The sequence below is a fragment of the Novosphingobium sp. FKTRR1 genome, from assembly GCF_020404405.1.
Taxonomy (GTDB): domain Bacteria; phylum Pseudomonadota; class Alphaproteobacteria; order Sphingomonadales; family Sphingomonadaceae; genus Novosphingobium.
The window spans coordinates 56,276-111,511 of sequence record NZ_JAIZDA010000011.1 but is presented as its reverse complement, the minus strand read 5'-3'; the positions used below and the strand labels follow the sequence as shown (position 1 = coordinate 111,511).

The window sequence follows — 55,236 nt, the reverse complement described above, 5'->3', positions numbered from 1 at the left end:
TGCCATTGGTCCCTGCCAGTCACATCGCGGCGCTCGTCTCAGCCTTCGACGGCGACCGCATTGCCAGCCGCGACACCGCTGGCACGCCGATGCCGCCTGCGCTGTTCGGCGCGCGCCATTTCGCTGCGCTGGAGGTCTTGCTGGGTGATCGCGGCGCGGGGGCGCTATTGCGCGATGCGCCGTTCGTTACCCTGCCGCCCGGCGCCGAGCATGATATCGACACGCCCGATGACCTCGCCCGCGCGGCCCGCCAGTTGGGCCAGGCCGACTAGGGCGTAAACGCATCAATCGGGCGTGAAGTCGCGCAGTCTTGCCACCGTCGGCGCATCCAGCTTGCGCAGCAGCGCAACCACCAGATCAACCGTCTGATCGAAATCGCGCCGGGTGATGATGCCCGTGTGGGCGTGGGTATATCGTGCCGGAACCACCAGATTGACGGTGGGCGCACCCCCGCCGACGGTCTGCATCTCGGCGGAATCATCGCCATAGCCGTTGACCAGATCGACCTGGAGCGGGATGCCCTGCTCTTTGGCCACGCTGCGGACCAGCGCGGTCAGCTTGCGGTTGGGCAAGGCGCTGGTATCGAACAGGAACATGCCGGGCCCGGCGCCCAGTTTCACCTGCGAATCCTCGGCGCGCGCGCCGCCTGAATCGCCGGTCACCCCGCCTTCCAGCGCGATGCCGATGTCAGGCTTGACGATCGCGGTCGAAGCGCGCGCGCCGCGCAAGCCGATCTCCTCCTGCACGGTGGCCACGAAATAGATCTGGTTGGGATGGCCGCTGGCCTTCAGCCGCTCCATCGCCAGCAGCAAGACCGCGCAACCGACGCGGTCGTCCCACGCCTTGCCGGCATAGGCGCCGGTGCCGTTCAATTCCTGAAACGGGCTATCGGGCACCACCGGATCGCCCGGCGACACGCCCAGCGCCGCCACGCCCGCCGCATCATGCGCGCCAAGATCGAGGAACACCGCATCGCGGCGGATCAGTTGGGTCCGTTCCTCGGCCGGGACGAGGTGAATGTCGCGGATCGAAGTGACCGCATGAACCGGCCCTTTGCTGCCCAGGATGATCCAGCGCTGCCCGGCGATCGCCTGATCCAGCCAGCCGCCCAGCATCTGCATCGACAGAAAGCCATCGCCGGTGACGCGCCGGACGATGCCGCCCAATTCGTCCATATGCGCATCCAGCATGATCCGCGGACCGCTACTGCCCTGCCGCGCGATGACCGAGCCGAGCCCGTCATATCGCAGATCGTCGGCCAGCGCCTTCATCCGGGGCGCCATGATCTTGCGGACCGGCTCTTCGAAACCCGATGGCCCGGCGGCCTCGCTCAAATCCTTGAGCAGCGCCTCGGTCCGGTCCTGCGCAATGGCCGGACCCGCTGCCAGCACGGCTGCGGCGCCGGCGAGGAATGAAGCCAGACGCTTGTTCAAGCGATTGTGCGCCATCGTGATGTCCCTCAGATCGGTCAGCCGGGAAAGCCGCTGCGGTTGCGGCCGATGAACGAGCAGGCATAAGCCAGCGCCAGCACGGCCAGACTGCTGACCAGTTCGATGCGCGCCCCCGGGCTGAACGCCATCGCCACCAGCACCGCGCCCATCGCGGCAAAGCTGATCAGGCTGCCCCACGGGTGCAGCCACATGCGGATCGGCGCCGGGGCAGTCTCGCGCTTGCGCATGGCCAGTTGAGCAATGCACACGCTCATGTAGACGAAGATCATGATCGCGCCCGAAGCGTTGACCAGAAAGCTGAACACCACTTCGGGCGAGAGCACCGAGCAGGCCAGCGCGACATAGGCAAAGCCGCTGGCCACCAGCGTCGAGCGCAACGGCACCGCGCGGCGGCTGAGCGGCACCAATGCGCGCGGGGCATCGCCCTTGTCCGCCAGCACGTAGAGCACGCGGCTGGTCACATACATGCCCGAATTGAGCGCCGAAGTGACCGCCACCAGCACCACCGCGTTCATCACGTCGGCAGCGTGGGGGATCTTCATCGCGTTCATCGCGGCGGCAAACGGCGAGTGGCCGGGCACCACGTCGCTCCACGGCATGACCGACACGATCAGCCCGATCGACAGCACATAGAACAGCACGATGCGCAGCGCGACGCTGCCGGTGATCTTGGCGATGACGCGCGCCGGTTCCTTTGCCTCAGCTGCGGCGACGGTGGCGATTTCGGCTCCGCACAGCGCGAAAATCACGCTGGTCACGCCCGCCAGCGCCGCGCCCCAGCCGAACGGGGCAAAGCCGCCATGGCTGACAAGGTTTCCGAACGTCGGCCCGGACGGAGACGTCACGCCCACCGCAAACAGCCCGGTCACCGCGATGAACGCGATGATCGCGGTCACCTTGATGAACGAGAGCCAGAACTCGAACTCGCCATAACTGCGCGCCGACAGGAGGTTGACCCCGGTCATCGCCGCCACGAACACGGTGCCGACCAGCCAGACCGGAAGGCCGGTCCAGCCGTTGATGATACCGCCCGCCGCGATCGCCTCGATCGCCACCACGACGACCCAGAAATACCAGTACAGCCACCCGGCAACAAAGCCCGCGCGCTCGCCCAGCCCGATCCGCACCAGTTCGGTAAACGAGCCTGCGGCCGGATGCTGGCTGGCCATTTCGCTCAACATGCGCATGACCATGATCACGACCAGCCCGGCCAGCGCATAGCTGACCACCACCGCCGGCCCCACCCGCGCGATCGAAGTGCTGGAACCGACGAACAGACCGGCGCCGATGATGCCGCCGATGGCGATCATGGAAACGTGGCGCGAATGAAGCGAGGCGCTGAGGGCCGAAGCCCCTTCGCGCGGCTGGTGGTGAACGCTCAAGAAATACCCCTGGGAATGCGGTAGGACAAATGCACCACTGTGATGCCACAGCCGCCGCCAAGGTCAACGCCCTCGGTGGGGTTATGCGCCGCTGCCAGGGTCGATGCGGCGCAACGGCCCCACGCTCAGCGCGAAAACACCAGCTTGCCGCCGACGAACGTCATGTCGACCGCGCCTTTCAGGATGACTTCGGGGTCGGCGGCCAGCGGGTCGAACGGCAGCACGATCATGTCGGCCAGCTTGCCGGGTTCCAACGTGCCCTTCTCGGCCTCCTCGCGCGAAAGCCAGGCGCCGTTGGCGGTGTAGCTGCGGATCGCCTCTGCCCGGCTGACGGCTTCGTCCGCGCCGTGCACCGCACCGCTCGGCCCCTTGCGGGTGATCGCGGCATAAAGCCCGACCAGCGGCCCGACCGGCAGGTTGTCGCTGGAAAACGCGGTGAAGATGCCGAACTTGTGCGCAGGCGTGGCCACCGCGTTGTTGTGCGCCAGCCGCTCGTCATCGAGCACCTGCATGTAGCGGTCCTCAAGATTGTAGAGGAAGTTGGGCTGCTGGGCGATGGCGATGGAATGGCTGGCCATCTTGGCCATCGTCGCTTCGGGCGGCATGATCGTGAAGTGGTCGGTGAACCAGCGCCGGTCGGCCTGCGGATGGGCCGGGTCGGCGATGGTATCGAGCGACTTCACATAGGCATCGATGGTCTGCACGATGGCGGCATCGCCGATGCAGTGCAGCCCCATCTGCCAGCCAAGGCGATTGGCGGTATCGACCATGTCCTGCAGTTCGGCATCGGTATAGCGGCCCTTGCCCCGGAAACCGGGCTGGCCCTTGTAATCGGCCAGCAGCCACGCGGTCGGCCCGGTAAAGCCGCCATCGACCGCGTTTTCACCGATCGCGCCAAGCCGCAAGTGGTTGTCACCATATCCCGATTTATAGGGGAACGCCTTGAGCCGCTCGGCGCCGGGGTACGAGATATAGAACGTGATGCGCGGCAGATCGGCGGCATGGGTGGCGTAGATCTCCTTGGCGCGCGCCCAGCTGAGGTTCGCCCCACCGAACAGCGCGCCGTCGTTGCTGGGCAGCGCCCCGCCCTTGCCCACGGGTTCGTCGTCGATCGTCGTGCTGGCATCCCAGAAGCTGGTGATGCCCAGCGCAAGGATGCTCTTGAGCCAAACGATGTTGGGCTCACGCATTTCCGCCCAGGTCGGCTGGGGGATGAACTTTGCCACCAGATCAAAGCGTTCGCGGATCACGCCGTTGGGTTCGCCCGCCGCGTCATGCTCGATCAGCCCCGACTTGGGATCGGGCGTGGTCTTGTCGATGGCGGCAATCTTGAGCGCCGCCGAATTGGCCACCGCCGAATGCGACCCCGCGCGTACGAGCATGACCGGATTGTTCGGCGCTGCCGCGTCCAGATCGGCGCGCGACAGGTTGCGCTTTTCGGTGAAGTTCGATTCCTGCCAGCCATAGCCGGTGATCCACTTGCCCGGCCCCAGCAGCGCCGCCTTTTTGCGCAGCTGGTCCTGCACCTCGCCGATGGACTTCGCCTCGGCCACGGCGATGTCGCTGGGCTTTACCGGGAACGGGTGGAGGTGCGCATCGATGAAGCCGGGCAACAGCGTGCGCCCTTTGAGGTCGATCACTTTGGCCGCGTCATAGCGGGTCAGCAAATCCTCGCCGCCGGTCGCGACGATGCGTTCGCCCTTCACCGCGATGGCCGAGCGCACGCTGAACGCCTTGTCCACCGTCAGCACTTTGCCGTCGTGCAGGATCAGGTCGACCTGCTCCTTGGCCAAGGCGGGGGTGGCAGCGGCGGCGACCGCAAGGGCCAGAGCGGAACACAGCATCAGGCGCATCGGCACTCTCCATTGGCGCTAGTTCGGGCAATTCAGGACGCTTGTCCGGGATGGTAGCATCTGGCGGGCGGCTGGCAATCGGGCATCACCACCTTTTCTGGGCCACACTTTCCGGGCCACTCGTTCCGGGCCACCCTTTCTGGCCGGTCAGTTGAGCGTGCGCACCGCAAAGGCCGCTGCCGCCGCGCGGGTTTCTACCCCCAGCTTCTGGAACACCTGCTCCAGATGCTTGTTCACGGTGCGCGGCGAGATACCCAGGATTTCGCTGATGGCGCGGTTGGGCTTGCCGTAACTGATCCACAGCAGCACCTCGGCCTCTCGCTGGGTCAGCCCATAGCGTTCGCGCAGCGCCTCGATCTCGGCCCCCTCGCGTTGCCAGTTCAGTCGCAGCAGCGTTTCCCCCGCGCGCAAGTGCGCAACCAGCACCAGTTCGACCGGTACCCCGCCGACCTCCAGCTTGATCAGCGACCCGGTGCGCTCGGCCGGGGCCGCCAGCCGCGCGGTCGCTGCGCCAAGCGTTGGGGACAGAGCAGCGGAAAGATCCTCGCCCTCGCCCGCAGCTTGCGCTGCGGCCAGCAGTTGTTCGACATGCGGCGTGGCCCATAGCAGCGCCCCATCGCGATCCACCGCCATGAGGTGCCGTCCGGTGGCATCGAGTGCAGCGCGGCCGCCTGCTGAAACCCGCGCATTGTGCAGATGGACGGCCATCCGTGCGAGCAGTTCCTCGACATCGACGGGCTTGCGCACATAGTCGATGCCGCCCGCCGCCAGCCCGCGCACCGCGTGTTCGGTTTCGGTCAGTCCGGTCATGAAGATCACCGGCACCGCGGCCAGCCGCGCATCGCGCTTGATCGCGCGGGTCGTCTCGAAGCCGTCACGGCCGGGCATCACGCCATCGATCAGGATCAGGTCGGGGATCACATGGTGCAGCAGTTCGAGCGCATCGTCGCCCGAGGTGGCGATCAGCGCGGTCATGCCCGCACGCTCGATCGTCTCGATCAGGAAATGCAGCGATTCCGGATTGTCATCGACCACCAGAATGGTGTCGCGACCCGCGTCGGCAACCCCCGGATCGGCGCGCGGATCAAGAGCCATCGGCAGCACCCCGGCGCAAGGTTTCGCGCAGGCCCTTGAAATCGAACGCGTCGAGCTGTTCGCGCAGGCGCGTCACGAGCGGCGCCGCAGCGGGTGCAGCCTGTTCCATCGCGGCAAGGCGGGCTTGCACCCCGCGCACATTGCCGATCCGCGCCAGCGCGTCGATTTCGGCCACGAAGGGCAGCGCGGGCTCCGGAACGCGCAAGTCGGCCTCGTCCGGCACTGGCGGCGGGCCTGGTACTGCCCTTGCTGCCGTCGCGCCCTCGTCGGTGGTCCAGCGCAAGTCCAGCAACCGGGCCAACGTTTCGAGCAGCGCGGACAGTTCGATGGGCTTGGTCAGGAACACGTCGTGCGCCGCGCATCCGGGGTCGTCCGGACCTGCCGGGTGGGCGTCGGACGAAACCATGACGATGCGCGCGGCATCGCCATGCATCGCGCGCAAGGCTTGCGCCGTGTCCCAGCCGGTGCGGCCCGGCATCGAAATGTCGAGCAGCACAACATCGGGCGCCTGCGCGCGGGCCATCGCCAGCGCGGTATCGCCATCGCGCGCGCCGTGCACGGCAAAGCCCAATGGCCGCAGCAGCGTCTCGATCACCCCGGCCTGCGCGGCATCGTCATCAACCACCAGCACCGTCCGGCGCGCGCCCTGATACCCGGTGACGGCCTCGGCGCGCAGGGCTTGCACCGGTTGCGTCACCGGTTCGCTCAGCGTCAACCGCACCGCAAAGCGCGAGCCCGTGCCGACCGTGCTGTCCACGCTGATTTCGCCGCCCATCACGCGGACCAGCGTGGCGATGATGGCAAGGCCGATGCCGATTCCCGGCTGCCCGGCCGAGCCTGAAGCGGTCGTCCGGCCAAAGGCGGTGAACAGGCGCGGAAGATCGGCCTCGGGAATGCCGATGCCGGTGTCGATCACCTCGAAAGTGGCCATGTCGTCGTGCCAGCCGACGCGCAAGGTGACCGTCCCGCTGGCGGTGAACTTGACCGCATTGTTCAGCAGATTGGTCAGCACCTGCTTCAACCGTTTCTGATCGCCACGCACGAATTCGGGCAGCGGCGCCGCAATATCCAGCCGGAATGCCAGCCCCTTGGCGCTGGCTTGCGGCCGGATCAGGCCGGCCAGTTGCTCGACGAAGGCAGGCAGACGGATGGTATCGTGCGACAGCCGCAGCATGCCCGCTTCGACTTGCGCGATATCGAGCAGGCCATCGACCAGATTGGACAAGTGCTCGCTTGACCGGCAGATGATCTTGCCGACCGTCTGCGGCGCCAGATCGCTGCCGCGTTCGAGCAACTGGGCATAGCCGTAGATCGAATTGAGCGGCGAGCGGATCTCGTGGCTGACCGATACCAGATAGCGGCTTTTCGCGGCATTGGCGGCGTCGGCTGCTTCGCGCGCGCGTTGCAGCGCAACGGCGGTTGCCTTGTGGGCGGCGATTTCCGCTTCAAGCCCGGCCAGATGGTCGCGGGTTTCGGCTTGCGCGGCGCGGCTGGTATCCTGCGCCTGTGCGATCAGCCAGGCACCCAGCACCGACAGCACCAGAAACACCAGGAATACCGCAAACAGGTTGGCGTCGAACGACCCGCGCAGATCGGGCCCGGCCATGTTCCGCAAGCGCTCGATATGGGCGTGGCCGATCAGTTCCAGCATCAGCGCCTGCGCCAGCGTGAACGCCGCCACCATGCCCACAAGCTGCACCGCCGATCGGGTTGCGCGCTGGCGGAGGCCGCGCAGCATTTGTGCGGCGGCGTGGATCGGCAGCGACAGGCGATAGCGCAAGGCACCCCACCGTCGCCGCCAATCGCCCGGAGTCAGAGCAAGTGCGTGCGCCCGCTTGGCCATGGCGTTTCAGCGGGCCAACGGCATGGCCAGCGGCAGAGCATGGATCAGGTCAGCGATCATCCCTGTCTCCCTGCCACCGCGCCGCACCCGCGCCCATGAGCGAAACGGCGTATGCTGCGGCCCGCCGGACGCTGAAATCGCTGTCCCGAACAAGGACGCGATCCGCCTTGCAGATGTGCCCTTCCGGGAATCTACGTCAAACGCCCCATAGGCAGAGCCCCCACGCCCCGACAGTTTATGTGCAGTGCAGCATGCCGGACCGGCGTGCCCGTCGGGTAATTGTTGTGCGTCGCAACCCGGCGGCTTTCGAACCCAGAACGACAACACCAACACGGGGGGTCATCTTCATCATGCGTATCCCAGCGCGTACTCTGCTGCTTTCCGCCTCGGCCATGGCCTGCCTTGCGACCGGCCTTGCCGCGACACCGGCATTCGCGCAGAGCGCCGCTCCGCAGGCCGATCCCGCACCCAGCGGCGACAGCGGCGAGATCATCGTCACCGCCACCCGCCGCGCGATCAGCCTGCAGGACGTGCCGGTCAACATCACCGCAGTGACCGCCGACAGCCTGAAAAACCAGCGCGTCGACGATATCCGCTCGCTCGCCGCGTTCACTCCCGGCCTGACCATTCAGGACACCGGTCCGCGCGCAACGGGCACCATCGTGATGCGCGGCCTTTCGGCCAGCGACAGCAGCACGTTCGGCGATAACGGCAACAACATGCTGGCCACGTACCTTGGCGAAATTCCGCTTTATCAGGACTTCAAGTTCATCGACATGAACCGGGTCGAAGTGCTGCTTGGGCCGCAAGGCACGCTCTACGGCGTCGGCACGATGGCGGGCGCGATCCGCTATATCCCCAACCGGCCCGATCCCGAAAAGCTCGAAGCGACCCTGCACGCCCGCGCCTTTACCGAAGCGCATTCGCATGGCCTGGGCTATTCGGTCGACTGGGCGGTCAACCTCCCGATCGTCGAAGGCAAGATCGCGCTGCGCACCGCTTCGGGTTACTATTACGACCCCGGCTTCATCGATTACAACTATCTGGTCAACACGCCGGGGGTATCGACGCCGCAGCCCAACCAGCCTTCGTCGTTCTTCGGATCGCTCGGCACGCCCGATCAGCTTGCCGCCAATCTGCACAGCGTCAAGGACGCGAACTTCGAAAAGACCTTCACCACCCGCAACCAGTTGGGCCTGTTCCCGACCGAAGGCGTGAAGGTCTACCTGTCGTACGTGCATCAGGAAACCAGCACCGATGGTCGCCAATCGAACGGCGGCGGCGTGTTCGGCACCGGCAAGTACGAAGCACCCTGGCGCTATCTCGAACCGGCCAACCGCGTTACCGACTTGTGGTCCGCCGAAGCCGAAATCGAACTGGGCGACATTGCCGAACTGGTATCGGCCACCGCGTTCACCCTTCAGAACAACACATCGTCGGTCGACGTGACCGACCTGCTGATCGACCTCGATTACGGCTATCAACTGTTCCCGCAGTTCTCGGGCTATACCAAGCAGAAGGCGCGCAATACCCAGTTCAATCAGGAGCTGCGCCTCGTCTCCAAGCACGGTGGCCCGTTCAGCTGGACGTTGGGCGGCTTCTTCAACCGTCAGAAGACCGACAGCACCTATCGCGAGATCGTGCCCGGCTTCCCGGCGTGGGCGGGCATCGACCGGCCCGATCAGGTCGAATATGCCTCGTACGTCAAATCGAACACCAAGGAAGAAGCGGTGTTCGGCGAAGTGACTTATTCGCCGATCAAGGCGCTGTCGTTCACCGCCGGTGGCCGCTATTACAAGTACGACGCGTTCGTCGATGGCGGTCAGGCGCTGCCGCTGTTCCAGGACTATCCGCAGATCAACTTCCGGTCGCGTACGGGCGCGACCAAGGACAGCGGAACGGTGTGGAAGTTCAACGCCTCGTACAAGTTCAGCCCCGACGTGATGGTCTATGCCACGTACAGCAAGGGCTACCGCATCGGTGGCGTCAACCGCGTGGCGCCTTGCGTGCTGCCGCTGCCGCCGGGCCAGAACCTGTGCGCCTTGCCCAACGAACTGACCTACACCCCCGACACGGTGAAGAACAAGGAACTGGGCATCCGCTATACCCTGTTCGGTGGCAAGCTGCGCGGCAACCTGTCGATCTTCAAGGTCGACTGGGATGGCATCCAGCTTGACGGCCTGACCACCAACGGCGCGATCGGCATTACCGTGAACGGCGGCAAGGCGATCTCGCAAGGCGTGGAACTGAACTTCACCGCCAAGCCGGTGCGCGGCCTGACCATCAACGGTTCGTACTCATACACCGATGCACACCTGACCGAGGACGTTCCCGGCTTGCTCAAGTTCCGGCATGGCGAGGAAGATGCCAAGGCGGGTGACCGCCTGCCCGGATCGACCAAGAATTCGGGCAGCATCGGCGTGACGTATGAGCACGAAGTCGGTCTTGACCAGACGATCACGGCCAACTGGACCACGAGCTATACCGGCGACATCCTCAGCCGCGTCGGCGCGCGCGGTTTCGGCGAACGGCTGCCGGCCTACACCACCCACCGCGCCTCGATCGGCTATACCGTCGGCAAGATCGATACGCGGCTGTACATCGACAACATCTTCGACAAGTTCGCGGTCGTCGCGGTCAGCAACGACCTGTCACGGCGGGTGACGGTCGATGGTATCGTGTCGCGCTACTATGCCAACTCGATCCTCAGCCCTCGCAAGATCGGCATCGAGACCACGATCAAGTTCTGATCGGCTTTCACGCAGGTTTTAACGCGTCATCCTCGCTCCGGCCGGTTTCAAACCCGGTCGGAGCGTTTTTCATGACGACGGTGCGATTGCCGCGCTTCGCCTCAGTCGAGCGCGATCCCTTGCGCCTGCAGGAAGGCCGCCGCATCGGCCAGCGCATCGGCGTGGGTATGCCAGCGGCCGATGGCGTCGGCATTGAGCGGGCGGCGCACCTGTTGCGCGCTCGGCGTGGCCACGGCGCCTTGTTGCGCGTGGAAATTCAGGCAGGCCTCGTCCCACTCCAGCCCGCAGTGATCGAGCAGGCGGCGGGTCTGCCCCTCCTGATCGGCGACCAGCCCCTCATACGAAAAGTCAAGCACGCGGCCGGGAAAACGCTCCTGCCAGAACGTCACCAGCGCACGTTGCTGCGCCAGATAGCGCGCGCAGTCGAGCGGATCGTAAGACCACGCGTAATAGCTCGAATGCGCGGCGAACAAGTGCTTGTAGGTGCTCAGCACCGCATCCATCGCGCCCCGCCGCAAACACACGATCCGCGCGTTGGGCAGCGCCATGGCGATCCAGCCGACATACAGGAAATTGAGCGGAAACTTGTCGATGAAACGCCCGCCTCGCGCACCAGCGTTCTGCCGCGCGCGCGCCAGATAGGCCCTGCCCAGCGCGCCCGGATCGAACGCAGCGGCGGCGGCCACAGTCTCGGGATCGAGCACGTGGCGCGAGCGCGTCGCCGCCGCTTCCTTCACCGCCAGCGGCATCGCCTGCAGTTCTCCGGCGGCGGTCAGTCCGGGATGCGCGGCCAGAATGCGCTCGACCAGCGTGGTGCCGGTGCGCGGCAGTCCGACCACGAACACCGGCGCATCGGGCAAGTCCGACGGCTGCGGCAGCGGCCCTGAAAAGGCATGGCGGATCGCGGCGAACAGCGCCTCGTCCTGTTCCGGCCGATAGCCCAGCCGCGTCTTGTGCGCGCTGTTGGCCGTCTTGAGGTGGGCGAACGAGCGGGCAGGCTCGCCGATATCCTCCAGTTCCTTGGCTGCGGCGTGGTGCAGTTGCAGCCGCTCGTCGGGATCGCGCACTACGCCCAGCGCCGCCTCGATCCGCACGACATGGTGGTCGTCGCGGGTGTGGCGACGCAGCCCGGCAAGCCCCAGATGCGCCCGCCCGGAATGCGGTTCGCGCGCGATCACGGCCTCATACTGCACGGCAGCCTCGTGCGTGCGACCGAAGAAGCCCAGCGAGGTGGCAAAGTTGAAGCGATAGTCCGTGTCGTCGGGCGCCAGATCGACCGCCCGCGCAAACAGCGGCAGCGCCGCGCCATGATCGCCCAGGCGCGCAAAGACGCAGCCGATCGTGTCTAGCACGCGGGCATCGCCGGTCGGCAGTTGCGCCGCTGCTTGCGCGGCTTCGGCGGCGGCGGCGTCCTGCCGGGCAAGGATCAGCAGGCGCGCGGTCTGCGCGGCATATTCGGCGTTGGCCGGATCGAGCCGCCGCGCCGGTTCGATCAGCCGTAGCGCGTCGCCCACCCGTCCGGCCTCGGCGCTCGCCATGGCCAGCGCGAACAGCGCCTCGGCATCGCGCGGATCGCGCTGCAGCCGCGCGCGCGCCTCTGCCGCGCAACCGGCGAGGTCACCCGCCGCCAGCCGGTCGCGCAGCACCGAGCCCGCCATGTCAGGCGGCGCGAACCCGTGTCATCACTTCTTCGTAAGCGCGATAAGGTTCTTCACCAAGGTATTGCGTATAAACGCATTTTGCCACGGCAGCTTCGGGCGGGAAGATCGCCGGATTGTTGCGGTAGGCCGGGTCCATCAGTTGCAGCGCGGCCGCGTTGGGCGTGGGGTACGAGATGGTGCGCGAAATGTCGGCCCCCGCCTCGGCGCTCAGCACATAGTTGATGTAGGCGTGCGCCGCATCGGGGTTGGGCGCGCCCTTGGGAATGCACAACTGGTCGGACTGGATCAGGCTGCCCTCCTTGGGCACGACGAAGGCCAGATCCTTGTCCTCCTTCATCACTTGCGCGATGTCGCCGTTGTATTCGATCACCAGATCGACATCGCCCGACAGCAACAGATCCTGCCCGTTGTCGTCGTGGAACACCGCCACGTTGTTCTTCTGGCGGATCAGCAGCTGCTGGACCTGCTGCAAGGTCGCCTTGTCGAACACGTTGGGATCCTTGCCCAGATAGATCTCGACCATGCGGCACAAATCGGCGGCGTCCGACAGCAGACCGATGCGGCCCTTGTAGCGGTCCGAATCGAACATCCACTTGAAGCTGTCGGGCACGCCGTCGACCTTCGACTTGCGATAGCCGATGCCCATTACCAGCCAGGTATAGGGCATCGCGAACTTGCGACCCGGATCGTAAGGCGGATCGACGAACGCCGGGAGAAGGTTCTTGATGTTGGGGATCTTGGCATGGTCGAGCGGCATCAGCATGCCCGCCTGCGCCATGCGCCGGGTGAAATCGTGGCTCGGCAGGATCACGTCATAGCCGGGATTGCCGCCGCGCAACTTGGCGAACAGTTCGTCGTTGTTCGAATAGAGCGACATGTTCACGTGGATGCCGCTTTGCTTTTCAAAGCCGCTCAGCGTGTTCTTGCCGATGTAGGTGTCCCAGTTGTACAGGTTCAACTCGTTCTTCGAACCCTTGTGGCACCCGGCCAGCCCGGAAAAGCTGATGCCCACCGCCGCCGCACCCAGACTCGCGAGGAACCCGCGTCGCGATCCGCGATTCGGCAAAAGGGAATTGGGGGAAAACGGCATCGGCACCTCGTGATCGTGGCCCTTTAGGGGCGTTGCTGGCTACAGGCGTATGTGATGCCAGTTGCCGGGTAAAGCGCTTTGCTGCGTCAAGCCGCTTCAAACTAGGGCGGCACGGTTTGCGTTGTTCACGATTGACGGACGCGGGCACCCGGCTTATCTGTGATCTTAGATGGCGGCGCATGTGGCTCTGCCAGGGATCGACGAAACCACCATGGCTACTGTCCGCAACTACGATATCCCGGCGCTGCGCAAACTTGATGTCGCGCACCACCTGCCCGCACAATCGAGCTACAAGCTGCAACAGGACATGGGCGGCAGCCGCATCATCACCCATGCGCAAGGCAGCACGGTCTTTGACGGTGAAGGCAACGCCATCCTTGATGGCATGGCCGGGCTGTGGTGCGTCAACGTCGGCTATGGCCGTCCCGAACTGGTCGAAGTCGCCGCGCGCCAGATGGAAGAACTGCCGTTTTACAACACGTTCTTCCGCACCGCCACGCCCCCGCCGATCGAACTGGCCACCAAAGTCGCCAGCCTGCTTGGCGGCAACCTGCAACACGTGTTCTTCAACAATTCGGGGTCGGAATCGAACGACACCGTGTTCCGCCTCGTGCGCACGTACTGGGCGCTGAAGGGCGAACCCGACCGCACGATCTTCATCAGCCGCCACAACGCCTATCACGGCTCGACCGTCGCCTCGGCCAGCCTTGGCGGGATGACGTTCATGCACGTGCAGGGCGGCCTGCCGATCCCCGGCATCGAGCATGTGCAGCAGCCCTATCACTTCGGCGAAGGCTTCGATGAAACCGAAGACGCCTTTGCCGAACGCTGCGCCAATGCCATCGAGGAACGCATCCTTGCCGTCGGCCCGCACAACGTCGCCGCCTTCATCGGCGAGCCGGTGCAAGGTGCTGGTGGTGTGATCATTCCGCCCGCCGGTTACTGGCCGCGGGTCGAGGCGATCTGCCGCAAGTACGGCATCCTGCTGATCGCCGACGAAGTGATCTGCGGTTTCGGACGGCTGGGCCAGTGGTTCGGCTTCCAGCACTATGGCTTCACGCCCGATCTGGTGTCGATGGCCAAGGGCCTGTCGTCGGGCTACCTGCCGATTTCGGCCACCGGCGTGTCGAGCGAGATCGTCGAAGTGCTGCGCGCTTCGGGCGAGGAATTCGTCCACGGTTATACTTACTCGGGACATCCGGTGTCGTCGGCCGTGGCGCTGCGCAACATCCAGATTATCGAGGACGAACAGCTTGTCGAGCGGGTCCGCGACGATACCGGGCCCTATCTGGCGCAGGCGCTGCAACGGTTGACCGCCAATCCGCTGGTTGGTCAGGTGCGCTCGCTCGGGCTGATCGGCGCGGTCGAGATCGTGGCCGAACCGGGCACCAACAAGCGTCACGGCCAGAAGGACGGGGTTGGGGGCGGCGTAGCTGGCCCGATCGTGCGCGACCACTGCATCGCGCGCGGGTTGATGGTGCGCGCCATCCGCGATTCGATCGTGATGAGCCCGCCGCTGGTCATCACGCATGAGGAAATCGACCGGCTGGTCGATATCATCGCCGCCGCGCTCGAAGCCTCGGCAGAGCAACTGGCCGCGCTGGGCTGAGCTTGCGGGGAGCGGCGGCCCGTGGGCTTCCGCTTCCGCCGCTCCCCTCTCGCCAAGACGGCCAAGGTCGATTAAGGGGCGGCGCATGTCGTCCCCGCTCGTTGCCGCTGCAACCATTCCGCCCGAAAAGCTGCAAGCCCTGCTCGGTTTTGCCGATCTGGCGGGCATCTCCGTCTATGCGCTGTCGGGCGCACTTCTCGCGGCGCGGCTGCGCCAGACGTTCGTGACGATGAGCTTTTTTGCGCTGATCACCGGAGTCGGTGGCGGATCGGTGCGCGACCTGCTGATCGGCGCGCCGGTGTTCTGGGTGCGCGATCCGATGGTGGCGCCGCTGTGCCTTGCCGTCGCGCTGCTGACCTGGTTCACCCCGCACCGCTGGTGGGAAGGCAAAGTGCTCGAATGGGCCGATGCGATCGGGCTTGGCGCCTATGCGGTGCTGGGCACGGCCAAGGCTTTGGCATGGGGCGTGGCGCCGATCCCGGCCGCGCTGATGGGGGTGATCACCGGTAGCGTCGGCGGTGTCATCCGCGACGTGCTGGCGGGCCGCCCCTCGATCATCATGCGCCCCGAACTCTATATCACCGCTGGAGCGCTGGCGAGCGCGCTGTGCGCGGCGGGCACATGGATGCACCTGCCGCGTGGGGTGGTGTGGCCGCTGTCCGCGCTCGCCGGGTTCGGCCTGCGCGGCGCTGCAATCCGCTGGAACCTCGCCATTCCGGCCTATCGCGCCCGGCGGAGCTGATTGCCCGCCGAACGCGATGGGCCATTATGACCGCGCTCAATCCATCGTCACCACGACTTTGCCCAACGCCTGACGGTTTTCCAGTTGCGCGATCGCTTCGGCCCCGCGCGCCAACGGGAAGCGGGCCGAGATGCGCGGAGAAATCTTGCCCGCCGCCAGCAGGTCGAACAGTTCGGCCACTTGCGCCTTGAACTTGGCTGGTTCGCGCGCGGTGAAGGCGCCCCAGAACACGCCGCACACGTCGCACGATTTCAGCAGCGTCAGGTTGAGCGGCAGGCGCGCGATGCCCGCCGGGAAGCCGACCACCAGAAAGCGCCCTTCCCATGCGATGGCGCGCACCGCCGGTTCGGAATAGTCGCCGCCCACGATGTCATAGACGATGTTCGCCCCGTTCGGTCCGCAGGCGGCCTTGAACGCCTCGGCCAGCTCCTTCGACTGCACTTTGTCGAACGGCGGGCGGCCATAGATGACCACCTCGTCGGCACCGGCCTCGCGCGCGACGGCGGCCTTTTCTTCGCTCGATACCGCCGCGACGACCCGCGCGCCAAAGGCCTTGGCCAGTTCCACCGCCGACAAGCCGACGCCCCCGGCCGCGCCCAGCACCAGCACGGTGTCGCCCGCCTTGATGTGGCCGCGATCCTTGAAGCCGTGGATGGTCGTGCCATACGTCATCAGCAGCGACGCGCCGGTGTCGAAATCGACGCCCTCGGGCAAGGGGAACAGGCGGCCCTGTTCGACCACGACCTGTTCGGCCAGCCCGCCATTGCCAACCATGCCGATCACCCGGTCACCCACGGCAAATCCGGTCACGCCTTCGCCCACGCTGGCGATCACGCCGGCCAGCTCACCGCCGGGCGAATAGGGCCGCTGCGGCTTGAACTGATAGAGATCGCGAATCATCAACGTGTCGGGAAAGTTGATCGAACAGGCCTTCACCTGCACCACCACTTGCCCCGGACCTGCCACCGGATCGGGCAGATCGTCGAGCACCAGCGTTTCCGGACCGCCCACAGCGTGGGTGCGCAAGGCCTTCATGTCATTTCTCCCGCGTCAGTTCTTGCGAATCCGGCAGGATGCTTGGGCACCCGACCGGTCAGGCGACCAACGAAGCAATTTTCGGCGGCTTTGGGAAGCCCGTTTAATTGAATGATTAAGCGGCGACGCCGCGGGCGAGGAAGGGCCGTTCATCGCGGACCTTGCCCTCGAAGGTTGCGATCTGGCTGTCGCGCGCCAGAGTCAGCCCCACCTCGTCAAGCCCGTTGAGCAGGCAATGCTTACGAAATGCGTCGATTTCGAAGGGAAAGCGATCCTGAAACGGCGTGCTGACGACCTGGTTTTCCAGATCGATGTGGATCGGATCGGTCTTGGCCACTTCGACCAGCCGGTCGACCGCTTCCTGCGGCAACACGACCGTGAGGATGCCGTTCTTGAACGCGTTGCCCGAAAAGATGTCGGAGAACGACGGCGCGATCACCGCCTTGATCCCCAGATCGAGCAGTGCCCACGCGGCGTGTTCGCGGCTCGATCCGCAGCCGAAGTTGTCGCCCGCCACCAGAATCGGCGAGCCCGAAAACTCGGCACTGTCGAACAGGTTGTCCGGATCCTTGCGCAAGGCTTCGAACGCGCCGCGACCAAGACCATCGCGCGTGATCGTCTTGAGCCAATGCGAAGGGATGATGACGTCGGTGTCGACGTTCTTCTGGCCGAACGGATACGCGCGGCCTTCGATCTGCTGAACCGGTTCCATGGGCGTTGCTATAGCCGCGCAAACGGCGCGTGCAACGCCCGAAGTTGCGGATTCAGTCGGTTTCGACCGGATCGACCGGCGGCAGCTTGGGCGCAGCCTTTTCAGCACGTTCCTTGCGGCGCGAGGTGTAGAGCAGCGCGGCGGCAAGCGCTGCCGATCCGATTGCGGCCCCCGCCAGTGCTGCCTTGCCGGTCCAGTTGGCGCCTTCGGTCTTTTTCGTCACGGATCGCTCCTTTGCGGGCTTTCGGGGATCGCCTGTCAGGCCCAATCTTGGCCCTCCCTGCGCCGATTGCAACATTCAGCCGAGGAATTTCCGCAGATCAGCCCATGCAATCTGCTTCGTTTCGGCCGAGATTCGGCAATACGCCGGGCTGCTGGACGGCAGATGAACGCAGGCCAGATCGTCGCGCCCGGCCATTTGCCGCATGCCCAGACGCGCCGCTGTAGCGCCGTTGAATGCGACCGCGCGCAAGGCGGGCAACGTGGCAACGAGGTCGGCCAAGGGTGCCGGCTCGACATCGCGCAGCGCTGTATCGAGGCTGCCCTTGCGGCTGGCCGCGCGCACCGTGTCCCACAGCCCGATACCCGATGCGCGCAGGACCGCGAGTCGCGCGTCATAATCGAGCGCGGGCAAGTCCGCCCGGTCGATCACCCCGCCGATCAGGTGCCAGAACCGGTTGCGCGGGTGTGCATAATAGCGCCCCGCCGCAAGGCTCGCCTCACCCGGCAGGCTGCCGAGCACGAGCACGCGCGTATCCGGCGTAACAACCGGCGCGAACGCCGTCTTGCGCACAGACGCGTTCAGGCGAGTTCGCGCACGTCGGTAAGGCGCCCGGTCACCGCAGCGGCGGCGGCCATCGCCGGGCTGACGAGGTGGGTGCGCGCGCCCGGACCTTGCCGGCCGACGAAATTGCGGTTGCTGGTGCTGGCGCAACGCTCGCCCGCAGGCACTTTGTCCGGATTCATGCCAAGGCACGCCGAACAGCCCGGTTCGCGCCATTCCAGCCCGGCGTCGATGAACACGCGGTCGAGCCCTTCGGCCTCGGCCTGCGCCTTGACCAGACCCGAGCCGGGCACGACGATGGCCCATTTCACGTTGTCGGCCTTCTTGCGGCCGCGCAGCACGGCGGCGGCGGCGCGCAAGTCCTCGATCCGGCTGTTGGTGCAGCTGCCGATGAACACATTCTGGATCTCGACCCCGCTGATCGGCTGGCCTGCGGCAAGCCCCATGTAGTCGAGCGATTTCTGCGCTGCCACTTGCTTGGAGGCATCGGCAAAGCTCTCGGGTGCAGGCACGATGCCGGTGATCGGCAGCACGTCCTCGGGGCTGGTGCCCCAGGTGACGCTGGGCGCGATGTCGGCGGCATCGATCACCACGACTTTGTCATAAGTCGCCCCCGGATCGCTGCGCAGCGAGGTCCACCACGCCACGGCGGCGTCCCAATCCTCGCCCTTGGGTGCGAAGGGGCGGCCCTCCACGTAGGCGAAGGTCTTTTCATCGGGCGCGATCAGCCCGGCGCGCGCGCCATGCTCGATCGCCATGTTCGAGACGGTAAGGCGCCCTTCGATCGACAAATCGCGGATCACTTGCCCGGTATATTCGATGACATGGCCGGTGCCGCCCGACGCGCCCAGTACGCCGGTGATGTGCAACACCACGTCCTTGGCGGTCACGCCCGGACCGATCTGGCCCTCGACGCGCACTTCCATCGTCTTTGAGCGCTTGAGCAGCAACGTCTGCGTGGCGAGCACGTGCTCGACCTCGCTGGTACCGATGCCGAAGGCCAGCGCGCCCAGCCCGCCGTGGCAGGCGGTGTGGCTGTCACCGCACACGATCGTGGCGCCAGGCAGCGAAAAGCCCTGCTCCGGCCCGACCACGTGGACGATGCCCTGTTCGCGGTCGGCGTCGCCGATGTAGCGGATGCCGAAGGCGGGCGCATTGCGCTCAAGCGCATCGAGTTGCTGCGCGCTTTCGGCGTCGGCGATGGGAATGCGCTTGCCCGCAGCATCGCGGCGCGCGGTGGTGGGCAGGTTATGATCGGGCACCGCCAGCGTCAGGTCGGGGCGACGTACCTTGCGCCCGGCAAGGCGAAGCGCCTCGAACGCCTGCGGACTGGTGACTTCGTGCACCAGATGGCGGTCGATGTAGATCAGGCTGGTGCCATCGTCGCGATTCTCGACGACGTGAGCGTCCCAGATCTTGTGATAGAGCGTGCGGGGGGTGTCGTTGCTGGCCATGGGCTGCGGGGTAAGCGCGCCGCGCGGCCTTTTCAAGGCATAAGCTGTGCCTTGCGTTGCTGAAATGCGCAATTTAATTGCCGGAACCAGCCCAACCGGCGATTGCCTGCTCGGGTAAGCGCGTCCGGAAGGAGTCGCCCAAACCCGTGCGACGCGCTAAGGACGCGGCATGATCGCAGCCCTCATCGTTCTTGCCACCATTCTGGCCATGGAATTCGTCGCGTGGTCCAGCCACAAGTACATCATGCACGGCTTTGGCTGGGGCTGGCACCGCGACCATCACGAACGGCACGACCGCTTCTTCGAGAAGAACGATCTCTATGCGCTGGTCGGGGCGGCGATCTCGATCAGCTTCTTTGCCATCGGCAGCCCGCTGGTACGTGGCGCTGCCGCATGGTGGCCGGGCACGTGGATCGGCCTTGGCGTGCTGGGTTACGGGATCATCTATACGCTGGTGCATGACGGACTGGTCCACCACCGCTGGTTCCACTGGGTGCCCAAGCGGGGTTATGCCAAGCGACTGGTGCAGGCGCACAAGCTGCACCACGCCACCGTCGGCAAGGAAGGCGGGGTCAGCTTCGGCTTCGTGTTCGCGCGCGATCCCGCCGTGTTGAAGCGCGAACTCAAGTCGCAACGCGAACGCGGCATCGCCGTGTTGCGCGAAGCGGTCGATTAATCCAGCAACGCCGCCAGCGCCGCGGTGGCACGCGCGGTAATCCGCCCATCATCGAGCGGAGCCAGCAGCGCCGCACCATCGACCGCGACGATCAGCAAGGACGCCAGTTCCGCGCGGCGCTGCGGATCGGGTTCGGCCAGCCGCGCCTCAGCCCAGGCCTGAAATCCTTGCGCGATGGCATCGGCAATCGCCTTGAACGGCGAGATGCCGCGCCCGGCCTCGGCGGCGATTTCGGCCCATAGCTCCATGTAGGGTCGCAGCGTCGGCTGGAGCGCGGCCTGCGCGGTCAGGCGAAACAGGGCCCCTGCCGAAAGCGTCGCCCCCGTCGGCAGCGCCGCCTCAAGCATGGCCGACATGTCCGCCGCCAGCCGGGCCAGCACCGTGCCGAGCAGATCGGCCTTGTCGGCGAAGTAATAGAGCAACATCCGGTCGCTGGTACCCGCCGCCGCCGCCAACTGGCGCAAGCTGGTCTGGCCAAGGCCATGGGCCAGCACGTGCGCGGCCAGCCGCTGCTCCAGCGCATCGCGGGCATGTTCTCTTTTTGCCATGGGGGACTTGTAGCACTCGCTACACGAGTATACAACTGTAGCGAGTGCTACAGATTCGTTGGAGGACATGCCATGCCTGCAGATCCGCTTGCCGCCGTTCGCCTGTCAGGCCAACAGTGCCTGATCCTGTCTGTCGCCGGGATCGTGGTGTGGTTCGCCGCCGCGTTGCTGCTGGGCACGCTCAACGCGCACGGACTGCTCGGCGGAACCGCCTCGGTCATCGGTTATGCGCTGACAGTACCTGGCACCCTGCCCTTCGTTCTGGCGCTGGAAAGGTTGGCGCGCCTTGCGCCCGCGCAGATCGTGCCCGGCTATACGCTGGCGACGGTGGTCGCGATGTTCTGCGATGGCAGCGCCGTGGCGTTCTGGCCGACGCTGTACGGCACGGATGACCTGCAAGTGCGACTGGCCGCAGGGGCAGTGTTGTGGGGCGCTGCGGTCGGCATTGCGCTGGCGTTTGGCGTCGCGTCGATGCGAGCGCGACGCGGTTAGAGGACGGCTACCGCATCGCCCACCGCGATGCGCCCTGCCCCATCGGGAATGGCATTCTGGCCGAAGATTGGCTGGCGTTCCCACACCCGGCCCATCGCCTTCAACGTGCGCAAGGGTTCATTGCCCAGCGACTCGCCCGTCAGCGGATGCTGCGTGGTGACCACGCAGCGGGTGCACGGCTTGACCACGCGCAACCGCAAACCGCCGATTTGCAAAGCCCGCCAGCCATCCTCGGCAAAAGCCTCATCCACACCATCAAGCACGATGTTGGGACGGAACCGCGCCATTTCCACCGGATCGTCCAGCCGCGCGTTGAGCGCGGCGAGCGAGGCGGTCGTGGTGATCAGCAGCGGGAAGCCATCGGCGAAGCTGACCTCGTCTCCCGCAGCGCCATAGTCGGGATCGACCGCACGGTGCGATGCATCGGGCATATGGAACAGGCGCAAGGGCCGCCCCAATCGTTCGCTCAACCAGTCGTCGGCGTCGTGCCCGGCAGGAAGGGCCGCGACCGGGTCGCGCCAGACGGTAACTGTCTGCGGTGCGGTGTCCGCCACGGGTTCGGCCACGCGCAAGGCGGCGCCTTGGTTGTCGCGCAGGATGAGCACGCCATCTTCATGCTCCGCGCCGATCAGCGCCATGCCGGACAGTTCGCGCCGTGTGACGAAGCGCCCTTGCGGATTGGTCACGAGCCAACGGCGATCCGCCGCAAGCCCGCGCGGCGTGACCGCAACCTCGGCCAGCTCCTGCGCACCCAGCGACTTGACCGGATAGCGATACAGCGCGGCGATCTTCATTCCGGCCACTTCAGTGCGCCCCCATTATTCCGCACGGGTCCATATCCATGATCCGCTCAGCGCCATGACTCCGGCGGGGATCAGCACCCAGGGCCAGCCCAGCGAGATCGCGGTGATCGCCACCGAAGCGGCCATCGTCGATAGCGCGGCGATCTTGGCGCGGCGCGGGATAGCCCGGCGCTGGCGCCATTCCACCAGCGGCGGCCCCCACTTGGGGTGGTCGAGCAAGCGTTGCTCCCACGCCGGATTGCCCCGCGCAAAGCAGAACAGCGCCAGCAGCAGGAACGGCACCGTCGGCAGCAAGGGCAGGAACGCCCCCACCGCGCCGATGCCGACAAAGGTCAGGCCCGCAAGGGTCCAGAGCGGGCGCATCGTCGTCAGCGCCTACCCGGCGGCCAGCCGCGCCGCATGTTCGCGGACCAGCGCGATCATGTTGGGCACGCCCTGGGTGCGGTTTGACGAAAGCTGGTTCTTCAAGTCGAACGGAGCCAGCCGTTCGGCGATATCGGTCTGCGCGACTTCGGTCGCCGGGCGATCCTGCACTGCGGCCAGCACCAGCGCGACGATGCCCTTGGTGATCGCGGCATTGCTGTCGGCCAGAAAGTGCAATCCGGCCTCGGCCTGCTGGACCGGATAGACCCAGACGCTGGCCGAACAGCCGCGCACCAGTGTGGCATCGGTTTTCAGCGCATCGGGCATCGGTTCCAGCTCGCGCCCCAGTTCGATCAACAGGCGATAGCGTTCATCGCCGTCAAGGAATTCATATTCTTCGCGGATGTCATCGAGGCTGCGCATCGCGCGGCTTTAGCAGAGCCGCGCCCAGCCTCAAGCCTTGGGGCGCATACTGCCCCCATTGCCTTCAATTCTGGCGGAGCGCCTCGATCTCGTCGGCCAGCTTCTGGCTGCCGCGCTGGTCGGTGATGATGCGTTCGAGCACTTCGACCCGGCGGCGCAGTTCGATCACTTCGCGTTCGAGCGCCACATTGTCCGTTCCAGCGACCGGCAGCGTCCGGTCCCAGCCCGCTTGCAGGCGATGGCGGCGCAAATTGGCGATGGCGATGATCGCAACGATCGCGACCACAGCAGTCCAGAAACTCATTTTCAGCAACTCCAACTCGTTTGGTCGCGCGCGAAACGCGGCCTCAATTGACCTTGAGATCCTCTGCGCGATGCTCTGCGACCGGTTCGCGCAAGTCCTCGATCTGCGCGGCAAGTCCCATGCTGCGGTCGGTGACGATGCGTTCGAGCACGCGCAGCCGCTGTTCAAGCCGTTCGGTGTGGGCCGCCGCTTGCGCGGCCTGCGCCGCGTTCTGGCGCGACAGCATGTCCAGTTGCCGCTCCTTGAAGGCCAGGCGGCGCTTGTAGACATCGCCGCCGATGCCCAGCGTCACCGGCAGCCCGACGACGATGAACGCCAGCGCCAGCAGCTCAACCGGGCTCATTGCGGGGCACCTCCGCCCAGCCGCAGCGCCTCGATTTCGCGGGTCAGCGAATAGCCGCTGTCGGTGACAATGCGTTCGACATTGGCGAGCCGGTCCTTCACCGCGCCCAGTTCCGCACGCAACTGGGCGTTCTCGCCGGTCAGCAGCGCCAGCCGTTCCTGCGTTGCGACATCGGGCCCCTTGGGATGGAGCGCCTGCCCCCAAACGCCATCAAGCGGATAGCCGTGCTTGATGCGCATGCGGGTCAGATGGACCCACCCTGCCACCCACGCCAGGGGGGCGACCACGATACCGATGCCGACCAGCGGCAATTGCGTGATCACTTCAGCAGGCAGGCTCATTGCACCCTCCCGCTCTGCTCAGTGGCCGAGGTATCATCGAGCCGACGCACATCGCGCAAAGCCTCAATCTGTGCCGCCACGTCGTAACCCTTGTCGGTGACGATGCGTTCCAGCACCCGTACCCGCTCTTCGAGCGCCTGAGTCTGGAGGGCATGTTGCCCGGCGATGTCGACGGTGGAGCGGGCGCGGATCTCTTCCATCTTGCGCTGGTGTCGCATCCAGATGGCAAAGCCCCCCAGCATGAACGGCGCAAGCGGTATCAGCAGCGCCAATGTACCGTGGTCCATGGTGATTTCCCCTGTCGGCCAAGCCCTTGGCCATTTTTGCCCCGGCGACCCGGGGTTCAGCGCAGCTTTTCGATCTCGGCCGAAAGGCGCGGATTGCCCGAAACATAGAAGTGTTCGACTTCGGCCAGACGGCGGTCGATGTCACGGAAACTGGAGCGCACTTCGCGGGCGGTGCGCGCCGGTGACTGGCGCACGCCTTGCCAGAAACGCTCTTCCTGCCGGTCGCCGTACAACGAAGCGGGCTTCTTGTCCGCCAGCATGCCAAAGGCGAAGTAGATCAGGAACGGCCAGCCCATCGAGAAGGCGGCGATCAGGAACCCCAGCCGCACCCACAAGGCATCGATCCCGGTGTAGTCGGCAATCCCGGCGCACACGCCCATGAACTTGCCATTGACCTTGTCGCGATAGAACCGCGTCCGCACAGCGCTCATTTGCTGATCCCCCCTTTGTCGGCCAGGCGTGTCTCGGCGAGCAGACGGTCCAGCTCGCGCAGCTTCTGATTGTCGGTATCCTTGTCGGCCAGCACGCGCGCCGGGCGGAAGTCCGGGTTGTCGGCCGCCACCAGCCGCTCGACCGTGTCCATCCGCTCGTCAAGGCGGCGAGCAAGCTGATACAGCTCCTCCAGCAGCGCCTCATCGCCCGAGGTCAGGGTGGCGGCGGTTTTCCAGCGCGTGACGTAATGCAGGATGACCCACGGCAGCGCGACGAACAGCATGGCCGTGACGCCGATCGGAACAAGAATGTCCTCCACGGCTCAGCCTTCCCCGTTCTGGTCGGACTTGCCCAGCGCACGTTTCATCGCGGCCAGTTCCTCGTCGATCTTGTCCTGCCCGGCCAGCGCGGCGATCTCATCGGCCAGCGACGGCGTCGACTTTTCAGCCAGGTTCAACGCATCGGCGCGACCTTCGGCATAGTCCACCCGACGTTCGAGCTGGTCGAAGCGGGCCAGCGCCTCGTCCACCCGCTCATTGGTCAGCAGGCTGCGCAGCCGCACGCGGTTCTCGGCGCTTTCGAGCCGGGCGGCGATGGCGGTCTGCCGACTGCGAGCTTCGCGCAGACGGGTCTGCAACTTTTCGATGTCGGCCTCATAGGCGCGCATCGCATCATCCAGCACCGTCACTTCGGACTTGAGCTGGTCGGCCATGTCGGTCGCCTTCTGGCGCTCGACCAGCGCTGCACGCGCCAGATCCTCGCGGTTCTTGGACAGCGCCAGTTGCGCCTTGTCCGACCAGTCGGCCTGCAGTCCTTGCAGCTTGGCGACGTGGCGGAGCATCTCCTTCTGGTCGGCAATGGTGCGCGCCGCCGAGGCCCGAACTTCGACCAGCGTTTCTTCCATCTCCATGATGATCATCCGGATCATCTTGGACGGATCATCCGCCTTGTCGAGCAGGTCGTTGAAATTGGCGGCAATGATGTCGCGCGTCCGCGAGAAGATGCCCATCAGGTTGACTCCGTACGTGGTGGGGCGCGATTGGCCGGTCGCACCCGGTGAAGTGGAAAACTCGGCCCTCTGGCGCAGCCCCTCGACTTCGCTGTCGAAGCGCGAATGGGGGCGACCCCCGTTGGATACGGGTTCGAGCACCATGGTCAAGCGGGCTCGCCGGTGATCGCTGCGGCCGAAGCATAGACATGCGGCACGAGGTCGATCTGGCCATTGTTGATCTGGCGGGTGAGCGCGATGCAGTTGAGCGCCGCCAGAGCGAGGATGCTGACCAGCGCGGCGCGGCCAAGCGGGGTCGAAAAGAAGCGGGCGGTGTACATGGTCGGTCTCCGTGGGTTTCGCTCGAAGGCGGCGTCCAGTGGTGTTGCCCATGGTATAGCAAAGGGTGTGCCAAACCTGCGAAAGCACGGATTTCCGCCATTTCAGCCCATAAGCTCGGCGAATATGGCTGGGAATTCTTGCGCAACCTTGGCGGATTACGCTACACGTTGGTACAACGGAGGGACGGATGGATCGCGAAGCCCAGTTCATCGGACAATCGGGTGCGTTCCTCGATGCGGTGGAGCGCGCCAGCCGCGCCGCGCCCATGCGCCGCCCCGTACTGGTGATCGGCGAGCGCGGCACCGGCAAGGAACTGATCGCCGAACGGCTCCACCGCCTGTCGACCCGCTGGCAGGAGCCGCTGGTCACGCTCAATTGCGCCGCTTTGCCCGAAACCCTGATCGAGGCGGAACTGTTCGGGCATGAGGCGGGCGCCTTCACCGGCGCCACCCGCGCGCGCGCGGGTCGGTTCGAGGAAGCCGACAAGGGCACGCTGTTCCTTGACGAACTGGGCAACCTGTCGATGGGCGCGCAGGAGCGTTTGCTGCGCGCGGTCGAATATGGCGAGGTCACCCGCATCGGCGCCAGCCGCCCCTTGCGGGTCGATGTGCGGATTGTGGCGGCCACCAACGAGGATCTGCCCCGCCTTGCCGAACAGGGCAGGTTTCGCGCCGACCTGCTCGACCGGCTGAGTTTCGAGGTCATCACCCTGCCCCCGCTGCGGGTACGCGAAGGTGACGTGGCGGTGCTGGCCAACCACTTTGGCCGACGCATGGCCGCCGAACTGCAGTGGGACCGCTGGCCCGGTTTTTCCGACGCCGTGCAGGATGCCTTCGAAACATGGCCATGGCCGGGCAACGTGCGCGAATTGCGCAATGTGGTGGAGCGCGCGGTCTATCGCTGGGACAACCCTGACGCTCCGGTCGGCGCGGTGCAATTCGATCCCTTCGACAGCCCTTGGAAGCCCACCGCGTCGATGCGCGGCGCCCAGCCCGACCAGCCGCACGCCTCCCCGGCGGCCGACCTGCGGCCCGCTCCGCCCGAGCCTGCGGCGCCCCAACAGACACCTGCCCCATCGACCGGCCCCACCCACGATTTCGACGCAATCGAGGACTTGCGCAGCGCGGTCGACGGGCATGAGCGCGCCATTCTGGAGCACCACCTTGCGCGCAACCGCTTCAACCAGCGGCAGACCGCCAAAGGCTTGGGGCTGACTTACGATCAGTTGCGCCACTGCCTGAAAAAGCATGGCTTGCTCGACCGCGCTGCCAGCGCCTGACGCCCGGCACTTCAGACAAAATCCCGCCCATGGCCCTTACCCGCCTGACCTTGCGCCATTTTCGCAACCACGCCGCCACCCGGCTAGAGGACACCGCGCGTTTCAATGTGCTGGTCGGCGAGAATGGCGCGGGCAAGACCAACATCCTTGAAGCGATCAGCCTGCTGGCACCGGGCCGGGGCTTGCGCCGGGCACAGGCCGCCGAGATGGCCGGTCACACAGGCGACGGCGGCTTTGCCGTGGCTGCCGAACTCGAGCACGGCGCAATCGCCATCGGCACCGCCACCAGTCCGCAAGCGCCGGGCCGCCGCACCGTGCGGATCAACGGCGCTGAGGGTCCGGCCACGCGGCTCGCCGAATGGCTCGCTCTGACCTGGCTGACCCCGGCGATGGACCGCCTGTTCAGCGAGGGCGCGAGCGGCCGCCGGCGCTTTCTCGACCGACTGGTGCTGGCCATCGAGCCAGGCCATGCCCGCACCGCTGCGCGCTATGAAACCGCATTGCGCGAACGCAATCGCCTGCTGACCGATCCGGTCGAGCCCGACCCCGCCTGGCTCGACGCGCTGGAGGCGCAACTGGCCGAAACCGGCAGCACCATCGCAGCCTCGCGCAGCGCGATGGTTGCGGCGCTGGGTGCGGGGCTGGAAGCGCAGCCCGACGCGCCGTTTGCCCGTCCGACGCTCACTTATGCCGCCGAACTGCCGCCGATGGCCGACGCCTTGCGCGACGCCTTGCGCCAGAACCGCCGACGCGACCGCGCCGCAGGACGGACCCTCAACGGCCCGCATCGCGACGACCTGCACGTGATCCTTTCGGCCAAGGCAGCCCCGGCTGCCGATTGCTCGACCGGCGAACAGAAGGCCATGCTGATCGCCATCGTCCTGGCCCATGCAGCCCTAGCAGCCGGTGATCGGCCGCGCCTGCTGCTGCTTGACGAGATCGCCGCGCACCTCGACCCGCTGCGCCGCGCCGCGCTTTACGAGCGGCTGGGCGCATCGGGCGCGCAAGTGTGGATGACCGGCACCGAACTCGCCCCGTTCGACGGCCTTTCCGCCGCGGCCGCCATCTGGCAGGTCCGCGACGGCACGGTCGAGCGAGCCTGAAGCCCTATTTCTCCGCCGCCTTCAGCGCCTGCACCACCTCGCCCTGAGTGGCGGCCACGATGCGGTCGACACCCTGCGCATTGGGGTGGATATGGTCGTCGAGCAGCAAGTTGTCGTTGCCGATCACCGGCTGGAGAAAGAACGGCACCAGCGGCACTTTGTGCGCCTTGGCAAGTTCGGGCCAGATGGGATTGAAAGCCTTGGCATAATCGGCACCCAAGTTGGGCGCGGCGAGCATTCCGGTCAGCATCACCGCGATCTTGCGACGCTCAAGCTCCGCCACGATCGCCTCAAGATTGGCGCGGGTCTGGGCTGGCGGCAACCCGCGCAACATGTCGTTGCCGCCCAGCCCGACCAGCGCCAGCACCGGCTTGGCCGCCTGCCCATCGAGCGTGAACACCAGCCGCTCGCGCGCAGCCGCCGTGGTGTCGCCCGAAACCCCGGCGTTGACCACCCGCGCCTTCACTCCGGCGCGGTTCAGGGCCGCCTCCAGCTTGGCCGGGTAGCTTTCGCCCGGTTGCAGCCGATACCCTGCATAAAGACTGTCGCCGAACGCCAAAATCACCGGGGCGTCGGCGGGCGCTGGCGCCGCCTTGGCCGGATTTTCGGCAGCCTCACGCGTTTCGAGCGCAGCCGGAGCGGTCCCGCGCGAACACGCACCCATCGCCATTGCGGCCAACGAAGTCAAAAGCAGACGGATCGGTAAGTTGCGGGCGGGCAAACTGGTGCGCATGGCATCCTTTTGGGGCTTTTCGGGCAACGGTATGGCTACGGGGCTGGACAAGCCGACCCACGCCACCAATCTAGGCGCGGTGAACGTCATAACAAGCACCAACTCGCCCATCATCGTTGCGCAAGACCTGACCCTGTCGCTGGGCGAAGGCGACGGGCGGGTCGATATCCTGCGCGGCATCAGCCTGACCGTCCATCAGGGCGAGACGCTGGCGCTGCTCGGACCGTCGGGTTCGGGCAAGTCGTCGCTGCTGGCGGTGTTGGCCGGACTTGAACGGGCCAGCGGCGGCACCTTGCAAGTGGCAGGGCAGGACTTCGTGGGATTGAGCGAGGACGCGCTGGCCACCGCGCGGCGCGGGCGGATCGGCATCGTGCTGCAGGCATTCCACTTGCTGCCGACGATGACCGCGCTGGAAAACGTCGCAACGCCGATGGAACTGGCGGGAATGGCCGACGCGATGCCGCGCGCCGCCGCCGAACTGCAGGCCGTCGGCCTTGGCCCGCGCTTGAACCATTATCCTGCGCAGCTTTCGGGCGGCGAGCAGCAGCGCGTGGCCATCGCCCGCGCGCTAGCCCCCCGCCCCGCGCTGCTGTTCGCCGACGAGCCGACCGGCAACCTTGACCACGCCAACGGTCTTGCCGTGGCCGACTTGCTGTTCGCGCGCGCGGCTGAGGCGGGGGCGGCGCTGGTGATGGTCACCCATGACGAGGCGCTGGCCAGCCGCTGCGGCCGCATCGTGCGCCTGTCCGACGGCCTGATCGCCTCGGACGAGCGCGCGTGAGCCGCACCGCCACGAACGGCCATCTCGACTGGCGCACCGTCTGGCAGCTTGCCCGACGCGGGCTGGACTGGAAATTCAAGGGCCTGCGCCTACTTTTGGTGTGCCTTGTGCTGGGTACGGCAGCGCTCGCCGCGATCGGCACGCTGACCGCCACGATCGACCGCGAACTGGCGACACGCGGGCGCGCGATGCTGGGCGGCGACGTGCAGTTCACCATCGCCGGGCGGCCAGCGAGCCCAGCCGAACTGGCACAGCTGCGCGACTTTGGCACGGTGTCGGGTGGCGTGCGGCTTCAGGCTATGGCGCGCAAACCGGGCGACGACACCAGCGCCGCCCCGGTCGAACTCAAGAGCGTCGATGCACGCTGGCCACTCTATGGCACGTTGACGCTGGCCGGTGGCCGCAGCGCGGGTGCGCCGCAGGACATGGCCGTATGGATCGCGCCGGGCGTGGCCGACCGGCTGGGCGTGCATCCGGGCGATGCTTTGCGCATCGGTTCGGCCACGCTGATCGTGGCTGGCGTGATTGCCGACGAACCCGACCGGCTGAGCGAAGGCTTCGCGCTCGGGCCGACGGTGATCCTCTCACCACAGGCGCTCGATGCCGCCGGATTGGTCCAGCCGGGCTCGATGGCGCAGTGGAAGTATCGCGTGCGGCTTGCGCCAACCACCGCGCCCGACGCGGTGATCGACCGGTTCAAGACGCGCTTTCCCGATTCCGGCTTCGTGTTCCGCACCCGTGACAAGGCCGCGCCGGGTATCGACAACTTCGTCGCCAACATGGGCCAGTTCCTGATGCTGGTCGCGCTGGCCGCGCTAGCCATCGCCGGGATCGGGATCGGCAACGGCGTGACATCCTACCTTGAAGCCCGGCGAACCAGCATCGCCACGCTCAAGATCCTGGGCGCCACCAGCAGCGACATCGCGCGCATCTTCCTCCTGCAACTGCTGGTTGCCAGCACGCTTGCGATCGCACTGGGGCTGGCCATCGGCGTGGCCGTCACGCCGCTGCTCGGGCTGGCGCTGGCGGGGCTTTTGCCGGTGCGGGCGGGTTTCGTGATCGATGCGCCTGCTCTGTCGACCGCCGCTGCCTATGGCCTGCTGATCGCGCTGACATTTGCCGCGCCGCCGCTTTTGCGCGCCCGCGACTTTCCGGCGATGGCGCTGATGCGCGCCCGTGTCACGCCGCTCACCACCCGCTGGCGCGCTATCGTTCTGCCGGTGGGTGCAGGCCTTGCCGGGATCGTCGCGCTGGCGGTACTGACCGCGCGGCAACCACTGCTGGCGCTTGGTTTTCTGGGCGGCGCGGCGGTAGTGTTCGCCATTCTCGCAGGCCTGGGAGCGGGCCTTACCCGGCTTGCCGCGCGCCTGCCCCGGCCACGCGGGGCGATTGCGCGCATGGCGCTGGGCAACCTGCACCGACCGGGCGCGGCGACCTCAGCGCTCGTGGTTGCGCTTGGCTTCGGCCTGTCGGCCTTCGTGCTGCTGGCCGCAGTCGAGACGAGCCTTGATGCCAACATCGCCGCCCGCGTTCCTGCCCGCGCCCCGGATTACTTCGTGCTCGATCTGCCGCGCGACAAGGCGGCCGACTTTACAGCGCTGGTCCGCCATGCCGCGCCCAAAGCCGCGATCCGCTCGGTTCCCAGCATGCGCGGCGCGATTCTGGCGTTCGGCCCGGCCGACCACATGATCCGCGTCGCCGACCTCAAGACCATTCCCGACGATGCCTGGGCGCTGCGCGGCGACCGTGGGCTGACCTATGCCGCCACCGTGCCCGAGGGCAACCAGATTACCGCCGGGACGTGGTGGCCACAGGCCTATGCCGGGCCGCCGCTGGTCTCGGTCGACGACAAGCTGGCGAATGTGCTCGGCCTGAAGCTGGGCGACCGAATCACGATCAGCCTGTTGGGCGTGGAGCGGACCGCGACCATCGCCTCGTTCCGGCGGATCGACTGGGAATCGTTCGGTTTCAACTATGTGCTGGTGTTCAGCCCGAACGCCATCGCCGATGCACCGCACAATCTGGCGGCCACCGTCGAATTGCCCGCCGACGAAAAGGGGCCGGAGGTACGCCGCGCAATCCTGTCCGGACTGGTCCGCGCGCTGCCTTCAAGCTCGGTGATCGAGGTTGGGCCGGTGCTGGCGCAGGCGCGTATCTTGCTGTCGCAGATGGGCACGGCGGTATTGGCCGCAGCGTCGGTAGCCATCCTTGCCGGGCTTGCCGTGCTGGCAGGCGCGATCGCCGCTGCGCGCGAGCGGCGGCAGTACGACAGCGTGATCCTGCGCGTGCTGGGAGCAAGCCGGGGGCAGTTGCTGGCGCTGCTGCTGAGCGAATACGCGCTGCTGTGCGCGCTGCTGGCGGCGGTGGCGCTGCTGCTGGGCACGGGCGTGGCGTGGGGGGTGGTGACGCAACTGTTCGGCTTTGAATGGCTGCCCGGCTGGGGGCGCATCCTCGGCGTGCTGGGCACCGGGGTTGCGCTGGTGCTGGGCCTTGCGCTCGCTGGATCGTGGGGGGTGCTCAGCACCCGCCCGGCGCGAACCTTGCGCGAGTTGTAACAGGCGTCGTTACCGGAACGCCCCGGTATCATAAGGCGCTTTGGGATCGGGGCCATAGCGATTGGGGCCATTGGTCCCTTCGAGCAGCATCAGCACCAGCAGCGCAAACCAGCCGAGCAACGGGATCAGCGATAGCAGCAGCAGCCAGCCCGAGCGGTCCTGATCGTGCAGCCGCCGAACGCTGACCGCCAGCGCCGGGATCAGGCTGACCAGCCAGAACCCGCTCGCCAGCCAGTTGCCCGGCCCGACCAGCCTGCTGCCATAGACGAACGCGCCGCGCACGCTGGTGTAGTCATTGGTGCCGAACGCCGCGTTCAGCACCACCATGACGAGGAAATAGAACAGCGCGAAGCTCCAGTACTCCTTGCGCCGCGACCGCCCGGCAAAGTCGGCGTATCGGCGATAGGGCGAAGTCATCCAGTCGAACATCGGCGCGTCCTCAAGGCTGATGGATCAGGCGAACACATCTACGCGTGAAGGGTCAAGAGGGTCCGCGCCGAACCGGTTGGGACCATTGTCGCCGGGCATGACCATGAACACAAGGAAGGCGATATTGATCAGGAACCCCAGATAGGGAATCTGACCGAGCACGATCACGCCCAGATACCACCATCCCGAAAGGTTGCGGTCATGCAGGCGGCGCACGGTGACCGCGATAGATGGGACCAAAGCGGCCAGAAAAAAGATGATGGCGATCGCTAATCCAAGGTAGAACAGCGGGGTAAGGCTGCTGAAGTTTGCCGTGTTTTGCGCCAGACCGAACAGGCCACCGGCAAACATCAGGATCGCTGCAAGCGCGTAGACGACCCCGCTCAACAGCGCGAACATCCAGTATTCGCGGCGGCACGAACGGCCCGCAAACTCTGCATAACGCCGAAACGGCAGCAGCATCCATTCCATCTCGTGTCCCCAATTGAAGCGCCAATTGCCCCGGCGCGCCCTAGGATTGAGCCACGAAAGCATGGCGCCTGCAAGCGAAAGTGGTGTGCGTCCGCTCACATCATTCAGGTGTCGGGGCTTCGCGAAAGTTCAGAAGCGGTAGCGCACCGTCCCGCCCCAGGTGCGCGGCTGGTTGGTGTAGCCCGAGATCGAGTGGATCTGCGCAGGGCTGTCGAAGATGTTCACGAGATAGCGCTGGTTGGTGATGTTGCGGCCCCATGCGGTCACTTCCAAGCCGCTTGGCATCACCCACGTCAGCGAGCCGTTCACTTCCTTGATCTCGGCGCGGAAAGGCTCGGCGGCTGCAACGGCGGCGGCGGTCGAGATGTCGAGGAAGGCGGGAAGCCCCTCTTCCAGCGAATGCGGCGATTCATAGTGGAAATCGCCGCGCACGATCAGGTGGTGGCCGCCCTTGCCCACCGCCACATCCCAGGTCGCGCCGATGGTGCTGGCAAAGCCCGGAATGCCTGCAGGTTTGGTGCCAGAAAGGTCGCCAACCGCCGACAACAGGAAGCTGTCGTATTTGGCATCGAGTACGGTGAACGCGCCGTTCAGGGTCAATCCATGGCCGGGGCGCAGGCTGCCTTCGAACTCAAAGCCCTTGACCGTTTCCTTGCCGGCATTGGCCAGCACGAAACCCTTGCCGGTGAAAACGTTGGACTGGAAGCCACGAATTTCCTGTTGGAACAACGCGATATTGGCCGTGGCTATGCCGAAATCGCCCTTCAACCCGATCTCATAGACCCGCGAGTTTTCTGGTCCTGCAAAGCGGGTGCCATACGTCTGGTTGACCTGCTCCAGCCCGGCTGCCGCCAGTGCGCCCCGGTCGCTTTCGAACGGGCGGCTGTCGCGCGACAGGTTGATCGAGCTGGCCTTGAAGCCGGTGGCGTAGCTGGCATAGAGGTTCAGCTTGCGCGACAAGTCGAACGCCACCCGCGCCACCCAGGTCAGCTTGCCATCGCTGGTCCGGCCCGGCTCCACGACGTTGGGCAGCCCAAGGAACGCCGGGAAATATTGCAAGGGTGTCAGCCCCAACAGTGGCGCGGTCTTGGCCGCAGCCGCGCTGCGGATCTGGGCAAAGCCCGCCGGGTTGGCCGCCGCCACGCCGGCCACTTGTGCCGCCGAGGCCAGGGGCACGCCAAAGAACGTCTGCCCGATGTACTGCGCCACCCCGAACTGCGTCGCACTGTTGCGCAAAGCCGGAATGTCCAGCCCGCTGAACACGTCGGTCGATTGCGCGTTGGCGCTGAAGTGCTTGGTATCGCGGGTATAGTTGGCCCCGCCGGTTAGCGTGACGCGGCTGTTGATCTTGAAATCGGCCTGTCCGAAAACCGAGAACGCCGCATCCTTCAGCCGGTACTTTTCGTTCAGTCCCTGCCCTTCGGCAAAGAACTGCCCGGCATAGTTGCGACCCGACAGCGCGCCAAAGGTGCTTTCCAGCCCGGCAAGGTTGAACGCTCCGCCCGATGCGCCCTGCACCAGCAGATCGGCATAGCTGCGCGCAGCCTTGCCCCAACTGATCTGGTTGGCCTGATCGATCTTCTCGTTGAAGTAATACACCCCGGCGAGCAGCCCGATCGGTCCGTCGATGTTGGTCGCCACCCGCAGTTCCTGCGTGAACGTGCGGATGCGCTGATCCTGATAGTTGCGGCCAAGCAGGTCGGCGCTGGTAAAGTCCGAATCCTGATCGGTCTTGGCATTGACCCCGCGATAGGCGGTGATCGAAGTGAAAGTGAGCGGACCCAGATCATAGTCGATCTGGCCCGACAGACCGAAGTTGCGAATGTCGTTGGTCGACGGCCGGTTGGTATAGGTCAGGTCGGCAAAGCGCTGGTCGACGGTGTTGACCTGACCACCCAGCGCCCGCACCGCCGCCGTGGCGGCCGAGGGCTGCAAGTTGACCACCGCGCAGCAGTTCTCATTGATCCGGCTGACATCGCCGATCAGCCGGACGCGCAAGCCGCCAGCCGGCTCCCACAGCAGTTGCCCGCGCGCGAACCAGCGGTTGCGGTCGTTGTCCTTGCCTCCGGTGCCGGGGTTGTCGACATAGCCGTCGCGACGGTTGTAGCCACCGGCCAGACTGAACGCCACGTCCTTGGCAATCGGCCCGGTGATCACGCCCTTGGCGACGAGCGCGTTGTAGTTGCCGTAGCTCGCCTCGACATTGCCACCCCAGCGGAACTGCGGCTTTTGCGTGACGATCGAGATCACGCCGACCGAAGCGTTCTTGCCGAACAGCGTCGATTGCGGCCCGCGCAGCACCTCGATCCGCGAGACGTCGGGGAAGTCGCCGATCTGCGCGGCCGAACGAGAACGGTACACGCCGTCGACGAACACGCCGACCGACGGCTCGATCCCCGCGTTGTTGGCGCCGTTGCCGAAACCACGGATGATGAAGTTGGTGTTGGCCGAGCTTTGCAACTGGGTGACGCGCAGCGAGGGCACCACGCTGGTCAGATCCTTGATGTCGCGGATCTGCGCGCGCTCCAGCGTCTGGGCCGACGTGACCGAAACCGCCACCGGCGCCGACTGCAAGGTCTGTTCGCGCTTGTTGGCGGTGACCACGATGGCATTGCCGACGGCCTCGGGCGCAGCGTCGGCGCCGGTGGCCGGTAACGCTTCCTCGGGCGCGGGCTGCGCTTCCTCAAGCGGGGGCGGAGGCACGTCCTGCGCCGCGGCCAATGCCGGATCAGCCATGGCAAACGCGAGCGCGGCGGCTGTCAGGCAGGGGCGGATGAACGCAACCGTGGCGCATTGCTGCGCCAGAATCACCCTGCTGCGTTCACCAAATCGTGCCATCTGCAACCCCATCCCTGATCTTCTCAACGGCCACCTGGCGTACTCGCGCCAATGCGGCCAGCAACCGTTCGCCGCTCTAGTAAAAGCCTCAACCTCTGTGAACAATGGGAAACCGCCACATTGGCAATGCTTTGGCGGTTTCCTGTCGCTTTTTGATCCCGTTTGGGGCAGCGTGAGCATGACAGCACGCGACGAGTCCTTGCCGCAACGCACAATTGCAGGTAAGGGCCCGGCGATTCTTTGTGCGCGCAACAGGTCTGACTGACTTTCGGCGCACCTGATCGCCCCTGTAGATGCCCGCCCCTGTCGAAAGTTTCCCATGTCACTGCCCCTGCGCAATATCGCGATCATCGCCCACGTCGACCACGGCAAGACCACGCTGGTCGACCAGCTGTTCCGCCAGTCCGGTACCTTCCGCGACAACCAGCGCGTGGAAGAGCGCGCGATGGACTCGAACGACCTGGAAAAGGAACGCGGGATCACCATTCTGGCCAAGCCGACCTCGGTCGAGTGGACGCCCGAAGGTTCTGATCAGCCGGTGCGCATCAACATCGTCGACACCCCGGGCCACGCCGACTTCGGCGGCGAAGTCGAACGCATCCTGAGCATGGTCGACGGCGTGATCCTGCTGGTCGACAGCTCGGAAGGCGCGATGCCGCAGACCAAGTTCGTCACCGGCAAGGCGCTGGCGCTGGGCCTCAAGCCCATCGTCGTGGTCAACAAGGTCGACCGCCCCGATGAGCGCATCCAGGAAGTGCTCGACGAAGTGTTCGACTTGTTCGTGTCGCTGGAAGCCAACGACGAACAGCTCGATTTCCCGGTGCTCTACGCCTCGGGCCGCAACGGCTATGCCAGCGAGGATCCCGATCGCCGTGAAGGCACGCTGATCCCGATGTTCCAGAAGATCGTCGACCACGTGCCGCCGCCGTCGCTCGACGTCGATGCGCCGTTCACGTTCCTCGCCACGCTGCTCGATCGCGACAACTTCCTCGGCCGCGTACTCACCGGTCGCGTCCAGTCGGGCTCGATCCGGGTTAACGATCCGATCCGCGCGCTCGACATGGATGGCAACATCATCGAAGTGGGCCGTGCATCCAAGCTGATGACCTTCCGCGGGCTTGAACGCGTGCCGGTTGACGAAGCGCGTGCGGGCGACATCATCTCGCTGGCCGGCCTTGCCGTCGCCACCGTGGCCAACACCGTGGCCGCTCCTGAAGTGACCGTGCCGATCAAGGCGCAGCCGATCGATCCGCCGACCCTGTCGATGCGCTTTGCGGTGAACGACAGCCCGATGGCCGGTCGCGAAGGCAGCAAGGTGACCAGCCGCATGATCCGTGACCGCCTTGAGCGCGAAGGCGAATCGAACGTCGCCATCAAGATCACCGAATCGGCCGACAAGGACAGCTTCGAAGTCGCCGGGCGCGGCGAACTCCAGCTTGGCGTCCTGATCGAAACGATGCGCCGCGAAGGGTTCGAACTGGGCATCAGCCGTCCGCGCGTGCTGTTTGGCGAGGACGAAGACGGCAACCGCACCGAGCCTTATGAAACCGTGCTGATCGACGTGGACGATGAACACGCCGGAACCGTCGTCGAGAAGATGGCGCTGCGCAAGGGCGAGATGATCGACATGCGCCCCAGCGGCGGTGGCAAGACCCGCGTCACCTTCACCGCCCCCTCGCGCGGCCTCATCGGCTACCACGGCGAATTCCTGTCCGACACGCGCGGCACCGGCATCATGAACCGCCTGTTCGACAAGTACGGTCCCTACAAGGGCCGGATCGAAGGCCGCAAGAACGGCGTGCTGATCTCGAACGGCGCCGGCGAAGCCAATGCTTATGCGCTGGGTCCGCTCGAAGAGCGCGGCATCCTGTTCGTCGGCGTGGGTGAAGCGCTGTACGAAGGCATGATCATCGGCGAAAACGCCAAGCCGGACGATCTTGAAGTCAACCCGATGAAGTCGAAGCAGCTCACCAACTTCCGGTCGACCGGCAAGGACGACGCCATCCGCCTGACCCCGCCCAAGGTCATGACGCTGGAACAGGCGATCGCCTACATCGACGACGATGAAATGGTCGAAGTGACGCCCAAGTCGATCCGCATCCGCAAGGCCATTCTCGACCCGAACGAGCGCAAGAAGGCCAGCCGCAAGAAGGAAGCGGCCTGATTTTTCATCCCCCGGTCCGCCAAGGACCGGGGGATACCTTCATGAATGGCCGTCAGGCCTCACGCACCGACAGCGGCTGACCATTGTTGGCCAACCTGACCGCACCGGTGGTCGCTTGCGCCACGGTTGCGGGCCAGCGCGAAGCGACGAAGCGCGCCTTGCTGACCCAGGCGACCGACACCCGGTCGGACTGGTTGCCGCCAAGGATGCAATAGGCGTCATCATCCTCGCCCAGATAGAACCCGACGTGGCCCTTGCCACTGGCGGGCGACACCCGCCAGAACACGATGACCGCCCCCGGCGTCGGCTGCGTGGCATGGCCGAAGCGCTCCCACGAACGTGCGCCCAACAGCCCGCCGGGCAGTGGTTCTTCGGGCAGTGTGGCGCCGATGCAGTGGCCGACGAACAGACCGCACCATGCGATGTCGTCGGATTTGTACATGCCTTGTCCCAGATCTTTCGCCCAGTCGAGGATGACCGGGTTGTCGATCGCCCCCGGTCCTTCCTTCAACCCGAGCAGGTGCTTGGCTTCCTCAAGCCACACGAGCGGCACCGTCCGTCCGGTGGTCGGTGCTTCGCCCGGCGCTGCGGGGGATGCGGCGCCAAGCGCGGCAACGGTCTGCGGACCGGCGATCCCGTCGACCGCCAGCCCCTTCTGCTTCTGGAAGGCCTTGACCGCCGCGATCGTCGCGCGCCCCCAGATGCCATCAATCGGCCCGGTCGCAAAACCGGCACGTGCAAGTGCTTGCTGAATGTCCTTGATCGTCATGATTGGTCCCCAACGCCTGACTTGGGCAACAATAGCCGATTCCCGGTCCCGCGCGCGTGACTGGCATCACTTTGGCCACGACGCCGCGCAATTCCCAGGCTGAACGAAGCTGAACGCGGCCTTCAGCAACAATTCAGGCCGACTCGGGCAGAAGGACTTTCATCGAACCAAGCCCGGCCGCAACGAACGGCCCGGCAAGGGGGGACTGGAGAACCGCCATGACTGTTGCCACCAATCTTTCAAGGACTGCCAAGGCCCTGCTTGCCGCGACTTTGGCAGCCAGCGCCATCGTTTCGGCCGCCCCGGCGCAAGCGCGCGACTATGACCGCCATCGTGGCGGCGGGGATGGCGCGGCCATCGCCGTGGGCGCGGGGATCGTCGGTCTGGCCATCGGTGCCGCCATCGCATCTGACCATCATCGTCGTGATGACGGCTATTACGCCGGTGGATCGTACAATCAGGGCTATTACAACCGCGGCTACTACCCGGTCGTGCGCGGCGGATATTACCAGGATGACTGGCGCGCGCGCGAATGGCGTGAACGCCAGTGGCGCGAACGCGAGCGCCGCGAACACGAATGGCGCGAACACGAGCGCTATGAACATGGCGATGGCTGGGGTCATCGCGGCTGGTAACGCAGGTTAACCGGCTGATCCGGGCAGGCCTTCCCCCTGCCCGGATCTTTGCCTGTGCATGATCGGGCACTTTATCCCAACTGGCCTGACCTCGGTTCCGGTTTTAGGGCCGGATGAAGCCGAACAGCACCATGCGGCAGCGCTGGAAGTCATACGAATTGGCAATCACGCCCCCACTCCGGGTGCCGCGATTACCGATATGGAGCGGCGGACCATCGCTGGATGAACAACTGGCAGTACGCCCAAAAGGCCGCGTCTGCCCGCCCTTGTGCTGCGGACTGCTGGTGATCTTGCCCGCGTTCGCACTGGACATGGTGCCGACGACCTAGGGCGTTCCAGCCGCTCAAGACGGAAATTGCACGTGCGTCGGCCCAACCGTGGCAGCACGTACCAACCCCAGAGCGATCACGTGTTCGCCGCAGCCAAACATCACCTCCCCCAAAAAAGGATGTGGTCGACGTCTATCATCAGCGCGGGGTTGCCGGCACTCTCGCCAAGCGGGCCACTGGTCGCTAAAGCGGCGGCGACATGACCGAACTGCCCCAAACGCCCGTGCCTTATTCCGCAGCCCCCGGCCCCGACCTTTCGGGTTTGCGCGTGGCATTGTTCAGCGGCAACTACAACTATGTCCGCGATGGCGCCAATCAAGCGCTCAACCGGCTGGTCGGTTACCTGTTGCGGCAGGGCGCGGCAGTGCGGGTCTATAGCCCGATCGTGGCCAAACCCGCCTTTGCCGCCACGGGCGACATGGTCAACGTGCCCGCTTTGGCAGTTCCAGGCCGCAGCGAATACCGTGTCCCGATGGCATTGGGCCGGCGCGCGCGGCGCGATCTGAAGGCTTTTGCCCCCAACGTGATCCATGTGTCCTCGCCCGATGTCGCGGGCCATCGCGCGGTGACGTGGGCGCGCGGCCGCGGCTTGCCGGTGCTGTCGAGCGTACATACCCGTTTCGACACATATCCGCGCTATTACAACATGGCGTGGATCGAGCCGGTGCTGACCGCGCTGCTGCGCCGGTTCTATCGCCGCTGCGACGCGCTGGTGGCGCCAAGCGAATCGATGGCGCAAGTGCTGCGCGACCAGCGGATGAACTATGACATCTCGCTGTGGTCGCGCGGGGTCGATCGGACGATATTCAACCCCGGACGCCGCGATCATGAATGGCGGCGCAGCTTCGGCATTGCCGACGATGAGGTCGCCATCGGCTTCCTCGGTCGGCTGGTGATGGAAAAGGGGCTCGATGTCTTTGCCGACAGCATCGACGAGTTGAAGCGGCGCGGCCTTGCCTACAAAGTGCTGGTGGTGGGCGAAGGCCCCGCCCGTGCGTGGTTCGAGGCTCGGCTGCCCGATGCGGTTTTCGTGGGCTTTCAGGGTGGCGCCGATCTGGGCCGCGCTGTCGCCAGCATGGACGTGTTGTTCAACCCCTCGATCACCGAAACCTTTGGCAATGTCACGCTTGAGGCGATGGCCTGCGCTGTGCCGGTAGTGGCGGCAGAGGCGACCGGCAGCGAAAGTCTGGTTGCGAACGGGGTCAACGGCCATCTTGTAAGGCCCGGTGCGGTCCACGCGTTTGCCGAGGCGCTGCGCAGCTATCTGGCCGACCCCGCCTTGCGGGCAAGCCATGGCGCGGCGGGTGAAGCGCGCAGTCTCGACTTCAGCTGGGACGCGATCAATCAGGCGGTTGCCGAAACCTATTTGCGTTTGATCCGCCAAAAACGCACGGCGCGCTGACGTTCAGCGCAGCAAGCCCTTGCGCGCCTGTCGCCAGGCATAGCCCATTTGCAGCAGCAATGCCGTCCAGATCGCCAGTTCGATGCCCGCTGGTGGCAGGACTGGCGGGGGAGCGACAAACCATTGGTATCCCTGTGCCACCGCCAGTCCCAGCAACGATAGCGCGAACGCGGTGACCGCGTGGCGTGAGCGCGCCAGCAGCAGCATCGACCCGACCAGTGATGCCCATACGCCCAGCGCCCAGAACGCAGTGAGCCATGCGGGCATGGCACGAAGATAGGCCAGACTGTCCGCCCCAAGTCCCATTTGCGCCAGATACGATGCCGGCGTCAGTTCGGACATCAGGTAGTCGTAAGCGCCAAAGGCGTTCCACAGCAGGCCGACCGCGCCGACCAGCAGCAGGTGAAGCGGCAGTTTCTTGCGGGCAACGTCATCCATGGCACCGATCCCCCGACCCATCAGGATCGGGAGGAAGATACACCCGGCGGCGCTGCCCGACAAGGATCAGGCATCGACCCATGGATAGCCGAGCGGTGCCTCGCGAAAGGCAAAGCGGTCGATGTGGCGGGCGACCGCCCCTTTCAGACCATCAAGCTGGCCCGCTTCGCTAGCCGTGATCGTGCAATCGAGCGTTTCGGGGGTTGCCTGGAAGGTCACCACCGCTTCGCCAGCCCACGATGCACCGCGCGCATCGCGTGGGAACACGATACGGCCGTGCTGTTCGTCGAACGTCACGTCCAGATTGTGCTGCCAGTGTTTGCAGACTTGCTGCAAATAACGGCTTGCGCTGGCGGTCGGCACCTTGGCGGTGCTGGTGAAGATCACTTGGGTCACAGACGTTCGATCCTTCGTGCGGCTTCGTCAAGAATGTCGGCGATCTGGTGCGCGGTGGCGGTATCGAATCCGGCCACACCGATGCGACCGCCCAGCGCCAGCTTGAGGTTGGCCATGGCGCGCATCACCGGCGGACTGGCTTCGCGGGCGGAGGCATCGGCCAGACCCTGCAACCGCGCCTTGATCGCCGCAATCGCATCGGCGTTGCTCATCGCTTCGGCCTTGCCTTCGTCGGTCGGAGTGAACGCCTTGCGCGCCCCTTCTCCGGGTACTTCTGCGATCAGGCCTTCGTCGACCAAAAGCGCCAGCGTCGGATAGACCACCCCCGGACTGGGCGCGTATTGCCCGCCGGTCAGATCCTCGATCGCCTTGATCAGTTCATAGCCGTGCCGATCGGCCTCACCCAACAGGTCGAGCAGCAGCAAGCGCAGTTCGCCCTGTGCGAACATCCGCCGACCGCGACCGCCCGGGCCACCCCGACCACCGCCAAAGCCGCCGGGCCCGCCGAAACCACCGTGCCGGCCGCCTTCACCGTCCCGGCCGTGACCGAAACCTCGGCCAAAGCCACCGCCAAATCCGCCACCGCCAAACGACCGATGACCACGACCGGTTTCGCCGGCCTCGAATGCGCCCCACAGGGCACGCTTGTGGCCCTTCCCGGGCCGGTTGATGTCGAAACGCATATATCTCCTTTTCGATTCGATGGCTCTAAGATATATCTTTATGCAGTCTCTTCAAGAGGGGCCTGCATTTTTTTCCGCATGCGCCTATCTTGGTCCGCGATGGTCGATCTGTTTGCTCCGCCCCCGCAGGAATCCCCGCGGTCCACCGCTTCCGAAGATGCCCCGCTGGCCGACCGGTTGCGCCCGCGCGACTTGTCGCACGTCATCGGCCAGTCGCACCTGACCGGCCCCGACGGCGCGATCGGGCGGATGGTGGCGGCGGGCAAACTGTCCTCGATGATCCTGTGGGGACCGCCGGGCACCGGCAAGACCAGCACCGCGCGGCTGCTGGCCGATGCGGTGGGCTTGCGCTTCGTGTCGATCAGCGCGGTGTTTTCGGGCGTGGCCGACCTGAAAAAGGCCTTTGCGGAAGCCGAGGCGATGGCGCTGGCCGGGCGCAAGACGCTGCTGTTCGTGGACGAGATCCACCGCTTCAACCGCGCGCAGCAGGATGGCTTTCTGCCGTTTGTCGAAAAAGGCGTGGTCACGCTGGTGGGTGCAACGACCGAGAACCCCAGCTTCGCGCTCAACGCAGCGCTGCTCAGCCGCGCGCAAGTGCTGATCCTGCATCGGCTTGATGCCGCCGCGCTGTGCGAACTGCTGGCGCGGGCCGAGGAACTGACCGGCCTGCGCCTGCCATTGACCCCGCCAGCGCGCGAAGCGCTGATCGCAGCGGCTGACGGCGACGGGCGTTTCCTGCTCAACCAGGCCGAGATGCTGTTCGACGTGTCGCTGCCAGCGCCGCTCGATCCCGAAGCGCTGTCGAAGTTCCTGATGCGACGCATGGCCGTCTACGACAAGGATCGCGACGGGCATTACAACCTGATCTCGGCGCTGCACAAATCCTTGCGCGGATCGGACCCGCAGGCTGCGCTGTACTGGATGGCGCGGATGCTGACGGCAGGTGAGGAACCGCTCTATGTTCTGCGTCGGTTGGTGCGCTTTGCCAGCGAGGACATCGGTCTGGCAGACCCGCAGGCGCTGGTGCAATGCCTCGCGGCAAAGGACGCCTACGAGTTTCTCGGCAGTCCCGAAGGCGAACTGGCGATCGTGCAGGCCTGCCTCTATCTGGCCACCGCGCCCAAATCGAACGCGGCTTATGTGGCATTCAAGGAATCGTGGAAGGCCGCGCGCGAGACCGGCTCGCTGATGCCGCCCTCCAGCATCCTCAACGCGCCGACCAAGCTGATGAAGGACATCGGCTATGGCGCGGGCTACGCCTATGACCACGATGCCGAAGACGGGTTTTCGGGCGCGAACTATTGGCCCGACGACCTGCCTCCGCGCAGCTTCTACCGCCCGGTCGAACGCGGTTTCGAACGCGAGGTGGCCAAACGGCTCGACTGGTGGGACAAAAAGCGGCGCGAGCGGCGCGAGGGATGAGCGCAAGCGCTATGCGGCCCGGCAGGTTCCGGCACTTTGCCGCAATCGACTGGTCGGGCGCGGCAGGCGAGCGTCACGCCGGAATCGCCGTGGCGCTGTGTCGTGCAGGAGATGCCGCTCCCGAATTGGTCCGTCCCGCTCATCGCTGGAGCCGTGCCGAAGTGCGCGACTGGCTGGCGCATGACCTGCCCGACGCAACGCTGGTGGGCATGGACCTTGGCATTTCGCTACCGTTCGCCGATGAAGGGGCCTTCTTTCCCGGCTGGGGCGACAGCCCAACCGATGCACCCGCGCTATGGGCGCTGATCGAGCAGATCTGCCAGCACGAGCCACACTTCGGTGTCAGCGCTTTTGTCGACCACGACCAACTTTCCGCTTATTTCCGCCGTCATGGCGGGCGCGAGGGAGCCGCATTCGGCGGCGGTCGCGGGCGGATGCGGGTGGCCGAACTGGCGCAACAGCGCATGGGCTGCCAACCAACCTCCAACTTCAACCTTGTCGGCGCGGCGCAAGTCGGCAAGTCGAGCCTTTCGGGCATGCGCGTGCTGCATGAACTGCGTGGGCATCTGCCGGTCTGGCCGGTCGACCCATTGCCTGCGCATGGGTCGGTCGCCTGCGAAATCTACACGACCATCGCCGCAATGGCAGGGGGACGCAGTGCGGGTCGATCAAAGATCCGCCAGGGCGCAGAGCTTGACGCCGCGCTGGCGGCACTAGGCAGCGGACCGGCGAGGCATGAAGGCCCGATCGACGATCATCGCACCGACGCCATCCTGACCGCCGCGTGGTTGCGCACCGTGGCGCACGATCCCGCGTTGTGGGAGCCCGATGGGCTGACCCCCGCGATTGCCCGTACCGAGGGGTGGACGTTCGGCGCGCGGTGATCCACAGAGGTCGCAATTGAAACCACAAGAAGGTTGCGATGCCCAGAACCGCTGCCAGCGCGCTCGCGCTGCTCGCCTCAGCCCTGCTGACCCTGCCGATCACGACAACGCCTGCTGCGGCAAAGACCGCCGCACCAAAGCCCAAGGCCGACTGGGATGGCTTTGTCAAACAGACCGTCGAGCGCTGGTTCGTGATCGATCCGTCGACTGCGGTCTATCAGGGTGCGCACCAGTATGACGGTCAGTTGCCCGACTGGAGCGCCGCTGGCCTCAACCGCAAGGCGACGTTCCTGAAGGGTGTGATCGCGCGCGCGGGCACCTTTGGCAAGCTGACCGAGGCGCAGCGCTTCGAACGCGCTTATCTGGTGCAAGTGGCCAAGGGGCAGTTGTTCTGGCTCACCGATGCCGACACGCCGCACCGCAACCCCTCGTTCTATGTCGGCGGCGGACTTGATCCCAACGTCTACCTGTCGCGCGACTATGCGCCGCCTGCGGTACGGATGAAGGCGCTGATCCGCTTTTTCGATGCCGTGCCGCGCGCTGCCACGCAAATCCGCACCAACCTGAACCAGCCGCTGCCCGCAACCTTCCTGTATTACGGGATCGCCGGGTTCAGCGGCTTTGCCGATGCTTATGCCAACGATGCCCCGCGCGCCTTTGCCGACGTGAAGGACGCAAAGCTGCAGGCACAGATGAAGGCCTCGTCGCTTCGCGCCAGCGCCGCGATGAAGGGGCTGGCCGAATGGCTCAAGACGCAGAAGGCCGGCGGCGACTACGCGCTTGGCGCCGATCGTTTTGCCCGCATGCTCTCAGCGACAGAGGCCGTGGATGCTCCGGTCGCCACCATCGCGGCAGCAGGCAAGGCCGACCTTGAACGCAACCGCGCCGCGCTGGTCGAGGCCTGCGCCGCCTTTGCCCCGGGCAAGGACGTGCCCACCTGCGTTGACAAGATGAATGCCGAAAAACCGGTCGGTGGCCCGGTGGCCGAGGCGACCCGGCAGATCCCCGATCTTGAGGCGTTTGTCCGCTCGCACGATCTGGTAAGCATTCCCGGCACCGAAAAGGCGCTCGTGCGTCCCAGCCCGCCCTACAATGCGCAGAACAGCGCCTATATCGATCCGGCCGGACCGCTCGATAAGGGGTTGCCGTCGATCTATTACATCAGCCCGCCCGATCCGAGCTGGCCCAAGGAAAAGCAGGACGCCTACATCCCCGGTGTCGCAGACCTGATGTTCACCACCGTGCACGAGGTCATGCCCGGCCACTTCCTGCAGTTCCTCCATTCCAACCGTGCCGCATCGCCTGTCGGACGGCTGTTCGTCGGTTATGCCTTTGCCGAAGGCTGGGCGCACTACACCGAAGAGATGATGTGGGAAGCGGGCCTTGGCAATGGCGATCCCAAAGTGCACATCGGCCAGCTTTCCAACGCCTTGCTGCGCGATTGCCGCCTGCTGTCGGCCATCGGCCTGCACACCGGCGGCATGACCGTGGCGGAATCCAAGGCGCTGTTCCGCGAACAATGCTTTCAGGATGAAGGCAACGCCGACCAGCAATCGGCACGCGGCACGTATGATCCGGCTTACCTCAACTACACGCTGGGCAAGCTGATGATCCGCCGCCTGCGCACCGACTGGACCGCCACGCGTGGTGGCCGGGCAAGCTGGCGCGCGTTCCACGATGGGTTCCTGTCGTTCGGCGGCCCGCCGATCCCGCTGATCCGCCAGACTATGCTCAAGGAAGACGCGCCACACGCGCTGTTCTGATTGATCCGGGCCGCGATCCTTTCGTCCCGACCTTGTGCAGTTACAGGGTCTGGACGCCGGGCGCGGTTTGCGGCATGGGGCCTTGCGGATGGGCCGGCTTAGCACAGTGGTAGTGCAGCGGTTTTGTAAACCGAAGGTCGGGGGTTCAAATCCCTCAGCCGGCACCAGTTCCCCTCCCCGCCAGTTTGAACCCCCTTCGCTCTTGGCGAGCGCTTCGCCGCAAGCGGCTGCGCTGGGGGTTCAAATCCCTCAGCCGGCACCAGTTCCCCTCCCCGCCAGTTTGAACCCCCTCGGCTATTGGCAAGCGCTTCGCCGCAAGCGGCTGCGCTAGGGGTTCAAATCCCTCAGCCGGCACCAGTTCCCCTCCCCGCAAGTTTGAACCCCCTCGGCTATTGGCGGGCGCTCCGCCTTTTTCGAGCTTAGCATTCGTGGCTTTGCTCTGCCTGTTGCATCCAGCCAGATGACCCTTCATAATAGAATTTGAATTCTATTAATCGGCCGTAGTTAGATGTGGTCGGAGGGGAGACGTTGCATGATCGATCGTCGCACGATGCTGGCCGCCGCCGCTGCGCTTGGCGCGGGTTCCGCCTTGCCCAGACCGGCTTTGGCCGCTGCGCTTTCAGTGAAGTCGGGCACAGGTCCGGTACCCGCCTTTCCCAAGGATTTTCTGTGGGGCGCTGCAACAGCGGGTCATCAGGTCGAAGGCAACAACGTCAACGCCGACATCTGGCTGATGGAGAACGTAAAACCGACCACCTTTGCCGAACCTTCGGGCGATGCGGCCAACAGCTTCGAACTGTGGCGGACCGACCTCGATCTGGTGAAGGGTCTGGGCCTCAACACCTATCGTTTCAGCTTGGAATGGGCGCGAATCGAGCCGCAGCCGGGCCAGTTCTCGATCGCCATGCTCGATCACTACAAGGCGATGATCGAAGGGTGCCGCGAGCGCGGTATCGCGCCGATGGTCACGTTCAACCATTTCACCACTCCGCGCTGGTTCGCGGGCCAAGGCGGGTGGCATCACCCTGACGCCCCGTCGCTGTTCGCCCGCTATTGCGACCGCGCGGCGCGCCATCTGGCAGGCGGCATCAGCCGTGCCACGACGCTGAATGAGCCCAATCTGGCGGGCCTGTTGGGCGAACTGCTGCCTGGCGACCTTGTTGCGGCAGACAAGGCCACGCAGGAAGCCGCCGCGCGCGCGATGGGCTCTGACCGCTTCAGCGCGGGCAGTTCGCTGTACGTCGCCGACCCTGCACGCTTCCGCGCCAACCAGATCGCCGGACACAAGGCAGGGCGCGCGGCGATCAAGGCGGTGCGCGGCGATCTTCCCGTGGGGGTGAGCCTGGCCATGATGGACGATCAGGCGGTTGGGCCGAACTCGCTGCGTGATGCGATGCGCGAACGGTTCTATGGCGAATGGCTGCGCGCGGCGCAGGCTGACGACTTCGTCGGCGTGCAGAACTACGAACGCAAGGTGTGGAGCAGCAAGGGCCTGCTCCCCGCGCCGTCGGATGCCCGGCGCAACACGATGGGCGCAGAAGTGTGGCCCGGATCGCTGGCTGGCGCAGTCCGCCATGCGCACGCGGTGGCGAAAGTGCCGGTGATCGTGACCGAACATGGCGTCGGCACCGATGACGACACGATCCGCGCCTGGTTGATCCCCGCCGCCTTGCGCGAACTCAAGGTTGCCATCGACGAAGGCGTGCCGGTGCTGGGCTATGTCCACTGGTCACTGATCGACAACTTCGAATGGTTGTTCGGCTATCGCATCCACTTCGGGCTGCATACGCTCGACCGCCAGACCTTCCGCCGGACCGCCAAGCCAAGCGCTGCGGTGCTGGCCGACATTGCCCGCCGCAACTCGTTGTAGAGCGACCGCTCGACGAAGGTCCGGGAACCTCTGTCCCGGGCCTTCATGACCATCGGCACCGCCTCTAATGCGTCACGCCGCGTCCAGAATGCGGCGGCACATCGCCTGATGCGCGGCGACTTTGTCGAAGGCGTCGGCGACCATGTAGGCGTGGCCTTCCCATTCGCTGCAAATCGTGCCGGAAAACCCGCCATCGCGGAAGATCGGCAGGATCGTGTCGTAATCGATCGCCTCTTCGCGGCCATCGGCATCGACGCCATAGAACTTGCCGTGGATGTGGATGGTGCGATCGACCAGTTCGGACCAGCCACGAGGATCGTTTTTGGCCAGAATGAAGAAGATGAGGCTGACGGCCTGAATGTGCTCGGACGCATGGCCATCGCGAGTGGCGATCTCGCGCAACTTGCCCGCGCGGACGTGCGATTCGCCCGGCTCCGGCCAGATCTCGAGCAACAGCGCGATAAGGCCTTCGGGCACGCCCCGCGCGCGCGATGCGTCCAGAAAGCTTTGCGGAAGGCGCTCTGCCGTGCCGCCGAAGTCGGGTATCCAGCCCAGCGCGGGCGAGTTGACCTGCTCGTAGACCTCGCGATAGGCGAGCACGAGCGGATGGTGCGCATGGGCCGGTGCATGCACCTCAAGCCCCAGTTTCAGACCCAGATCCTCGGCATAGGGCGCAAGTTCGCGGACCAGCGACGGCGGCGTGGCGAATTGGTAGCGCAAGATCGGAAAGCCCAGCTTCACGGCCGCGCGCATCTGGCGACGATGGTATTCGGCCAGCACATCGTCGGCCACCGGCTGACCGGGCTTGAGGAAGCGGTCCGAATTGATCGCCAGCGAGGTGGGGCGCAGTCCGAGTTCCGCGATCAGTTCACGGAATCGCTCGGCGAACGCGTCATCGACATCGGGGAAGCCCCGGATCGACTGGAAGCCGACAACTTCGACACCGGGGCCCTGCCCGCGACGCGCCACTTCGCGCAACAGGTCTTCAAAGCCGTATTGCCGTGAAATGTATTCGTTGGTGTAGGCATAGAGCGTGGCGCTGGTTTCGATCACACCGGTCTTGGTCGTCATGGTTGCCTTCTCCTTCTCGTCACCAAACGGCGGCCGCTCAGCGGACGAGCAATGTCTCGGACTGCGCGTTGGCGCGCTTCATGCCGGGAATGTAGGGCGGAAACAGACTGATCGTCAGCGCCACCCGGTGCGCGCTGCCGGGTGCAAGCGACAGGCCGGGTATGACCAGCCGCGCACTGTCGAGCACGAACCAGAAGCGGTCGGTCTGATCCTCAAGCTCTGCCAGTGTCCACGATCCGCCATCCAGTTCGAAGCGCAGGCTTTCCAACGGGATTTGTGCACCATCCACTTCCAGCGCCTCTACCCGCACGGTCGAGAGTGGCAGCGACCGGTACCACGGCAGCCGCACGTCGAGCCGCCCGCCGTCGGGGCCTGCGGACAGGCCACCGTCACCAATGACACGTTCGACTGGCAGCATTTCAAGCCCTCCCCTGCAAGCGGATGCGACCGGCGGTATCATGACCGGACGCCTAAATTAGAATTTATCTTCTAATTATGACCTGTCGCAAGGTCAAGACCGATTGCCGGTCCTGTGACAACAGGGCTCTGGACATATGAGAATATATATTCTAATTTTGCCCACGGTAGCAAGCTGTCGGCCGAACAATGCTGATGGATGGAAGAGGACGGTGGCGCTTGGCCATGACGCAATACGACTACATCGTTGTGGGTGCGGGATCGTCGGGTTGCGTCCTTGCCAACCGGTTGAGCGCCGATCCGGCCATGCGCGTATTGCTGGTCGAGGCTGGCGGCACCAACCAGAACCCGTTCATCAAGATGGCCGGTGGCTTCGTAAAGATCATGGGCGACCCCCGCTTCTTCTGGACATTCCCGGTCGTCCAGCAAGCCGGTCGGCGGCGCGAGATGCACGCCTATGGCAAAGGCCTCGGCGGCTCGTCCGCGATCAACGGCACGTGGTATTTGCAGGGCATGCCAGCCGATTTCGACGGTTGGGCGCAGGCGGGTCTTACGGAGTGGAACTGGGCCGAAATCGCGCGCTGTTTTCGCGAAATCGAGAGCTATCGCGATCCTGGTGCCCATGCCGGGCGCGGCATCGACGGACCCTTGCAGATCACCCCTTCGGATCACGATTCGCCGGTGTTCCGCGCCATGCTGGCCGCGTGCGAAGGCATGGGCGTACCGCGCCTTGACGACATCACCCAGCCGGGCACCGAGGGTGTCGGACGGACGCAATATACCGTTGATCGACGGGGCAAGCGCGCATCGAGCTACGAGGCGTTCGTGGCCCCGATCCGCAACCGGGCGAACCTGCACATCGTTACGCAGTGCCAGATCAAGCGCATCGTCATCAAGGACGGACGCGCCACCGGGATCGTGTGTGACCGCGACGGCGAGGAGACAACATTTGCCTGCAATGGCGAGGTGATCGTGTCGGCCGGGGTCTATCGCTCGCCGCACCTGCTGCAGCTTTCGGGCATCGGACCCGGCGCGCTGCTGTCCGAACACGGCATCGTGGTGGCGCGCGACCTTCCCGCTGTCGGGCGGAACCTTGCCGACCACCAGAAGCTTGGCATTTCCTATGATCTCCACAACGATCCGGGCACCAACCGGGAATTCGTCGGCTGGCGGCTGTATCGCAATGCCTTGCGCTATTTCCTCACAGGAAGCGGCCCTCTGGCGCGGGTCGGCATGCCGCTGACGATGCTGTGGTCAAGCGAGCGGCGCCCCGACTGGCTCGACTTCCAGCTCGCCGCCGCGCCCTTCGCCATGCGCACGGTCAAGGAGATGACCGAAAAGCCCGGCAGCCCGATCTCGGACCGCCCCGGCATCACGTTCTCGGGCTATCACCTGCGGCCGCGCAGCCGGGGGTCGGTCGCGCTGACATCGGCCGCGTGGCGCGAGCCACCGCTGGTCGATGCACAGATGTGGTCCGATCCGTATGATCAGGCCAAGGCGCTGGAATTGCTCAAGGCGCTGCGCCGCATGGCCGCTGCGCCCGAACTGGCGCACTTTGTCGGGGAGGAACGGACGCCCGGCGCCGAACGGCAAAGCGACCATGACCTGATCGCGGACTTGCGCCAGATGGTCGATCCCGGCCTGCACGGTGTCGGTACTTGCGCGATGGGCCTTGATCCGGCCACCTCGGTCACCGACGGGCGTTGCCGCGTCCATGGTATCGACGGTCTGCGGGTGGTCGATTGCTCCATCATTCCGCATCCGATTTCAGGCAACACCAACGGCCCGGCAATGGCGGTTGGCGCGCGCGCTGCCGAACTGATCCTGCAAGACGCGCGTGGGCGCGCCACGCCAGCAGCACTTTCATCCATCAACACCACACACCACAAACCGGCCTGACCGGTCAAAGGGGAGTTCAATGTCAGCCAAAATCAAACGGGGCGTCAGCCTTTACAGCTTTCAGGAAGAGATGTTCCTTGGTCAGATGAGCGTCGAGGACTGCGTGTCCTTTGCCGCCTCGATCGGGGCTACGGGTATCGAGATCCTGCCCGAACAGAACATGCCCACCTTCCCGCACATCACCGACGCGCAAGTGGGCGAATGGCAGGACTTGCTGGCCCGCCACGGCGCGCACTTCACCTGTTATGACATGTTTCTCGACACCAAGCTGCGCAAGGGCGAATTGCTCAGCGACGATGAGCAGGTCGAGAGCATCCGCCGCGATCTGGTGCTGTGCAACCGCCTTGGCATCCGCAACATGCGCGTGCTGGTGTTCGTGCGCCCCGACATTCTGGAACGCTGCGTGCCCTATGCCGAACAGCTTGACGTGCATATGGGTGTCGAAGTCCACGCGCCATGGCATCTTGAGCACGCCTGGATCCTGCGCACGATCGAGGTGGCCGACCGGCTTGGCACCAAGCACCTTGGCATCCTGCCCGACATGGGCATCTTCATGAAGCACTACCCGCCCGAATTCCGCGCCCGGTTCGAGCGCGAAGGCGCGCGCCCGGAAGTGACCCAGTTCATCGTCGACCAGCACGAAGCCAAGATCATGAGCGAATACACGATCTACGAAGTGGCGGTGAAACTGCAGGGCAACGCCGCCGAAGTGCGGATGGCCGAGACGCTGCGCCACGCGCCCTTCGCCAACCCCAGGCGCATCGGCGATTACGCCCCCTATTTCCGTCATATTCAGGCCAAGTTCTATGGCATGACCGCCGAAGCCAACGACCCTTCGATCGCCTATGACGAAGTAATTCCCGAGCTGGTCAAGGCTGGCTGGGAAGGAACGTTGTCCAGCGAATACGAAGGCAACCGCTGGGTGCAGGATGCCCAACCCGTCGACAGCCGCGAGCAAGTCCGCCGCCAGCACGCCATGTTCACGCGCCTGATTGCACAAGCCGAAGGGGAGATCGCCTGATGTTCGACCGTTACCTGATCGATGCGGCAAGCCTGCACAACACCGGCCCGCTCGATGCGCCCACGGGCTTCGCCTTTGCCGCCAAGCTTGGCTATTATCGCGGCCTCGGGCTGTCGATGATCGAGGAACTGAACGTTTCCATCGATGGTGAGGCGCTGCCGCGCGCTGCAGTGCGTTTCGACGAAGGCAATGGCCCACTGACGCTGGACGAGATGGAAACCGCCTATGACCGGCGCTGGGCGTTCGGCGCTCCGGCCACGATCAGCGTGGACCTGCCCGGCGGCTTCCCTGAGGGCGAGCATACGTTGTCGCTGCAACAGAAGCTGCGGATCAGCTACATGCCGTTCCCATCCTTCAATTTCGACCAGAAGGTCGTGAAGGTGGCCGCGTGATCGATCGGCGTTCGGCGCTGGCGCTCGGCGCGACGGGCAGCCTCGGGCTTGCTTTGCCGACCGGCGCCATTGGCCGAACGCCAGCCGCAGTCACCCCCACCGAACAACGCCACGCCGATCTTGGCAATGGCACGTTCCTCAACCCCGTGCTGGCCGGGGATTTCCCCGATCCGACCGTTCTCAAGGATGGTGACGATTACTACCTGACCCATTCCTCGTTCGAGGCATCGCCCGGCCTGCTGATCTGGCACTCGCGCGATCTGGTCAACTGGGCGCCGGTATGCACCGCGCTCGATGAACCGCTCGGCACCGTGTTCGCGGTCGATCTCGTCAAGCATGCAGGCCGGTACTTCATCTATATCCCGTTCATGGCGGCGCCTTGGTCAACCGGGCTGAAAAGCTTCGCCAACATCTTCGTGATCCATGCCGACAGCATCCGGGGTCCGTGGAGCAAGCCGATCGACCTTGGCATCGGCGAGTTGATCGATCCCGGCCACGTTGTGGACGAGGATGGCAAGCGGCACCTGTTCCTGTCGGGCGTCAACCGCGTGCGCCTGTCCGACGATGGCCTGTCCACCGACGGCCCGGTTGTCCCGGCCTATGCAGGCTGGAAGTACCCCGACAACTGGGTGGTCGAGGCCTATTCGCTCGAAGGGCCAAAGCTGTTCCGGCGTGGCGACTACTTCTATCTGGTCACCGCCGTAGGGGGCACCGGCGGGCCGCCGACCGGACACATGGTTGCGGTTGCGCGCTCGCGGTCGATCTACGGCCCGTGGGAGGATTGCCCGCACAACCCCATCGTCCATACGCTCAACGCAGCCGAGAAGTGGCATTCGCGCGGCCACGCGTCGATCTTCGAAGGACCGGCGGGCGACTGGTGGATGATCTACCACGGCTATGAGAACGGCTATCGCACGCTGGGTCGCCAGACGCTGCTCGAACCGGTCGGGTGGTCGAAGGACGGCTGGCCGGTAGCGCTGGGGCGCGACCTTGCCCGGCCGCTCGGCAAGCCACGCAAGGGGATAGCTGGCCCGCACGGGATCGTCTGGGCGGACGACTTCGCCACCTTCGCGCTCGGCACCCGGTGGCGCTTTTACAACCAGCCGCCCGGCGAACGCAGCCGCGCGCGCGTACAGGATGGCGCATTGGTCCTTGAAGCCAAGGGTAGCGGGCCGCAGGACTGTTCGCCGCTGACCCATCCCGTGGGCGACCACAGTTATGACTGTGCGGTCTCGATCACCCTGGAGGATGGGGTCGAGGCGGGATTGCTGCTGTTCTTCAATGACCGGCTGTTCCTGGGCATGGGCTACGATGGCAAGAACATGACCTCGTATCGCGGGGGCAAGGCCAGCTACTGGTCCGAGCCGGTGGCAACGGGCCAGTCGATCGACTTGCGCATCGTCAACGATCGCAACATCGTGACGATGTACCACCGCGTGGCCGGGGGCGACTGGGTGCGCCACGCTGTGCGCAGCGAGGTTTCAGGCTACAACGCCAACACCGTCGACGATCTGGCCAGCCTGCGCCCCGCCCTCTTCGCCTGTGGCAAGGGCCGGGCGCAGTTCCGCAGCTATCGCTACACGGCCGGAGTGGCGGTTGGCTGATCCGCCTCCGCACGCCGCATCTGCATAAGCCGACGCCGCGCGCGGATGCCGGCCGCATCCGAAGGCAGGATCACCGGGTGCAAAT

At 65.5% G+C, this 55,236-nt stretch carries 57 protein-coding genes and 1 tRNA gene (2 of these 58 only partly in view); 22 read left to right on the top strand and 36 right to left on the bottom strand.

Annotated features, from left to right (window positions below; translation table 11 throughout):
* On the top strand, positions 1-272 hold the 3' end of the coding sequence (locus LDN95_RS12365) for a nucleotidyltransferase family protein (protein ID WP_226017982.1). The gene continues 352 nt to the left of window position 1, outside the view; only the last 272 of its 624 coding nucleotides appear in the window; its start codon lies off the left edge, out of view; its stop codon occupies positions 270-272.
* A 12-nt stretch (positions 273-284) separates the two neighbouring features.
* On the opposite strand, the gene LDN95_RS12360 is transcribed toward LDN95_RS12365, so the two are convergent.
* The 5 genes from LDN95_RS12360 to LDN95_RS12340 all read right to left on the bottom strand — a co-directional run bounded on the left by LDN95_RS12360 (position 285) and on the right by LDN95_RS12340 (position 7,624).
* Entirely contained in the window at positions 285-1,448 is a 1,164-nt protein-coding gene (locus LDN95_RS12360; protein ID WP_226017981.1) for a M42 family metallopeptidase, read from the bottom strand.
* A 20-nt stretch (positions 1,449-1,468) separates the two neighbouring features.
* Positions 1,469-2,833, bottom strand: coding sequence for an amino acid permease (locus LDN95_RS12355; RefSeq protein ID WP_226017980.1), 1,365 nt, complete (start codon positions 2,831-2,833; stop codon positions 1,469-1,471).
* Positions 2,834-2,958: 125 nt separating this feature from the next.
* The gene (locus LDN95_RS12350; protein WP_226017979.1) at positions 2,959-4,686 is read right to left on the bottom strand and encodes an amidohydrolase; all 1,728 of its coding nucleotides are present in this window, start codon (positions 4,684-4,686) and stop codon (positions 2,959-2,961) included.
* 147 nt (positions 4,687-4,833) lie between these two features.
* A complete protein-coding gene (locus tag LDN95_RS12345; RefSeq protein WP_226017978.1) occupies positions 4,834-5,781 on the bottom strand; it encodes a DNA-binding response regulator in 948 nt (315 codons plus the stop codon).
* Positions 5,771-7,624 carry an ATP-binding protein gene (locus tag LDN95_RS12340; RefSeq protein WP_226017977.1) on the bottom strand — a complete coding sequence of 618 codons (1,854 nt, stop codon included), beginning with the start codon at positions 7,622-7,624 and terminating at the stop codon, positions 5,771-5,773. Before LDN95_RS12340 ends, LDN95_RS12345 begins: the two co-directional genes overlap by 11 nt.
* Before the next feature lie 350 nt (positions 7,625-7,974).
* Here LDN95_RS12340 and LDN95_RS12335 point away from each other — a divergent pair, with 350 nt between their 5' ends.
* Entirely contained in the window at positions 7,975-10,374 is a 2,400-nt protein-coding gene (locus LDN95_RS12335; protein WP_226017976.1) for a TonB-dependent receptor, read from the top strand.
* A gap of 101 nt (positions 10,375-10,475) precedes the next feature.
* Here the strand turns inward: LDN95_RS12335 and LDN95_RS12330 are convergent, their stop codons facing one another.
* Both LDN95_RS12330 and LDN95_RS12325 read right to left on the bottom strand, forming a co-directional pair.
* Positions 10,476-12,032, bottom strand: a complete 1,557-nt coding sequence (locus LDN95_RS12330; protein ID WP_226017975.1) for a sulfotransferase — start codon at positions 12,030-12,032, stop codon at positions 10,476-10,478.
* A gap of 1 nt (position 12,033) precedes the next feature.
* A complete protein-coding gene (locus tag LDN95_RS12325) occupies positions 12,034-13,125 on the bottom strand; it encodes a PotD/PotF family extracellular solute-binding protein (RefSeq protein WP_226017974.1) in 1,092 nt (363 codons plus the stop codon).
* Positions 13,126-13,336: 211 nt separating this feature from the next.
* On the opposite strand from LDN95_RS12325, the gene LDN95_RS12320 reads away from it, so the two are divergent.
* Both LDN95_RS12320 and LDN95_RS12315 read left to right on the top strand, forming a co-directional pair.
* Positions 13,337-14,734: an aspartate aminotransferase family protein gene (locus LDN95_RS12320; RefSeq protein WP_226018007.1), complete on the top strand. Its 1,398-nt coding sequence runs from the start codon at positions 13,337-13,339 to the stop codon at positions 14,732-14,734.
* Between the two features lie 85 nt (positions 14,735-14,819).
* Positions 14,820-15,476, top strand: a complete 657-nt coding sequence (locus LDN95_RS12315; RefSeq protein ID WP_226017973.1) for a trimeric intracellular cation channel family protein — start codon at positions 14,820-14,822, stop codon at positions 15,474-15,476.
* Between the two features lie 36 nt (positions 15,477-15,512).
* Here the strand turns inward: LDN95_RS12315 and LDN95_RS12310 are convergent, their stop codons facing one another.
* The 5 genes from LDN95_RS12310 to leuC form a co-directional block, all read right to left on the bottom strand.
* Complete coding sequence (locus tag LDN95_RS12310) at positions 15,513-16,511, bottom strand: NADPH:quinone oxidoreductase family protein (protein ID WP_226017972.1); 999 nt, start codon at positions 16,509-16,511, stop codon at positions 15,513-15,515.
* Positions 16,512-16,626: 115 nt separating this feature from the next.
* Positions 16,627-17,223: a 3-isopropylmalate dehydratase small subunit gene (gene leuD, locus LDN95_RS12305; protein ID WP_226017971.1), complete on the bottom strand. Its 597-nt coding sequence runs from the start codon at positions 17,221-17,223 to the stop codon at positions 16,627-16,629.
* Positions 17,224-17,275: 52 nt separating this feature from the next.
* On the bottom strand, positions 17,276-17,446 hold the full coding sequence (locus tag LDN95_RS12300) for a hypothetical protein (RefSeq protein WP_226017970.1): 171 nt from the start codon (positions 17,444-17,446) through the stop codon (positions 17,276-17,278).
* A 75-nt stretch (positions 17,447-17,521) separates the two neighbouring features.
* The gene (locus tag LDN95_RS12295) at positions 17,522-18,016 is read right to left on the bottom strand and encodes a DNA-deoxyinosine glycosylase (protein ID WP_226017969.1); all 495 of its coding nucleotides are present in this window, start codon (positions 18,014-18,016) and stop codon (positions 17,522-17,524) included.
* An 8-nt stretch (positions 18,017-18,024) separates the two neighbouring features.
* Entirely contained in the window at positions 18,025-19,461 is a 1,437-nt protein-coding gene (leuC, locus tag LDN95_RS12290) for a 3-isopropylmalate dehydratase large subunit (RefSeq protein WP_226017968.1), read from the bottom strand.
* 169 nt (positions 19,462-19,630) lie between these two features.
* On the opposite strand from leuC, the gene LDN95_RS12285 reads away from it, so the two are divergent.
* On the top strand, positions 19,631-20,137 hold the full coding sequence (locus tag LDN95_RS12285) for a sterol desaturase family protein (RefSeq protein ID WP_226017967.1): 507 nt from the start codon (positions 19,631-19,633) through the stop codon (positions 20,135-20,137).
* Here LDN95_RS12285 and LDN95_RS12280 read toward each other — a convergent pair.
* Entirely contained in the window at positions 20,134-20,685 is a 552-nt protein-coding gene (locus LDN95_RS12280) for a TetR/AcrR family transcriptional regulator (RefSeq protein WP_226017966.1), read from the bottom strand. The genes LDN95_RS12285 and LDN95_RS12280 overlap by 4 nt on opposite strands.
* Positions 20,686-20,757: 72 nt before the next feature.
* Here LDN95_RS12280 and LDN95_RS12275 point away from each other — a divergent pair, with 72 nt between their 5' ends.
* Positions 20,758-21,177 carry a hypothetical protein gene (locus LDN95_RS12275; RefSeq protein ID WP_226017965.1) on the top strand — a complete coding sequence of 140 codons (420 nt, stop codon included), beginning with the start codon at positions 20,758-20,760 and terminating at the stop codon, positions 21,175-21,177.
* On the opposite strand, the gene LDN95_RS12270 is transcribed toward LDN95_RS12275, so the two are convergent.
* The 11 genes from LDN95_RS12270 to LDN95_RS12220 form a co-directional block, all read right to left on the bottom strand.
* On the bottom strand, positions 21,174-21,971 hold the full coding sequence (locus LDN95_RS12270) for an MOSC domain-containing protein (protein ID WP_226018006.1): 798 nt from the start codon (positions 21,969-21,971) through the stop codon (positions 21,174-21,176). The genes LDN95_RS12275 and LDN95_RS12270 overlap by 4 nt on opposite strands.
* Before the next feature lie 24 nt (positions 21,972-21,995).
* The gene (locus LDN95_RS12265) at positions 21,996-22,343 is read right to left on the bottom strand and encodes a YbaN family protein (protein WP_226017964.1); all 348 of its coding nucleotides are present in this window, start codon (positions 22,341-22,343) and stop codon (positions 21,996-21,998) included.
* Positions 22,344-22,355: 12 nt separating this feature from the next.
* On the bottom strand, positions 22,356-22,766 hold the full coding sequence (locus tag LDN95_RS12260; protein WP_226017963.1) for a SufE family protein: 411 nt from the start codon (positions 22,764-22,766) through the stop codon (positions 22,356-22,358).
* A gap of 64 nt (positions 22,767-22,830) precedes the next feature.
* Complete coding sequence (locus LDN95_RS12255) at positions 22,831-23,070, bottom strand: hypothetical protein (protein ID WP_226017962.1); 240 nt, start codon at positions 23,068-23,070, stop codon at positions 22,831-22,833.
* Positions 23,071-23,113: 43 nt separating this feature from the next.
* Positions 23,114-23,413, bottom strand: a complete 300-nt coding sequence (locus LDN95_RS12250; protein ID WP_226017961.1) for a hypothetical protein — start codon at positions 23,411-23,413, stop codon at positions 23,114-23,116.
* Positions 23,410-23,754 carry a hypothetical protein gene (locus LDN95_RS12245; protein ID WP_226017960.1) on the bottom strand — a complete coding sequence of 115 codons (345 nt, stop codon included), beginning with the start codon at positions 23,752-23,754 and terminating at the stop codon, positions 23,410-23,412. The genes LDN95_RS12250 and LDN95_RS12245 overlap by 4 nt, the downstream gene beginning before the upstream one ends.
* Entirely contained in the window at positions 23,751-24,041 is a 291-nt protein-coding gene (locus tag LDN95_RS12240; RefSeq protein ID WP_226017959.1) for a hypothetical protein, read from the bottom strand. The genes LDN95_RS12245 and LDN95_RS12240 overlap by 4 nt, the downstream gene beginning before the upstream one ends.
* 56 nt (positions 24,042-24,097) lie before the next feature.
* A complete protein-coding gene (gene pspC, locus LDN95_RS12235) occupies positions 24,098-24,472 on the bottom strand; it encodes an envelope stress response membrane protein PspC (RefSeq protein ID WP_226017958.1) in 375 nt (124 codons plus the stop codon).
* Entirely contained in the window at positions 24,469-24,792 is a 324-nt protein-coding gene (gene pspB / locus LDN95_RS12230; protein WP_226017957.1) for an envelope stress response membrane protein PspB, read from the bottom strand. Before pspB ends, pspC begins: the two co-directional genes overlap by 4 nt.
* 3 nt (positions 24,793-24,795) lie before the next feature.
* Positions 24,796-25,626: a phage shock protein PspA gene (gene pspA / locus LDN95_RS12225; RefSeq protein ID WP_370631687.1), complete on the bottom strand. Its 831-nt coding sequence runs from the start codon at positions 25,624-25,626 to the stop codon at positions 24,796-24,798.
* Between the two features lie 2 nt (positions 25,627-25,628).
* Positions 25,629-25,802 carry a hypothetical protein gene (locus LDN95_RS12220; protein WP_226017956.1) on the bottom strand — a complete coding sequence of 58 codons (174 nt, stop codon included), beginning with the start codon at positions 25,800-25,802 and terminating at the stop codon, positions 25,629-25,631.
* 188 nt (positions 25,803-25,990) lie between these two features.
* Here LDN95_RS12220 and pspF point away from each other — a divergent pair, with 188 nt between their 5' ends.
* Both pspF and recF read left to right on the top strand, forming a co-directional pair.
* The gene (gene pspF / locus LDN95_RS12215; RefSeq protein WP_226017955.1) at positions 25,991-27,082 is read left to right on the top strand and encodes a phage shock protein operon transcriptional activator; all 1,092 of its coding nucleotides are present in this window, start codon (positions 25,991-25,993) and stop codon (positions 27,080-27,082) included.
* A gap of 29 nt (positions 27,083-27,111) precedes the next feature.
* Complete coding sequence (recF, locus tag LDN95_RS12210; RefSeq protein ID WP_226017954.1) at positions 27,112-28,185, top strand: DNA replication/repair protein RecF; 1,074 nt, start codon at positions 27,112-27,114, stop codon at positions 28,183-28,185.
* Positions 28,186-28,189: 4 nt separating this feature from the next.
* Here recF and LDN95_RS12205 read toward each other — a convergent pair whose 3' ends face one another.
* The gene (locus tag LDN95_RS12205) at positions 28,190-28,855 is read right to left on the bottom strand and encodes an arylesterase (protein ID WP_226017953.1); all 666 of its coding nucleotides are present in this window, start codon (positions 28,853-28,855) and stop codon (positions 28,190-28,192) included.
* 151 nt (positions 28,856-29,006) lie between these two features.
* Between LDN95_RS12205 and LDN95_RS12200 the strand changes: the two genes are divergently transcribed.
* Both LDN95_RS12200 and LDN95_RS12195 read left to right on the top strand, forming a co-directional pair.
* Positions 29,007-29,699 carry an ATP-binding cassette domain-containing protein gene (locus LDN95_RS12200; RefSeq protein ID WP_226018004.1) on the top strand — a complete coding sequence of 231 codons (693 nt, stop codon included), beginning with the start codon at positions 29,007-29,009 and terminating at the stop codon, positions 29,697-29,699.
* A complete protein-coding gene (locus LDN95_RS12195; RefSeq protein ID WP_226017952.1) occupies positions 29,696-32,254 on the top strand; it encodes an FtsX-like permease family protein in 2,559 nt (852 codons plus the stop codon). The genes LDN95_RS12200 and LDN95_RS12195 overlap by 4 nt, the downstream gene beginning before the upstream one ends.
* 9 nt (positions 32,255-32,263) lie before the next feature.
* On the opposite strand, the gene LDN95_RS12190 is transcribed toward LDN95_RS12195, so the two are convergent.
* The 3 genes from LDN95_RS12190 to LDN95_RS12180 all read right to left on the bottom strand — a co-directional run bounded on the left by LDN95_RS12190 (position 32,264) and on the right by LDN95_RS12180 (position 35,992).
* Entirely contained in the window at positions 32,264-32,683 is a 420-nt protein-coding gene (locus LDN95_RS12190; protein ID WP_226017951.1) for a DUF805 domain-containing protein, read from the bottom strand.
* A 24-nt stretch (positions 32,684-32,707) separates the two neighbouring features.
* Positions 32,708-33,145, bottom strand: coding sequence for a DUF805 domain-containing protein (locus LDN95_RS12185; RefSeq protein WP_370631686.1), 438 nt, complete (start codon positions 33,143-33,145; stop codon positions 32,708-32,710).
* Between the two features lie 138 nt (positions 33,146-33,283).
* Positions 33,284-35,992, bottom strand: a complete 2,709-nt coding sequence (locus LDN95_RS12180; protein WP_226017949.1) for a TonB-dependent receptor — start codon at positions 35,990-35,992, stop codon at positions 33,284-33,286.
* 325 nt (positions 35,993-36,317) lie between these two features.
* Here LDN95_RS12180 and typA point away from each other — a divergent pair, with 325 nt between their 5' ends.
* A complete protein-coding gene (typA, locus tag LDN95_RS12175; RefSeq protein WP_226018003.1) occupies positions 36,318-38,156 on the top strand; it encodes a translational GTPase TypA in 1,839 nt (612 codons plus the stop codon).
* 52 nt (positions 38,157-38,208) lie between these two features.
* On the opposite strand, the gene LDN95_RS12170 is transcribed toward typA, so the two are convergent.
* A complete protein-coding gene (locus LDN95_RS12170) occupies positions 38,209-38,925 on the bottom strand; it encodes a TIGR02594 family protein (RefSeq protein WP_226017948.1) in 717 nt (238 codons plus the stop codon).
* 218 nt (positions 38,926-39,143) lie between these two features.
* Between LDN95_RS12170 and LDN95_RS12165 the strand changes: the two genes are divergently transcribed.
* The gene (locus tag LDN95_RS12165; protein ID WP_226017947.1) at positions 39,144-39,560 is read left to right on the top strand and encodes a hypothetical protein; all 417 of its coding nucleotides are present in this window, start codon (positions 39,144-39,146) and stop codon (positions 39,558-39,560) included.
* A 103-nt stretch (positions 39,561-39,663) separates the two neighbouring features.
* Here the strand turns inward: LDN95_RS12165 and LDN95_RS12160 are convergent, their stop codons facing one another.
* Positions 39,664-39,873, bottom strand: coding sequence for a hypothetical protein (locus LDN95_RS12160; protein ID WP_226017946.1), 210 nt, complete (start codon positions 39,871-39,873; stop codon positions 39,664-39,666).
* Positions 39,874-40,088: 215 nt separating this feature from the next.
* Here LDN95_RS12160 and LDN95_RS12155 point away from each other — a divergent pair, with 215 nt between their 5' ends.
* Entirely contained in the window at positions 40,089-41,291 is a 1,203-nt protein-coding gene (locus LDN95_RS12155; RefSeq protein WP_226017945.1) for a glycosyltransferase family 1 protein, read from the top strand.
* 3 nt (positions 41,292-41,294) lie between these two features.
* Here LDN95_RS12155 and LDN95_RS12150 read toward each other — a convergent pair whose 3' ends face one another.
* From LDN95_RS12150 to LDN95_RS12140, 3 genes are all read right to left on the bottom strand, one after another.
* Entirely contained in the window at positions 41,295-41,729 is a 435-nt protein-coding gene (locus LDN95_RS12150; RefSeq protein ID WP_226017944.1) for a hypothetical protein, read from the bottom strand.
* Between the two features lie 66 nt (positions 41,730-41,795).
* The gene (locus LDN95_RS12145; RefSeq protein WP_226018002.1) at positions 41,796-42,116 is read right to left on the bottom strand and encodes a DUF2218 domain-containing protein; all 321 of its coding nucleotides are present in this window, start codon (positions 42,114-42,116) and stop codon (positions 41,796-41,798) included.
* A gap of 5 nt (positions 42,117-42,121) precedes the next feature.
* Positions 42,122-42,808, bottom strand: coding sequence for a PadR family transcriptional regulator (locus LDN95_RS12140; RefSeq protein ID WP_226017943.1), 687 nt, complete (start codon positions 42,806-42,808; stop codon positions 42,122-42,124).
* A 99-nt stretch (positions 42,809-42,907) separates the two neighbouring features.
* On the opposite strand from LDN95_RS12140, the gene LDN95_RS12135 reads away from it, so the two are divergent.
* From LDN95_RS12135 to LDN95_RS12115, 5 genes are all read left to right on the top strand, one after another.
* A complete protein-coding gene (locus LDN95_RS12135) occupies positions 42,908-44,230 on the top strand; it encodes a replication-associated recombination protein A (RefSeq protein WP_226017942.1) in 1,323 nt (440 codons plus the stop codon).
* The gene (locus tag LDN95_RS12130; RefSeq protein ID WP_226017941.1) at positions 44,227-45,114 is read left to right on the top strand and encodes a hypothetical protein; all 888 of its coding nucleotides are present in this window, start codon (positions 44,227-44,229) and stop codon (positions 45,112-45,114) included. Before LDN95_RS12135 ends, LDN95_RS12130 begins: the two co-directional genes overlap by 4 nt.
* A 38-nt stretch (positions 45,115-45,152) precedes the next feature.
* The gene (locus tag LDN95_RS12125; protein ID WP_226017940.1) at positions 45,153-46,877 is read left to right on the top strand and encodes a DUF885 domain-containing protein; all 1,725 of its coding nucleotides are present in this window, start codon (positions 45,153-45,155) and stop codon (positions 46,875-46,877) included.
* A 92-nt stretch (positions 46,878-46,969) separates the two neighbouring features.
* Positions 46,970-47,044 (top strand) — tRNA-Thr (locus LDN95_RS12120).
* Between the two features lie 365 nt (positions 47,045-47,409).
* Positions 47,410-48,747, top strand: coding sequence for a family 1 glycosylhydrolase (locus LDN95_RS12115; protein ID WP_226017939.1), 1,338 nt, complete (start codon positions 47,410-47,412; stop codon positions 48,745-48,747).
* A 72-nt stretch (positions 48,748-48,819) separates the two neighbouring features.
* On the opposite strand, the gene LDN95_RS12110 is transcribed toward LDN95_RS12115, so the two are convergent.
* Positions 48,820-49,818, bottom strand: a complete 999-nt coding sequence (locus tag LDN95_RS12110) for a sugar phosphate isomerase/epimerase (protein ID WP_226017938.1) — start codon at positions 49,816-49,818, stop codon at positions 48,820-48,822.
* 37 nt (positions 49,819-49,855) lie between these two features.
* Complete coding sequence (locus LDN95_RS12105; protein ID WP_226017937.1) at positions 49,856-50,236, bottom strand: DUF6379 domain-containing protein; 381 nt, start codon at positions 50,234-50,236, stop codon at positions 49,856-49,858.
* 224 nt (positions 50,237-50,460) lie between these two features.
* On the opposite strand from LDN95_RS12105, the gene LDN95_RS12100 reads away from it, so the two are divergent.
* The 4 genes from LDN95_RS12100 to LDN95_RS12085 are packed head-to-tail and all read left to right on the top strand — an operon-like array spanning position 50,461 to position 55,151.
* On the top strand, positions 50,461-52,134 hold the full coding sequence (locus tag LDN95_RS12100; RefSeq protein ID WP_226017936.1) for a GMC family oxidoreductase: 1,674 nt from the start codon (positions 50,461-50,463) through the stop codon (positions 52,132-52,134).
* A 19-nt stretch (positions 52,135-52,153) separates the two neighbouring features.
* Positions 52,154-53,155: a sugar phosphate isomerase/epimerase gene (locus LDN95_RS12095; RefSeq protein WP_226017935.1), complete on the top strand. Its 1,002-nt coding sequence runs from the start codon at positions 52,154-52,156 to the stop codon at positions 53,153-53,155.
* Complete coding sequence (locus tag LDN95_RS12090) at positions 53,155-53,547, top strand: DUF6379 domain-containing protein (protein ID WP_226017934.1); 393 nt, start codon at positions 53,155-53,157, stop codon at positions 53,545-53,547. The genes LDN95_RS12095 and LDN95_RS12090 overlap by 1 nt, the downstream gene beginning before the upstream one ends.
* The gene (locus LDN95_RS12085; RefSeq protein WP_226017933.1) at positions 53,544-55,151 is read left to right on the top strand and encodes a family 43 glycosylhydrolase; all 1,608 of its coding nucleotides are present in this window, start codon (positions 53,544-53,546) and stop codon (positions 55,149-55,151) included. Before LDN95_RS12090 ends, LDN95_RS12085 begins: the two co-directional genes overlap by 4 nt.
* On the opposite strand, the gene LDN95_RS12080 is transcribed toward LDN95_RS12085, so the two are convergent.
* Positions 55,124-55,236, bottom strand: partial view of an aromatic ring-hydroxylating dioxygenase subunit alpha gene (locus tag LDN95_RS12080; protein WP_226017932.1) — the end only. It continues 919 nt past the right edge of the window; the window shows 113 of its 1,032 coding nt (coding positions 920-1,032); its start codon lies beyond the right edge, outside the window — the gene reads right to left on this strand; it ends in the stop codon at positions 55,124-55,126. The two genes, LDN95_RS12085 and LDN95_RS12080, sit on opposite strands and share 28 nt — an antisense overlap.

What these genes read in the sequence shown, in the direction of transcription:
- LDN95_RS12270 (WP_226018006.1), bottom strand. Translation starts at nt 21,971, where the DNA reads ATGAAGATCGCCGCGCTGTATCGCTATCCGGTCAAGTCGCTGGGTGCG.
- LDN95_RS12115 (WP_226017939.1), top strand. Translation starts at nt 47,410, where the DNA reads ATGATCGATCGTCGCACGATGCTGGCCGCCGCCGCTGCGCTTGGCGCG.
- LDN95_RS12170 (WP_226017948.1), bottom strand. Translation starts at nt 38,925, where the DNA reads ATGACGATCAAGGACATTCAGCAAGCACTTGCACGTGCCGGTTTTGCG.
- LDN95_RS12100 (WP_226017936.1), top strand. Translation starts at nt 50,461, where the DNA reads ATGACGCAATACGACTACATCGTTGTGGGTGCGGGATCGTCGGGTTGC.
- LDN95_RS12345 (WP_226017978.1), bottom strand. Translation starts at nt 5,781, where the DNA reads ATGGCTCTTGATCCGCGCGCCGATCCGGGGGTTGCCGACGCGGGTCGC.
- LDN95_RS12160 (WP_226017946.1), bottom strand. Translation starts at nt 39,873, where the DNA reads ATGTCCAGTGCGAACGCGGGCAAGATCACCAGCAGTCCGCAGCACAAG.
- leuC (WP_226017968.1), bottom strand. Translation starts at nt 19,461, where the DNA reads ATGGCCAGCAACGACACCCCCCGCACGCTCTATCACAAGATCTGGGAC.
- LDN95_RS12255 (WP_226017962.1), bottom strand. Translation starts at nt 23,070, where the DNA reads ATGAGTTTCTGGACTGCTGTGGTCGCGATCGTTGCGATCATCGCCATC.
- LDN95_RS12310 (WP_226017972.1), bottom strand. Translation starts at nt 16,511, where the DNA reads ATGAAGGCCTTGCGCACCCACGCTGTGGGCGGTCCGGAAACGCTGGTG.
- recF (WP_226017954.1), top strand. Translation starts at nt 27,112, where the DNA reads ATGGCCCTTACCCGCCTGACCTTGCGCCATTTTCGCAACCACGCCGCC.
- LDN95_RS12220 (WP_226017956.1), bottom strand. Translation starts at nt 25,802, where the DNA reads ATGTACACCGCCCGCTTCTTTTCGACCCCGCTTGGCCGCGCCGCGCTG.
- LDN95_RS12125 (WP_226017940.1), top strand. Translation starts at nt 45,153, where the DNA reads ATGCCCAGAACCGCTGCCAGCGCGCTCGCGCTGCTCGCCTCAGCCCTG.
- LDN95_RS12190 (WP_226017951.1), bottom strand. Translation starts at nt 32,683, where the DNA reads ATGTTCGACTGGATGACTTCGCCCTATCGCCGATACGCCGACTTTGCC.
- pspC (WP_226017958.1), bottom strand. Translation starts at nt 24,472, where the DNA reads ATGAGCGCTGTGCGGACGCGGTTCTATCGCGACAAGGTCAATGGCAAG.
- pspF (WP_226017955.1), top strand. Translation starts at nt 25,991, where the DNA reads ATGGATCGCGAAGCCCAGTTCATCGGACAATCGGGTGCGTTCCTCGAT.
- LDN95_RS12095 (WP_226017935.1), top strand. Translation starts at nt 52,154, where the DNA reads ATGTCAGCCAAAATCAAACGGGGCGTCAGCCTTTACAGCTTTCAGGAA.
- LDN95_RS12350 (WP_226017979.1), bottom strand. Translation starts at nt 4,686, where the DNA reads ATGCGCCTGATGCTGTGTTCCGCTCTGGCCCTTGCGGTCGCCGCCGCT.
- LDN95_RS12155 (WP_226017945.1), top strand. Translation starts at nt 40,089, where the DNA reads ATGACCGAACTGCCCCAAACGCCCGTGCCTTATTCCGCAGCCCCCGGC.
- LDN95_RS12265 (WP_226017964.1), bottom strand. Translation starts at nt 22,343, where the DNA reads ATGCGCCCGCTCTGGACCCTTGCGGGCCTGACCTTTGTCGGCATCGGC.
- LDN95_RS12340 (WP_226017977.1), bottom strand. Translation starts at nt 7,624, where the DNA reads ATGGCCAAGCGGGCGCACGCACTTGCTCTGACTCCGGGCGATTGGCGG.
- LDN95_RS12165 (WP_226017947.1), top strand. Translation starts at nt 39,144, where the DNA reads ATGACTGTTGCCACCAATCTTTCAAGGACTGCCAAGGCCCTGCTTGCC.
- LDN95_RS12090 (WP_226017934.1), top strand. Translation starts at nt 53,155, where the DNA reads ATGTTCGACCGTTACCTGATCGATGCGGCAAGCCTGCACAACACCGGC.
- LDN95_RS12140 (WP_226017943.1), bottom strand. Translation starts at nt 42,808, where the DNA reads ATGCGTTTCGACATCAACCGGCCCGGGAAGGGCCACAAGCGTGCCCTG.
- LDN95_RS12275 (WP_226017965.1), top strand. Translation starts at nt 20,758, where the DNA reads ATGCCTGCAGATCCGCTTGCCGCCGTTCGCCTGTCAGGCCAACAGTGC.
- LDN95_RS12240 (WP_226017959.1), bottom strand. Translation starts at nt 24,041, where the DNA reads ATGGACCACGGTACATTGGCGCTGCTGATACCGCTTGCGCCGTTCATG.
- LDN95_RS12315 (WP_226017973.1), top strand. Translation starts at nt 14,820, where the DNA reads ATGTCGTCCCCGCTCGTTGCCGCTGCAACCATTCCGCCCGAAAAGCTG.
- LDN95_RS12325 (WP_226017974.1), bottom strand. Translation starts at nt 13,125, where the DNA reads ATGCCGTTTTCCCCCAATTCCCTTTTGCCGAATCGCGGATCGCGACGC.
- LDN95_RS12180 (WP_226017949.1), bottom strand. Translation starts at nt 35,992, where the DNA reads ATGGCACGATTTGGTGAACGCAGCAGGGTGATTCTGGCGCAGCAATGC.
- LDN95_RS12105 (WP_226017937.1), bottom strand. Translation starts at nt 50,236, where the DNA reads ATGCTGCCAGTCGAACGTGTCATTGGTGACGGTGGCCTGTCCGCAGGC.
- LDN95_RS12330 (WP_226017975.1), bottom strand. Translation starts at nt 12,032, where the DNA reads ATGGCGGGCTCGGTGCTGCGCGACCGGCTGGCGGCGGGTGACCTCGCC.
- LDN95_RS12260 (WP_226017963.1), bottom strand. Translation starts at nt 22,766, where the DNA reads ATGCGCAGCCTCGATGACATCCGCGAAGAATATGAATTCCTTGACGGC.
- LDN95_RS12130 (WP_226017941.1), top strand. Translation starts at nt 44,227, where the DNA reads ATGAGCGCAAGCGCTATGCGGCCCGGCAGGTTCCGGCACTTTGCCGCA.
- leuD (WP_226017971.1), bottom strand. Translation starts at nt 17,223, where the DNA reads ATGGAACCGGTTCAGCAGATCGAAGGCCGCGCGTATCCGTTCGGCCAG.
- LDN95_RS12250 (WP_226017961.1), bottom strand. Translation starts at nt 23,413, where the DNA reads ATGAGCCCGGTTGAGCTGCTGGCGCTGGCGTTCATCGTCGTCGGGCTG.
- LDN95_RS12245 (WP_226017960.1), bottom strand. Translation starts at nt 23,754, where the DNA reads ATGAGCCTGCCTGCTGAAGTGATCACGCAATTGCCGCTGGTCGGCATC.
- LDN95_RS12320 (WP_226018007.1), top strand. Translation starts at nt 13,337, where the DNA reads ATGGCTACTGTCCGCAACTACGATATCCCGGCGCTGCGCAAACTTGAT.
- LDN95_RS12360 (WP_226017981.1), bottom strand. Translation starts at nt 1,448, where the DNA reads ATGGCGCACAATCGCTTGAACAAGCGTCTGGCTTCATTCCTCGCCGGC.
- pspA (WP_370631687.1), bottom strand. Translation starts at nt 25,626, where the DNA reads ATGGTGCTCGAACCCGTATCCAACGGGGGTCGCCCCCATTCGCGCTTC.
- LDN95_RS12205 (WP_226017953.1), bottom strand. Translation starts at nt 28,855, where the DNA reads ATGGCGATGGGTGCGTGTTCGCGCGGGACCGCTCCGGCTGCGCTCGAA.
- LDN95_RS12110 (WP_226017938.1), bottom strand. Translation starts at nt 49,818, where the DNA reads ATGACGACCAAGACCGGTGTGATCGAAACCAGCGCCACGCTCTATGCC.
- LDN95_RS12280 (WP_226017966.1), bottom strand. Translation starts at nt 20,685, where the DNA reads ATGGCAAAAAGAGAACATGCCCGCGATGCGCTGGAGCAGCGGCTGGCC.
- LDN95_RS12285 (WP_226017967.1), top strand. Translation starts at nt 19,631, where the DNA reads ATGATCGCAGCCCTCATCGTTCTTGCCACCATTCTGGCCATGGAATTC.
- LDN95_RS12335 (WP_226017976.1), top strand. Translation starts at nt 7,975, where the DNA reads ATGCGTATCCCAGCGCGTACTCTGCTGCTTTCCGCCTCGGCCATGGCC.
- LDN95_RS12185 (WP_370631686.1), bottom strand. Translation starts at nt 33,145, where the DNA reads ATGCTGCTGCCGTTTCGGCGTTATGCAGAGTTTGCGGGCCGTTCGTGC.
- LDN95_RS12150 (WP_226017944.1), bottom strand. Translation starts at nt 41,729, where the DNA reads ATGGATGACGTTGCCCGCAAGAAACTGCCGCTTCACCTGCTGCTGGTC.
- LDN95_RS12135 (WP_226017942.1), top strand. Translation starts at nt 42,908, where the DNA reads ATGGTCGATCTGTTTGCTCCGCCCCCGCAGGAATCCCCGCGGTCCACC.